This is a genomic window from Spirulina subsalsa PCC 9445 (genome assembly GCF_000314005.1).
GTDB classification, from domain to species: domain Bacteria; phylum Cyanobacteriota; class Cyanobacteriia; order Cyanobacteriales; family Spirulinaceae; genus Spirulina_A; species Spirulina_A subsalsa.
Genome location: NZ_JH980292.1, coordinates 4,229,784 through 4,287,454 on the forward strand (window position 1 = coordinate 4,229,784; position 57,671 = coordinate 4,287,454).

Genomic DNA, 57,671 nt, shown 5'->3' on the forward strand with positions numbered 1-57,671 from the left:
TTCGCAACGCTGAACAGGTGAAAAATCTCCATGCTCTCGATCCCGAAGCGTCTTTACCTTTTATCAAGACAATTCTCAACACCCTGCGCCAAGAAGTGGGCAATCAGTCCACGGTTTTGGGCTTTGTGGGGGCGCCTTGGACCTTAGCGGCCTATGCCGTGGAAGGCAAGAGTTCTAAGAACTATTCCATTATCAAAGGGATGGCCTTCTCAGAACCGGCCGTGCTGCATCAGTTACTAAGTAAATTAGCCGATGCGATCGCCGTTTATGTTCGTTATCAAATCGACTGCGGCGCGCAAGTGGTGCAAATGTTCGATTCTTGGGCGGGACAACTCACTCCCCAAGACTATGAAACCTTTGCCCTTCCCTATCAACAGCAAGTCGTCCGTCAAGTTAAGGCCACCCATCCCGACACCCCCCTGATTCTGTATATCAGTGGCAGTGCAGGCGTTTTAGAACGCATGGGTCAATCGGGGGTAGATATTGTCAGCGTAGACTGGACTGTAGACATGGCAGAAGCCCGTCAACGTCTTGGTCGTACCATGAAAGTACAAGGCAATATAGATCCGGGGGTTTTATTTGGTTCTCCGGCGTTTATTCGTGAGCGAATTATTGACACTGTGCAAAAAACAGGCGGTCAAGGTCACATCTTGAACCTCGGTCATGGCGTACTCCCCGGCACCCCAGAAGATCACGTCCGAGTATTCTTTGAAACGGGAAAACAAGTCAACGATTTGTTAGCCGTTCACGCCTAAATTAATCCTAAATTATCAATTATCAATTCTCCACTCTTTTTGAACAGATTTGATCCTTTGTAATAGCAGCAGCCCATGACAGCCAAGCGAATTTTTATAACAGGTGCAAGTGGCTGTATTGGTCATTACTTCACCGAATTACTAATTCAAGAAACAGACCATGAACTGTTTTTATTAGTACGCAACCCAGCGAAACTCAAATTTGATTACAATGCCCGCCCCGGAATCACCGTATTAGAAGGGGATATGATGGATATTGAACAGTTTGGCGACCTTTTAAAAACCATTCATATTGCTATTTTAGCGGCTAATGCTTGGGGAGGAACAGCCGAAGTTTTTGATACCAATGTAGCTAAAACATTGCGGCTAATAAACTTATTAGATCCCAAAGTTTGCGAACAAGTCTTATATTTTTCCACGGCCAGCATATTAAACCAAAAAAACCAATTATTAGAAGAAGCGAGACAAATCGGGACAGATTATATTCGGTCAAAGTACGACATGATGACCCAACTTCCTCGCTTAGAGATTGCCCCGAAAATCACCGTTTTATTCCCTACCTTAGTCTTAGGAGGAGATGGAAATAAACCCTATTCTCATATTTCTTCAGGCTTAAAAGACATTGTAAAATGGGTTCCCTTAGCGCGTTGGTTTCGAGGGGATGCCAGCTTTCACTTTCTCCATAGCCAAGACATCGCCCGCGTCGTGGTTTATTTAGTGGATAATCCCCTCCCCTATGATGTAGTAAACGAACTCGATGATATTTACCTCAAGCAAGTTGTTCTAGGCAATCCTGCCACCACCGTCAATGATGCCGTAGCTGAAGTTTGCGAATATTTTGGCCATCGGATTTATTGGCGAATTCCCCTCACCCTTTGGTTTGCTAATTTCATCATTGTTCTGTTTCGGATTCAGATGGCCACTTGGGACCGATTCTGCATGAATTACCGCCATTTTGTGTATAAAAATCCCGTGAATCCTGCCACCTTTGGCCTACCCGTTTATTGTCCCACCGTTGCCGATATATTCCGAGTCAGTGGTATTCCATCCCGTCGTAGGGAATAGGGCATAGATAATAATTAACCTAAATTAGTGGAAGAAACTCCTAACAACACTAAAACACCCCCAGCAATTAATAGAGGAGTCACCGTTTCTCCCAGTAAAGAAACCCCTAAAATAATTGCCGAAACCGGAACTAAATTAATAAAAATGGCGGCTCGGGTTGGTCCAATGGAGCGGATTCCTTCGTAATACCAATTAAAGCCAATGGCTGACCCAAAAACCCCTAAATAAATTAAACTCAACCAATGATTGAGAGCCAAATCTGGCAAAATTTCCCACAGCCCCCTATGGAGGGCGAGAGGCAAAAGGGCTAAAGTCCCGATGAAACAAGCGTAAGTCGTCGCCACAAGGGGGGATAAATCCTGCATCACCCACTTTCCGACAATGCTATAAATACACCAACTGATGACACAACCAAATAACCATAAATCCCCCGTGCCGATGCCCTCCCGGAAGAGGTGGAGGGGGTTTCCTTGGGCGATGATGAAGGCCGCACCAGAAAAGGACAGGAGAATCCCGACAATTTGTAGGGAACTGAGACGATACCGTAAGAAAATGGCTGAAGCAAGAGCGACTGCAATGGGATTGAGGGCAATAATCAATGAGGCACGACTGGCGGGGGTAGTTTGCAAACCCCAAAAAAAGAAAGTATTGTACGCAAAAACCCCTGTTAACCCCAACACAACCAGCCCAATCATTTGGGACCACCGGACACGGGGGAATTTCTGTTCTACATGGTAGGTGAGGAGGGCGAGGCAAAAACTCGCGAGGGCGAAGCGACAGAAGGCGGCAGAAAAGGGATGGAGCGCCTGAACTATAATCCGTCCGGCAATAAATGTCCCCCCCCAGATAATCGCAGTGGCAACCAGTTTAAAATAAATCATGGATGGTGTAAGCAGAGTGGTTGTGATTAACCCTGCTCTATTTTCCCTAGTTTTGCGCCCATTTCCGTATGCCCTGGTTATATTTCACGTTTCAGCGCACATCAAATTCATCAAATTTGACAACTTGGGTCATGGGTTGTCTGGTATCAAAACGATAACTACTGATGGTTCCTTTTTGGGTGTCTAAAATGCTAAATACGGTAATGTCATTACTGGCAATATAGGGTAAGGGTTGCCCTTGCTCATCGAATAGAGGGTCAATTGTCGGAACAATTGGCTCTAAACCGTTGGGATTTCCGGTGGCTACATAGGTTGCTTGATATCCTTCAGGAATGGGTCTTTTTTCGTCGCTGAAATAAGCCCCGTAACTATTGCCAATGTTGGAGGATTCAAGAAAGTTTACTCCGGCTTTGTTGCGGAAACGATTCCATAAATGGGAGTGACCATAATAGACTAAATGCACGCCTTTTTCTGTTAATAATGGCTCTAAGTGTTGTATAATATGATCATCTTCTAGTGGGTATTCATAGCGTACTTTCTGCACTTGCCCGGTGGGGTCAGTGAGAATCGTTTGTCGCGGATTGGTATAGGCGGGGACGATATTTCCGCCGAGTGTGTGGGGGGGATGATGGAACATGACAATTTTATATTTAGCCCGTTTGAATTCTGGGCTGTCTAGTTCATTTATTAACCATTCATATTGAGAACTACCGGGTTGGATGGATTCAAAAATATGCTGTCCATAACCCCATTTTTCTGGGTTTTGGAGGTTATAGGTTGGTTCACGGTAGCGGCTTAATGCGGTATCGTCTAGGCTGGGAACCCGCCAGATGTTGGTGATATAAAGCACAATTAAGCGCACATCCCCAAAGGTAATGGCGTAGTATTTCTTACCCCCCGGACTATGTTCCGGTAGGCTAAATATTTCTTCGTAGGTATCAGTATTAAAGGAATTGGCTTTAATCCAAGCAGCTTTAAAAGTGGGATCTTCGGCGATGTTTAAGTTGGCGAATTGTTGGGCATAATGGGCTTCTGCTTGTTCGCGGGGATAAGCATGATTGAACTGTTCTCCGAGGGGTTCGGTCATGGAAAAACGTCCCATGACTTCATGATTACCTAGGGCGGGAAATAGGGGGGCATTTTGAATAATTTGCCCGCCTTGATAGAGGGTGGTTTGTTCGTTTTTTTCGAGGGTATATTGAGCGCGTCCTTGTAAGCAGGGGAAAAAGGCTCCTCCTCGTTGATCATCAAACCATTCTGAGGCCCGGTCGGGTATATTGGTTAAGTCTCCGGCCAAGAATACGCCGTCAATAAAGCCTATGGTTTCGACCACTTTTTGCAGATTGGCGGCCGTCATGGGCATGAGTTGATGATCGGAGGTGAGGAGGATTTTTAGGGGGGTGCCGGGGGGTGGGGTGGGGGTGAGGGTGAAGACGGCGCTATAAAGGGGATCTTCTGGGGTTTTAAGACTGGTGACTTGGTAGGGGAGACGTTGACCGGGGGTGAGGGGGGTGATAAGGGCTTCGTGTCGCCAAATGGGGCGAAAGGTGGGTTGAGTGGGGGGGGTGGGAATTCTGGAACGGGTATCTTCTCGCAGACGACTGAGTTTTTGGCTGGTTGCGATCGCCTTTAACTCCAAATCACGCCCATAATTGACCCAGTGCCGCACCCCCGGAAACTCAGTAAACCATACCACCCGCACAGAATCGGAGGTGGGATATTGTAAAAAGGGATCCGTTAAGAGTTCGGCAGAAGAAGCTAGGGTCATATCCAATCGGGGGGGAGAGGGAACAAGTAAAGCTAAACCCAACGCTAACAGAAAGGGGAGCAGACAAACGAGAATCGCCATGAATATCCGACGATTCCTGTTAGAGGGGCGAAACTTGGGGTTTAACATAAAAGGAGGGTGGGCTTTCCCTCAGCCTAAGACTTAGAGGGTTTCTGGGTCAATGCCGAGTTCTCGCAGTTTAGCGAGGGCGCGATCGCGTTCCTGTTGGGCTAAATCCCGTTGTTGTTGCAACAAATTCCGTTCCCCAAACCAATCCCCCGGTTCTTTAAACGGTTCTCCGTTAGGATGATAAATCACTAACCCCTCCCCCGACAGTTCAAAGCGAATGTTCAACAGAGGGGAAGTCCAAGGCAAATGAAGGGGCGTAATTAAGCGAAAACTTTCCCCAATCCTCTCCCGTTCAAACCCCCAAAAATCATGGGATTGGGGATTATAAAAATACATCTCTAACACCCCATACTCTTCATAAAACCGTTGTTTAGCGGCCATTTCTACGGTGGTATTACTGGGGGAAAGCACTTCAAACACCACCTGCGGAGCAATATCTTCCTCTTCCCACTGTTTATAACTCCCTCTGTCCCCATCAGGACGACCTAAAACCACCATAGCATCGGGCGCTTGACAGGGTACAGGGGGGCGCTGAACTAGCACAGGATACCAGAGTAAATCCCCCGCGACAAAGGCGATTTCATCTTTGAGCAGTTCCTTGAGATTGGAGACTAAGCGGACAATCCAGCGATACTGAAGGGTGTTCTCAGCCATCGGTTTACCATCGGAATCGGGGTAAAGGAGGTTAGAAGGGATGGGGGTTTGAACCATCGTTCTGTAGTAAATCAGGACTCATTTTATTGTAACGGGGGATTGAGGGACTGCTCTACACCTTAAACCTAGATTAGAGGTTTTCTGGGTCAATTCCGAGTTCCCGGAGTTTAGCGAGGGCGCGATCGCGTTCCTGTTGCGCCAAATCCCGTTCCTGTTGGGCTAAATTCCGTTGTTCTTGCAATAAATCCCGTTCCTGTTGGGCTAAATCCCGTTGTTGTTGCAACAAATTCCGTTCCCCAAACCAATCCCCCGGTTCCTTAAACGGTTCTCCGTTAGGATGATAAATCACTAACCCCTCCCCCGACAGTTCAAAACGAATGTTCAACAGAGGGGAAGTCCAAGGCAAATGAAGGGGCGTAATTAAGCGAAAACTTTCCTCAATCCTCTCCCGTTCAAACCCCCAAAAATCATGGGATTGGGGATTATAAAAATACATCTCTAACACCCCATACTCTTCATAAAACCGTTGTTTAGCAGCCATTTCCGTGGTGGTATTACTGGGGGAAAGCACTTCAAACACCACCTGCGGAGCAATATCTTCCTCTTCCCACTGTTTATAACTCCCTCTGTCCCCATCAGGACGACCTAAAACCACCATAGCATCGAGCGCTTGACAGGGTACAGGGGGGCGCTGAACTAGCACAGGATACCAGAGTAAATCCCCCGCGACAAAGGCAATTTCATCTTTGAGCAGTTCCTTGAGATTGGAGACTAAGCGGACAATCCAGCGATACTGAAGGGTGTTCTCAGCCATCGGTTTACCATCGGAATCGGGGTAAAGGAGGTTAGAAGGGATGGGGGTTTGAACCATCGTTCTGTAGTAAATCAGGACTCATTTTATTGTAACGGGGGATTGAGGGACTGCTCTACACCTTAAACCTAGATTAGAGGGTTTCTGGGTCAATTCCCAGTTCTTCGAGTTTAGCAAAGGCTAAATCTCGTTGTTGTTGCGCCAAATTCCGTTCCCCAAACCAATCCCCCGGCTCCTTAAACGGTTCTCCGTTAGGATGATAAATCACTAACCCCTCCCCCGAAAGTTCAAAACGAATGTTCAACAGAGGGGAAGTCCAAGGCAAATGAAGGGGCGTAATTAAACGAAAACTCTCCTCAATCCTCTCCCGTTCAAACCCCCAAAAATCATGGGATTGGGGATTATAAAAATACATCTCTAACACCCCATACTCTTCATAAAACCGTTGTTTAGCAGCCATTTCCGTGGTGGTATTACTGGGGGAAAGCACTTCAAACACCACCTGCGGAGCAATATCTTCCTCTTCCCACTGTTTATAACTCCCTCTGTCCCCATCAGGACGACCTAAAACCACCATAGCATCGGGCGCTTGACAGGGTACAGGGGGGCGCTGAACTAGCACAGGATACCAGAGTAAATCCCCCGCGACAAAGGCAATTTCATCTTTGAGCAGTTCCTTGAGATTGGAGACTAAGCGGACAATCCAGCGATACTGAAGGGTGTTCTCAGCCATCGGTTTACCATCGGAATCGGGGTAAAGGAGGTTAGAAGGGATGGGGGTTTGAACCATCGTTCTGTAGTAAATCAGGACTCATTTTATTGTAACGGGGGAGAATCAATCCCGGAGAGCATTAACCCACCCACAGAAGTTAAAACTTCCCTTGCAAATTCCCAAAGTGGGACATTTTAGCCCCATAATAACCACTTGCCGTATTGTGGAGAATCATCATGGGGAAACTAGCCCTACTCAGCGTCAGTGACAAAACCGGAATCGTCGAGTTAGCCCGTCAATTGGTGGACAACTTCGACTTTGAACTCATCAGTAGTGGTGGCACGGCAAAAGTCCTGCAAGAAGCGGGGATTCCGGTAAAAAAAGTCAGTGATTATACGGGTTCACCCGAAATTCTCGGCGGACGAGTGAAAACCCTACACCCCCGCATTCATGGGGGAATCTTAGCCCGTCGGGATTTAGAAGCCGATTTAGCCGACTTAGCCAACAATAATATCCGTCCTCTGGATTTAGTCGTCGTCAATCTCTACCCCTTTGAACAAACCATTGCGAAACCCGATGTCACCGTAGCCGATGCCATCGAAAATATTGATATTGGCGGCCCCACCCTCCTCCGCGCTGCCGCCAAAAATTACGCCCATTTAACGGTACTCTGTAATCCTGCCCGCTATGAAGACTACTTAACTGAATTGCGCAACGGTGGCGGTACTGTATCCCCTGAATTCCGCCAAGGGAGGGCAATGGAAGGGTTTATGATGACGGCGGCCTATGATCGGGCTATTTCGGCTTATTTTGCCCAAATTACCGAGAATCCCGCCCCCTTTACCCTGTCAGGAACTCCGATTCAAACCCTACGCTACGGCGAAAACCCCCATCAGCCCGCCAGTTGGTATAAAACCAGTGAGGACGGTTGGACGGGGGCGATTAAGTTACAGGGTAAGGAATTGAGTTATAACAATTTGGTGGATTTGGAGGCCGCTAGGCGGATTATTCGGGAGTTTACGGGGGAACCGGCGGCCGCGGTGTTGAAACATACCAATCCTTGCGGGGTGGCTATGGGGGCAACCTTAGCGGAAGCTTACGACAAGGCTTTTAATGCTGATTCTACTTCGGCGTTTGGGGGCATTGTGGCGTTAAACCAAGCCATTGATGGGGCAACAGCCCAGGCCATGACGAAAACCTTTTTAGAATGTATTGTTGCCCCAGATTGTACGCCGGAAGCGAAGGCAATTCTCGCCAAGAAGTCTAAGTTGCGGGTGTTGGTGTTGCCGGATTTGATGACGGGGACGGCGACAACGGTTAAGGTGATTGCGGGGGGCTTTTTGGTTCAGGATACTGATGATCGGGTGGATTTACCCGATGAGTGGCAACTGGTGACGGAGAAGAAACCCAGCGAGGCGGAATTAGCGGAAATGCTGTTTGCTTGGAAGGTGGCGAAGCACGTTAAATCCAATGCCATTGTTATTACTCGCGATCGCGTCACGTTGGGAGTAGGTGCCGGACAAATGAACCGGGTAGGGGCGGCGAAAATCGCTCTAGAACAAGCCGGAGAAGCTGCTCAAGGTGCCTGTTTAGCCAGTGATGGCTTTTTCCCCTTTGATGACTCAGTACGGTCTGCGGCGGCCGCTGGCATTAAAACCATTATTCAGCCCGGCGGTTCAATTCGAGATCAAGATTCCATCGCAGCAGCTAATGAGCTAGGTTTAGTCATGGTATTGACGGGAATTCGTCATTTTCTCCACTAAATTAACTAGGGCTTGCTGAATAACTGGGGTAGGGAACAGGGAATAGCGAATAATTCTTGATTCCTCGACACCCGACTCCCGGACTTATTCAGCCGGCCCAAACTAATCTAATGGTAAGTCCTCATCTTCTAGTGTCTCAATGAGTAACGTCATCCGTTCCTGACCTTGGCTTAAAAAATTTTCACATTTTTTGAGCTGCTGCACGGCCTCCTCAAACTGCTCAAAAATCCCTTCGAGAGGCAGATAACCGGATTCAATTTGTTGAATGATTGTCTCTATTTCCTGAACTGTTGTTTCGTAGTTCCACTCGGACATGATTTGTCTTGAGAATAATTGACTTTAGAAGGAATATGATCATCACAAGGCTATGATCATTCCTTCTTTGGCAAAAGTTGCATTGGGGAAACTTTGCTGCATTTTACTTTCCATTAAATCTAAATAATCATCATTATGCTCAGGGTGATGTAGAGACATAATCACTTGTTTCACGCCCAACTCTTGAGCAACTTTAATCCCTTTTTCCCAAAATCCCTCCACAGGATTGTTCATGTCTTCAGGTTTCGGTGGCGAGTGAAACTGAGGAATATTTTCAGGAGCGGCTAATAATAATAAATCAGCCTGACGGATTAAATCTAACCAGTTAGAGTGATGTTCTTCAGTAAAATAATCAGGAGTCATGGCGTAAACTACGCATTTGCCTTGACTAATAACTCGATAACCGATAGAGCGATGTTCGCGATTCAAAATGTAGGTTTCGATGACAATACCTTCTCCCACTACACATTTATCCTGCCAATGAATGTCATGGAATTCTAATTTTGACTGCATCACTTGGATAGGAACAGGGAAGTTGGGACCAAGCATTTGTCCACTGAGGCGTTGTTTAAAAGTAGAGCCGTTAGACGCTTCAGCCCCATAGATGTGGAAGTGATTAATGGGGATAAAGGCGGGGACAAAGAAGGGAAAACCTTGTATCCTATCCCAATGACAATGGGTAAAAAACATATGGGCTTCGACAGGCATTTGACTGAGAAGACTGTTGCCTAGGGCGCGCAAACCTGTTCCTCCGTCAAAGATCAGACGTGCCTCCCCAATTCGCATTTCTACGCAGGAAGTATTCCCACCATAGCGCACTGTGTCTTTGCCTGGAGTCGCAATCTGATTTCTAACGCCCCAAAACTGAACATCAAAGCTCACAGCAAGGCTCTCCTCCTGGACATGGCTGTTTGGCATTTTCTCATTGGTTGCTGCTGGCTGGGAATTGGGTGACATTGTTCACTCTAAATAGGCGGAATAGCCTTGGGTTAGCAGCTATCTCAAAGTATATCTTTTCGTTCGCTTCCCCTGTAATTCTCCCGAAACTTTTTCTATCTTAGGACAGAAGGAGGCTCAACGGTGAGCTATTCACGGACGAGTCAAGTTTTTGTCCGGCTTTTTTTGCCCTAATGGACTTTTGCCCTGATGGGCTTTTGCCCTGATGGGCTTTTACCCTGATGCCCTAAGAGTCCAAAAACCGAGAACTGAAAAAGTTCGGGGTGAAAAATATAAGCCGAGTTGGGGCGGGTCTTCCTCAAGTGTTACCGTGAGTGAAGGATTTGCCTTGCTCTTTATTTTAAATCTACTAGCACCCTTGAGTAAGTCGGGAATTTCTAGCTGGGATTTTTCCAATACTAGCGCGACTCGGATTGTTAGCTTGTGAGTTAGGTCACAAGAGTGAGTCCTAGCCCATAAGCTAACTGTACCTTAAGATTGTTTATTTGCTACCGGCTTGGATGCACTTTTCAATCAAGGGGCCGACTTCGTTGAGTCCTTTCCAGCCTAAAATCTCGGTGACTTTGTTTTCTAAGTTTTTATAAGTCCGGAAAAACTCAGCAATTTCATCCAGACGGTGGGGGGAAATTTGTTCAAGGGAGGTGATTTGGCTATAGCGGGGGTCTTTGTCAGGGACGCAGAGGATTTTTTCGTCGCGATCGCCGCCATCAATCATTTCTAACATTCCAATGGGACGAGCGGCAATGACACAGCCCGGAAAAGTGGGTTGATCCATGATGACCATACCATCAAGGGGATCGCCATCATCGGCGAGGGTATTGGGAACAAAGCCGTAGTCATAGGGGTACTGAACAGAAGAGTAAAGCACCCGATCTAAGGCGAAGGCGTTCAGGTCTTTGTCAAATTCGTATTTATTCTTACTCCCGGCAGGAATTTCAATTAAAACATTAATTAAACCGGGTTTGGGTTGAGCGGGAATCCGAGCTAAATCCATGAAGTCACTCCAAGGCAGTAGGACATAATTAACAACGATTGGGCTGGCTCATTCAAGGGTTGACCTTGATCAACCTTGCCCCAAAAATCATATCAGTTCAGCTAGGGAATAGGTAATAGGCAAGGCTGACAAGTTAAGCCCTTTGTCCTAGCCCCCACACCGTAAACCCCATAACTCCTTAAAACCGCGACTCAAACTCCAACGAAGCCCGACCTTCCCCCGTTAGCCCCGTAGACCCCCGCAGCACAAAATTCTCATTAATCCGATAGCGCACATTAAAACGAGTCGGCTGTTCCGGTGGCGTGATATACTGCAACACCGACACCGAGAAATTGCGGCCGATATCTTTCCCCAACTCCACCGCCACACCTAACGTTCCCGTCCGGCCCCGCTCCTCATCAATCACTTCCGCCGGGAAAATCCGAAACTCACTTAAACCAAACGCACTCTGTACCTCACTAAACACATCCCCCAACAGGGCATTACTCGCTAAATTCGCCAATCCCCCCACCAACGCCGTACTATCTCCCCCAGCCACCGCATTAATAAACCCACCCCCCAACAGCGCCACAATCTCCGTCTGGGAACGGTTAGGACTACTCGTGAGGGTCAGAATATCCCGCGAGGGCGCAGATCCCGTGCTGGAGGAAGTGTCCAAACTGCGGGCTAATTCTTGGGCAGACCCTTGCACTTGAGCCGCGACGCGAATCGTGCGCACCGTCCCCACATCAATAGGATTATCCACTACTTCCGAAGCATAGGGATCCGCCACATAACCCCGACGGTCTGCCTCTAAAATCGCCCCCACCAAGCGAATATCTAATTGAGGGTCTAAACCACTTTGGGGCGTAAAGCGGGCCGTGTTTTCATAGTTGCGATCTAACCGGAGTTGACTCGTAAACAAGTTAATCGTGCCTTGTTGCAATTCAATCACCCCCTCTGGGGAAGGATTCAACAGATTGCCATTGGCCACTAAACTCCCTTGAGCAAAGAATTCTAACAAGGGTTGTTGTTGAATCACAAAATTATCCCCTAACGTTAAGCGCAAATTATTCAACTGGACTTGATTAATCGCCCCTTGACCATTGCCATTGCCCACACCGCCCCCAGTCGTCGCCGCCCCAAGGAGGTCAAGGCGACCATTGGCAACAGCAACATCCCCGGAAATTTGCGGTTCTAACACACTGCCCCCAATCACCAGATCCCCTTGCACTTCCCCAGTCAGCAACCCTTTCACATTAACCCCCAGTTTGCCGAGGGAGACAGTAAGAGATTCTTCCGAATCTGTGAGGGGAGTCGTTGTGGGCAGGATACCCCGGACGAAGATTTCCCCGCCCCCAAAATTACCGGAGAGGGATTCTACCGCGATATTGTCAAAATTAAACTGGATAATGCCGTTGAGGTCAGTGATAGAGTCTTGGAGGAATTCAGAGCTAATCACCCCATTTTCTAAAATGGCCAACCCTTGGGCATTGAGGCGGCTTAATTGTCCCGTTTCAGGGTCAATGGCTCCAGCAATTTTGAGGTCAACTTCCCCCTCCCCATCCTGCCAGACCAGTTGTTGACGGGTGACGATATTCAACAGTGCCAGGCCATCATCTTGGACTTTAGCCGTGATTTCAAGACTATTATCTTGGGGGGGGAGGGTTTCCGGGAGAGGCAGTTGATAGGGGATAACTCCCGCTAAAGTGAGGGGGGTTCCATCGGTACTTAGAACACTGCGACCAGAGAATTGTAGGCGGGCGTTGCTGTAGTTAAAGCTGCCCGTGGCCTTAGAAATAGGGGTATCGTTGACACTGGCATTGAGTAGGTCAAGGCGACCCCTCGCTTGGGGATTGGCGCGAGTGCCGCCTAGGGTGGCGCTGGCGTTCAGGGTGCCATCAAAGCCAATGTCGGGGGGGAGGGGGAGGAATTCTTGCAGTTCAGCAATGGGGAGGTCGGTGATTTGTAGTTGACCAGAGATGGTTTCCCCCCCAAAGGCTCCACTAAAGGCAATTTCTCCCCCACCCAAGGCAATTTCTAGGGGCAAGACTCGCACCACCCCATTATTTAATTCTCCTTGGGCTACTACAGAGTCGAGATTATAGAAACCCCAGTACCAGCTTTCGCCGCTCAGGTCAAAATTCGCCTGAATCCCTTCTAACCCCCCTTGGAGGGCACCAGAGGCGGTAAGGGTGCCGTTAAATTGCCCTTGAACTTCAGCAAGGGGGGGTAAGGGAACGGGGGGCTGATTGGCGGCTGCCTGTTGGTTTTGCAGGGCGATAATTTCCGAGAGACGGCGCAGTTGGTTGTAAACGGTGGTGTTCGGGTCGCCCACCCCCACCGTGTTCAGGTCAACAGCGCGGCCAAATTGGTCGGGGGGGGTTTGGAAGGTTTGGGCGAGGTTGGTCAGGTCTACGAGGTCAAAGAGGTTAAGGGTGGTGACGACATCCTGTAAATCCCCATTTTCCACCCCTAGGGCGGCTTGGAATTGGGGGTTAGGGCTTAAGGGGGTAACTTGGGCGTTGAGGTTGTAGGTGGTGGTTCCGTTGCGGAATTGTCCCTCTTCTAGGGCGAGGATGCCATTACGCCATTGGAGGGTTCCGGTGAACTGTTGCCCAGAGAGAGGGCCGAGGGTGGGTTGAGTAATGGCAAGATGACTCACTAGATCCCCCGTTGCCCAGTTGAGATTGACCTCCCCTGCTAAATCCCCACTTAAAGGCTGGGTGGCAACGGTGGGGGGCAGGAGATGGAGGGGGATGAGGGACTTGGCGAGGGCAAGGGGAAATTGTTCCACTTGGGCGGTGAGGAGATTCCCTGTAGTTTCACCTGTGGCGGCAATGGCATTAAGGCGGAGATCAAAGGTCGTGGGGAGGTAGCCAGGGCCTAACTCGGCATAGACTCTATCTTGTCGGGTTCCCTGTAAGTCCACCACGCCTCCCTGTCCGGCGATAATACGCAGGGATCCGGCTAGGGTGGGGTCAAAGGCCAAATCATTCACGGCGAGGTTGTTTAAAGCCAAGCTGCCCTGAATTTGGGGTTGGTTGAGGGTGCCGGACAGTTGTCCGTTAAAACTGGCGGTTCCAGCGAGGGCGAGGAGTTCTGGGTCTAAGGCGGCGATTTCTTGGGGAATCCGGTTGAGGGGCAGATGATTCAACGCCAGGGCGAGATTAAACTGTTGGACTACATTGGGGCTAAAGTCCCCTCGTTGTAGGGCCTGCCCATCCAGATTAACTGTCCCTTGGGCGGTCAACTGTTGGCCGGCCTGGACTTGTTGCAGATTTAACTGTTGCCCATCCCAAGCGAATTGGGCGTTGAGGGGGTCGGTGATCAGGGAAACCCCTTGACTCAGGCGGATCTGCCCGGTGGCTTGGGTGTTGCCCACTTGGAAATCGGCCACCCTAGCCCCAACGGTCAATTCTCCCCCTAAACTCCCCCGCAGTTGGGGCGTAATCCTCCCCAGTTGTACCCCTTGGGGCAGGAGTTGGGCGGTCAGGTTGCCCCCACTCAGTTGGATCTGGTTGGCCTGTACCTGTCCCCCAGCTACGCCTAAACGGGCTGAACCGGATGCACGAATTGCGCCCAATGTCAAGTCCCTTAAATTTCCGGCTACATCTAGGGAGGCGCTGGCGGTTTCCAGCCATTCTGGGGAGAGTTGGGGAGTGAGGCGATGGGGTTGGACGGCCGCCAGATTAACTTGTCCTTGCCAGTTTCCTTGGTTGAGTTGGAAACGGGCGGCCACCTGTCCCCCTCCCACCTGTTGCACGGTGGCGCTCCCTTGGGCGTTCCAACTCTGGGCATCGGTTAGGGTGTTTAGGTTGGCGCGCAGTTGGGCGCTGCCTGATGCTACACCCAATTGGGAGGGGTTGAGCGCCCGGGGGAGATTTTGACTCACGGCTGCGAGGGTAACTCCGGTCGCTTGAACATCGGCGGTGAGGGTTTGCCCGGTGAGGGTGAGGCGCGAGGTGCTAACTCGTCCCCCTCCGACACCAACTCCCATGTTTCCGGTGGCTTGGAGGTTTTCTAAGGTGAGGAGTGGGGAATCAGGTTGAGTCCCTATCTCTAACTGGCTGGAGACTTCTAACTCCCCATCTAGGGTTCCCAAGGGGGGTAAGGCGAGGTTAGGGGGGAGGAGGTGGGGGGTGATGCGTCCCACTTGTACGCCTTGGGAACGGAGGGTAGTGCGGAGTTGATTGTTGCGGAAGGTGAGGCCTTGGGCTTGCAGGGTTCCCCCGGCTAGGTTTAGGCTGGCTTGTCCTTGGGCGGTGAGGGTGTCGGGGGTAAAGGATTCAAGGGAGCCAGTGAGTTGGAGGTTAGCGCTGGCGGTGCCGGTAATGACCTTGTTCCGGATTCCCTGTTCCCTGTTCCCCGTTCCCTGTTCCCTGTTGTGCAGATTAATATTACTCGCCCGTAAGTTAGTTTGCCAGCGCCCTTGGGAGACTTGAAGGGCTGTGAGTTGGGCAGTCCCTCCACTTAGGCTGAGGTTGGCGCTGCCCTGTACTTCCAGACGATTGAGGGCGAATTGTTGCAGGGGGCCGGCTACTTGTAACTGGGCGTTGGCGGCTCCGATTTGGCCTTGAGCGAAGTCAGGGAGGGGCAATAAGTCTCCTAAGCGGACTCCTTGGGCTTGTACAACGCCCTGCCAGCGTTGATCTTCTATCTGTAGGTCGCGGACGGTCACTTGTCCCCCTCCTAGGAGGGTGTTACTGGTCACCGTTGCCCGCAAATTTTGCCAGTTATCAAGGGGGATGAGGGCTTGGGCTTGAACTTCAAGGGATTCTAGGGGGAGGGGAAGGTTTAAATTGTAGAGACGGGCGAGGCGCTGGCCGGGTAAATCAACCCCGGACAACTGCACTAAGGCGGTGTTGGGTTCTCCCCAGTTCACAGTTCCCGTTCCGGTGATTTTACCCCCTAATGTGGGGACAATTTCTAAGCGTTCAAGCTGGCCTCGTTCTTCGCCTAAGTTTAGGGTGACATCGGCTTGGGCGAGAACTCGCACCCGGTCGATGGTGAGGCCGCAAAAGGTGGCGGAGGATAGTTTATTCCCTGTGGGGCAGGTTTGACGGACGCTGGCGGTAATGACTCCTTGATTAAATGGGCCGGTGAGTTGTCCTTCTAGTTCTAGGGTGCCAGTTAGGGTAAAGTCTGGGGGGGTGAGTTCAAAGGTTTGGAAGAAGTTGGGGACGGTGAGGGCGGGGATTTTGCCGTGGAGGTCAAAGCCGGATTGAGGGGAGATGGATCCCCCTAGGATGGCCTCAATTTCCCCTAGGGCGGCCTCAAAGTCTTCTAATTCGGCTCGATTTCCCTGTAAACGGATCTGGCCTTGAGCGACGGTGAGATGGGGCTTTAAATCGTCGAGGAGGAGGGTTAGGTTATCAAGGGTTAATAAACCATTGAGTTGAGGTAAACTGTCTAGATTAAAGGGATCTCCGGCAATCTCGACGGTGAAGTTACCCCCGACTTGTCCGGTTTCGACTTGTAGGGGTAATTGGGCGAGAAAGGATTGTTGGAGGGCGGAAAGTGCGATCGCCTGTAACCGCACATTTCCCTTCCCCCGCACTTGGGGACTGCGAAACTCCCTAAGATTCTCTAACTCCGCTTGCAGGGCAAAACTCCCCCCCGTTAACACATCCCCAGCCAACTCTCCCCGCGCTGTGTTGTACTCCTCCCCGAGGTGAATATCCCCCTCCCGCACTCTCACCGCAAAGGGCGGATTTAACTCACCTTGGGGAGAACGGGCGGCCACCGTTGCGGTAGCCTCTCGTAAGCGAATCCGTTCCACCCGAACTAGGGCCTTTGTGTCCTCCTCCCGTTGGGGAAACTCCGGCAAATTGAGCCATTTTCCCGTCTCATCCTGCTCTAAATAAACCTGCGCCCCTTCCAAACTCACATCTAAAACAATCTGACGCGCTGCCAACATCCCCACAGGATTAAAGCGCACCGTGACCCGTTCCACCGTCGCAAAATCTGCATCTCCTGCTGTGGCGGGGATTTGGGTTTCCCCAAAACGGAGATGAACGGGAGAAAAACCCTGAACATTGCCCAATTCTAGGGGGCGTTCCAGGGTTTCCGTCAACTGTGCCATCACAAAGGGCCGTAACAGTTGTTGTAGGAGAAGCCAAATCACCGGGAGACTCGCCCCCGCCCCCACCAACAGCACGACACCCAAGGCCATCCCTAAGCGGCGAAACCGTCTGGAGCCTGCCTGAGATTCTGGAGTTGGTTCAGAGTTGGGAAATTGCGTCATGATTTTAGCCTCGCCTCATACCAGCCATATTCTATGATTACACTAGGGCTTCTATTCGTTAATCTGCACCGTCTTGATGAGTCTTTCCTTACCCTTAAACGAAATTCACCTCTGGCAAGTTTCCTTACTTCATCCCCCCTTCCCCCTGCCTCAACTGATTTCCCTGCTTTCCCCCGACGAACAAGCTAGAGCGACTCGTTATGCTTTGGAGCGCGATCGCGTCTCTTTCCAAATCAGTCGCGGCTGTTTGCGTCTCCTCCTCGCCCACTACCTCGCCACCTCCCCCCACCGTCTCCAGTTTAGCTACACCCCCAACGGTAAACCTAGTTTGACTGATTTTTCCCTTTCCTTCAACCTTTCCCACTCCCACCAGTTAGCCCTGTACAGTATCACACCCCGCTATCCCATTGGTGTAGACCTAGAACATTTGCGCCCCATTGCCAACGTTGTCCAACTGGCGCAACGCTTCTTTACCCCCCGCGAGGCCGCCCAAATTGCCGCCCTAGAGGGAACCCTGGCCGAAACGGCCTTTTTCCAAGCTTGGACGCGCAAAGAGGCCTATTTAAAGGCAACGGGGGAGGGGATTAAAGGCTTAAAGCAGGTTGAAGTGTCTTGTTTACCGGATGCCCCTGTGGAAATCCTGCACCTTGCCCATTCTAGCGAAACCCCGGCCGATTGGTCCCTCTATCATCTGACTCCGGCCCCGGATTATATCGGGGCCTTAGCGGTGGGGAGTCGGGATGTGGTGTTGCGCTGCTGGGGGGATTGGGAGACGTTGAGATGATGCAGCACAAAAAAGGGCGGTTTAATCGGGGTCTATGCCTAGGCGTTTCAACTGTTCAGCGAGACGTTGCGATCGCACTTTTTCCGCCGTCAGTTCCTCCTCTACCCGCCGCGCCCGTTGTTCGGACTCTTCCGCCTGTCGCTGTGCTGCTTCTGCTTGCTGCTGTGCTGCTTCTGCTTGCTGCTGTGCTGCTTCTGCCTGTCGCTGTGCTGCTTCTGCTTGCTGCTGTGCTGCTTCTGCTTGTTGTTGTGCCGCCTCTGCTTGTTCGTGTAACTCTACAGAAGTCAAAAACTGACGACCATCCCGATAATATAACTCTAACCCCGTAGGTGGACATTCAAAGCGAATCTGGAGACGAGGACTCACCCAGCCATCCATTTCCTCAATCATCTCTAACCCCCCCTCCCCGCGCAACCATCCCGCTAAATCCAAACGGTCTGGGTCATAGATATAATATTCTTCCACCCCGTAACGGTCATAAAACATTAGTTTGCGATTCATTTCCGCTAAACGATTCCCCGGAGACAGAATTTCAAACACCACCTGGGGGGCAATATTATCCTCCTCCCACTGTCGATAAGACCCTCTATGACCTTTCGGCCGTCCGATGGCTACCATGGCATCGGGCGCTTGACGAGTTTTATTGTCCCCTTCCACCGGATACCAGAGTAAATCCCCCGCCACAAACACATCAGGACGATGGGCGAACAAAATTTCTAAGTTCTCTTTAATGACTACAATCCATTGGAATTGCTGGGTATTCTCGGCCATCGGTTGTCCATCACTGTCGGGATAGATTACGGTTTGGGAAAGTTGTTGAACCATAGTGATTTGCTCATCTGAGTTGGGCTAATCTCTGACGCTTTTTTATAGTATAGCAGTTCTATTTAAGGCCTACTAAATCAGTCTGTTAGTCAGGAATAGGGAGTCGGGAAAATGTGGTTATGTCCAATGACGAATAGCCCATATATAGAGTTTAATAAATTAGAAAACGCTATATATGGGACTTGACAAAATGTACACAAGCCCAACTTGTTCAGATTGGGCGATGAGATCCGACACAGGTTTAGGCGCTAATGGTAGCTGTGACCGGAGTAGAATAAAGAGCGGCGCGAGTTTGTACCATGGCACTCACCAGTTGATCCATTTCCTCCTGAGTGTGGAGGGCGTTGGCGGTGATGCGGAGGCGAGGTTTGGCGATGTACCAAATGGGAGATACCCAAATCCCATGTACTTCCATTAGGTGATCGGCGAAGGTTTTCGGGTCATATTCCGGGGGTAAAATCACCGGGATAACATTAGTTTCTCCAATCGCGTTGAACTCGTGTTCAATTAAACGAGAACGTAAATAACGGGTGTTGGCTTGGAGTTTTTGCACCAGTTCCGGATGGCTGCGCACTTGGCGAATACTTTCGAGGGCGGCCGCGGTGGTGGGGGCAGGGAGGGAAATGGTGCCGATGGAGGTAGGGGAAACGTCGAGGAGGTCTACTAATTCTTTGACGTGGGTACTAATAGCGGCCCCGGCTGAGGCGGCAAATTTAGAGAAGGTGGTCATGATGAGGGGATTAATCCCTTGGTCAATGACGGACTGGGTGGAGATGCCGAAGTGGTCATAAATCCCGCCCCCCTTCGCCCCCAGTGCGCCACTGGCGTGGGCTTCGTCCATGACTAAAACACTATCAGGATATTGGGAAAGAACCTCAATCATGTCCGGTAGGGGGGCAATGTCGCCGTCCATGGAGAATACAGCATCGGAGACAACTAAAATGCGATCGCCTGCTTTGGCATAACGGCGCAGTTTCCGGGCGAGGTCGTCCGCATCACAATGACGATAGGGTTTCACTCGCACCGGAGGACTATAACTAAAAACCTTACCGGAACGATTATCTGCATTAACCACCGCCGAAACAATACAGCCATGATTTAAAACATCGGTCATAATTAAGGTTTCCCGGGTATGCTGAAACCCCGGAACCGGAATCGCTAAGTGGCAAAAGGCATCCATTAAGGCCTGCATCGCCATCCAAGCGTTGAGGAATAGCTGAGTATGGGGAAGATGTTTAAAGGCTGAAATCTCCTGTTCTAGCTGACGGTGGAGGTCAATGCGACCACTCAGAACGGAGCAGGAACTATTCGATGTGCCATACTGAAGAACGGCATCAATGGCAGCCTGTTTGACTTGGGGATTCTGCACTAAACCTAGTACATCATTAGTGCAAAAAGTTAAAACTGTTTGCCGCTCACCTGTTTTAGGATCTTCGATTTCGACAAAATTATTCTGCTTTTGATGACAGATGTATTTGTCAGGATAAAGACCGTGTTCATACATTCCCTGGGTGTATTTTTGGACGACTTGCACCGTTCACTCCTTCACATTATTTAGTGGTTTAGTATATCGAAGTCAGTTAGCCCTGTGTACAAGTTGAGATAAGGGGGATCAGACTCCGGGGGGAGTCGGTTTACTCTACACTCTCGGCTAATGACGTGGCTGGGGGGTTAGAGTTTCAGGTCGATTCCATTTAAAAAACAATTGATGGCTATTTGAGCTAGCATCATACCAAACTTCTTTAATTTTTATGAAGCTTTCCCCTTTTACCGTCTGCTTGAGTCTTTAGCCAAGGCGGGGAGAACAATGGCACAATAACCAATAAATTCGGTTTCGTTGCATGAGGAGTGCAGAAGCATCATGATTGGTGTGATTTGTTTTGTGGGTTCTTTTGTATTAGCCAGTTTGGTAGAATATTGGATTCATCGCCTGATGCACGTTAATGCGCGCATTGGGGAGCGTCATCGGGATCATCATCGTCGGAATGAAGGTCAGGGGGTGTTGTGGGAGTTTCGGGACTATCTCAAGGGCAGTTTGCTGCCCATGTTGGCCTTGTTTTGGGTATCTTGGGAGGCGGGCATAGGTTGGTTTTTGGGCGGGCTAGTTTATGCGGCATTTTCGGCCTATGCTCACCAGTTGCAACATGAAAACCCGACGAAGTGTTTCTGGATGAAGATGCCTGTTCATTATGTCCACCACAAGTATGGGATGTGGCATCATAATTTTGGTCTGGGGGTGGATTGGTGGGATCGGGTATTTGGGACTTATAAGGCGGTGGATTGGTTGACGGAAGAGGAAGAAAAATTGAGTAGTCGCAGTTATTTAGAATTACGTTGGTGGTAAATCATGGATACGCTAGTCTCTAGCCCGCAACAGGAAACCCTAACCCAATTACGCCAAGGTCTGCGCCCCGGACAACGGAGTTTAGCCGATTGGTCAGGCGGGCGTTTAGCGGTTTCTGCCGTGCCGGGGGCTGGCAAGTCTCACAGTATGGCGGTGGGGGCAGCAATGGCCATTGCTCGTCATCAACTCAATGGCCGCAAACAATTGATTTTAGTCACCTTTACCCGCACCGCCGCCGGGAGTATTAAACACAAAGTCAAGCAAAATCTCCAAGCCCTCAAACTGCCCCAACTGGGCTTTCAAGTCCATACGTTACATGGGTTAGCCTTTAGTATTGCCTCCCGTCATCCTGAATCCTCGGGCATTGATTTAGAAACCTTCACCCTGATCTCCCCCAATCAAAACCACCATCTGCTGAAAGAGGCTGTAGAACAGTGGATTCGGGAAAATCCCGCTCTTTATCAAACCCTATTAGAAGGTGGCGGATTTGACGGGGAAGAGGCCGAACGTTTGCGCCGTCAGTCGGTATTACGCACGGAAGTTTTACCCAAGTTAGCTATAACTGTGATTCAAGAGGCAAAAAGTTCAGGCTTGATGCCGGAGGACTTGCGGGAGGTGAGCGACTGGGTGGAAGATCCCTATCAAACCTTAACGATCGCGGCCGGACTATATGAAAAAGTCCAGCAACTCATGGAGCGTCGGAATTTTATTGATTATGATGATATGATTTTGGCCGCCAAGCGGGTCTTAGATAGCCCGAAACTACGACCAATCTGGCAAGACCAAGTTTTTGCCGTTTTTGAGGACGAAGCCCAAGACTCCACCCCCTTACAAACTCAACTCTTAGAAATTCTGGCGACTCCAGCAGAAGGTAGCCCAGATCCCCATCTAGTACGGGTGGGAGATCCCAATCAAGCGATTAACTCCACCTTCACCCCGGCCGATCCCATTTATTTCAATTATTTTTGTGATCAGTGCGATCGCGTAGCCTCTCAAAACGGGACTCGTCTGGCCAGCATGGATCAAGCCGGACGGAGTTGTACTCCCATCCTAGACGCGGCCAACTTCGTCCTCCATTGGGTTAATAATACTTGGAACCCCAATGATCCCCAAAATCGCCCCTTTCGTCCCCAAAAAATCCGTCCCGTTGATCCCCAGGATCCCCAGCCTAACCCACCCCCCACCGCTCAAGGGGTTGAAATTCACTATCCCGATGACATTTATAAAACCGTCGAGCAAATTGGTCAGCGTATCGAACAATTGCTGCAAGAAAACCCCAACCACAGCGCCGCCATTTTAGTGCGGGAAAATCGTCAAGGTCACTTCATTCGGGAACAACTGGAGGAATGGGAAAAACGCACCAACATTGAGATCCACGAGGTCGGAGCAGGGGAACGACAGTCTGAGATCCCCGGCGAAATGCTGAAACTCTTGCAATTTGTGGATCGCCCCCACTCCCCCGATAACTTGAAAGGGGCCCTTGAAGTTTTAGATAAACGGGAGATCATCCCCACCCAAGACCTGAACGCTCTCGCCACAGCACCGGAACAATTTCTCTATCCGACCCCCTTAGATCCACCCCAAAAAAAGCCCGTCCAAACCGCCCGTAAAGCCTGCTGCCAACTGCTCAACGCCCGCTTAGAATTGCCCCCCTATCAATTGATTTCCTTTTTCGGCATGACCTTGAGGTATCAAAGCGGAGAACTGGCCACCGTGCAGAAACTGGCGGATCGGGTATGGCGACAAATTGAAGGTGTTGGTGAAGCCTTCCAAAAGAATCGCTCCATCAAAGCCATCATTAACGTTTTACAAGATATGGTAAGCTCCGAGGACTTTGAAAGCATTAACGAAGACCCGGAGGAGCAGAAAGAAACTAAACCGGGTCAAGTCACTATCATCACCATGCACAAAGCCAAAGGTCTAGACTGGGATTATGTCTTTCTGCCCTTCCTCCATCATGACATTCTCCCAGGTAGCCCTTGGACTCCGCGCTCTGCTCAGTTTTTAGGGGACTTCACCCTCCCCGAAATTGCCCGAGCTCAGGTGCGTGTCGCTGTCCATAATCGTTACTTAGCCCAAACCACTGACTCTCACGACCGGGCTCCCCTCCCTAATCCTCAAGAGGCTTGGCAACAAGCCGACCAACTCAAACGGGCGGAAGAATACCGTTTATTCTACGTTGCCATGACCCGCGCTAAACGTCTCCTCTGGATGTCCGCCGCCCAAAAATGCCCTTTTCGTTGGAGTGTGTTTTCTAGACAGGGGGGAGATAACTTACAGCAGAAAGACCCTACCCCCGTGTTAAAAGCCCTAGAGGCGTTCCTGGGTCAGCCCAAATCAGCGCGCCATGAATAATCAATTAGGGCTTGCTGAGTCTAGCGTTCGGTTTTTGCCGCCAGCCCCTATGGGGATTCTCTGGGCCCTACACCCGGCTCGACAAAAGCGGGGCGAGCGGATTCAGTGCGCTGGAGTAAATGCACTAGCTGCTCCCAGTTTTGTTGCTCAACTTGCGCGATGACCTGATCTAAAACTTGACGGTAGGTATAGAGCGATCGCAATAATTCCCCCCCATTGTAACGAGCAATCATTTCCCCTAACTCTGGATTGCCTCCCCCCACGCGGCTAGTATCCCGAAACCCCGAACTGGCCAAACTTTGGGCTAACTGTAACACGGTTGGTTCTTCTTCCTGTAAACAAGCCTCAATTAAGCTGGCACTCACCCACAACGGCAGATGGGAAATCCAGGCCACAGCCCGGTCATGGTGTTGGGGATCACAACAGTACAAACGAGAACCTAATGCTTGTACAATCTCTTTAACCTGTTCTACGGCGGTCGTGGGGGTCGAGGGGAGGGGCGTTAAAACATAGGGAGCATCTTGAAATAACCCCCATTGAGCGGCCTCAATGCCTTGTTCGGCCGTGCCTGCCATAGGATGCCCCCCGACGAAATTTTCCCAGAGGGGTGCGATCGCCTCTACAATTGGATTTTTGACCGAACCCACATCCGTTACGACTGTAGTAGGTCTTAAATCGGGCAATAATTGTCCAATAATCGTTTCTATCCAATTCAGGGGCGTACAAACAAAAATAATATCCGCCTCGGATAGCGTCCCCAACTCAATCTCAGCCTGATCTGCCACTCCCAAGGCGATCGCCCTTTCACAAGTTTGAGGCCGTCGGGATACACCCAAAACCCGGTAGCCCAAACGACGCAACTCCAAACCCAAAGACCCACCAATCAACCCTAAACCCACAATTCCTACTGTTTTTTGGATACTTTCGCTCATTACCTTGACCTTAACCCTAAACACTAACCCCAACTGCCCCATTGATGACCTTGAGGAGCAAAAAAGCCTAGATGAATGTTAAAGAACTGCGCCATCTCTATGCAACTGGCATCCGAGAATTTGGTCCGATTGACCTCAGTGAAGCTAACCTGAGAGACATGAACCTGAGTGGAGTTAACCTCAGTGGAGCAAAACTCAACGTCGTCAACTTTAGTGGAGCCAACCTCAGTGAAGTCAATCTCAACGGAGCCAAGCTGAACGTTGCCCGACTCAGTGCCGCCAATCTCACCCGTGCTAAACTCAACCGTGCCTCCCTCAACGTCGCCAACTTGATCCGCGCTAATCTTAGCTATGCCGAACTGACCGAATCCTTACTCATCCGGGCAGAATTAGTCCGCGCTCAACTCAGTCACGCCAACCTCAGCGGCTCCAACCTTGACAGCACAGACCTCCGGGAGGCCACCCTCCGTTCCGCCAACCTCAGTTACTGTAATCTCAGTGAAGCCAATCTCCGAGATGTTATCTTAACCGATGCTATCCTAGAACAAGTGATCCTCAGTGGAGCCGACCTCTCCCGAGCCGACTTAAGCGGGGCTAACCTACGAGAAGCGGACTTATCCCAAGCCAATCTGACCCGCGCTAACCTCAGCGGGGCTGACTTACGCGGTGCAAACTTACGCTGGACTGATTTAAGTGGCGCTACCCTGCGCTGGGCGGATTTAAGTGATGCCAAATTCAGTGGCGCCAACCTAATGGCCGCCGATCTCAGTGGAGCCAACTTAGTTAATGCCAGTTTAGTTCATGCCGATCTCTCAAAAACTCGTTTAATTCGCGCCGAGTGGGGCGGAGCAGATTTAACCGGAGCCATTTTAACCGGAGCCAAACTTTATGGAGTCTCGCGCTCTGGTTTGAAAACCCGAGGCATTAGTTGCGACTGGGTAGATTTAAGTCCCGAAGGAGATCAAAGCCAAATCTACCGACTCACCCCCGAAAAAACCCAAACCTTTTTTAACGAAACGCCCCCCACCATTCAAATCACCATTGATGCGCCCTTTAACCTCTCCGCCAATCTCGCCCTAGCTACCCTTTACCACCATATTGATCAGGTTTACCCCACGTTGAGTCATCCCCCCAGCATTAAAATCAGTTCTCGCCGCACCTATTTAACCTTTCAAGTGGATCGCAATGAGCAACTGTTTATGATGGCCTACGGAGCTACCTTACCCTTTCAAGATCACACCATCATTGAACGGCATCTCATGGGACTATTCCAAACCATCCGTCAAGATGATAGTCTTCAGGTCAATGGGGAAAACGCCCAACATCTGCGTCAAGTCGGATCTAGCTTAATCTCCACCATTAACCGATTAAAACCCCTAAAACTTACCCGTCATCAAGGTTTACCGGAAGAAGCGATTAATTTTCTCAACGCTCCCACCTATACTGTAATCACCAACTCTCGGAACACCACCCTAGACATTTACCACAATCCAAACTTTGGTCGCGGGAATGTCCAACGCAGTCCAGAGCAAGAGTCTAGCCCACCCGTGCAGAGGTTAAACCTGCCCCCAACTAATATTGTTATGCAGTTTCTGAGTGTTCTGTTTTAGCAAGGGCTTGTTGAATCAGTTTGCTACGGGTGGGGAACAGGGAACAGGGAATAGTAATCAACTTTCTGGATCCCCATCTTTATGATTGAAGCAGACGTTCATTCTTCCCTTCTAGCCTTCTTACGAGAACAAGGACAACCTCATTGGCACCATCACCTGACGATGGGGCGATTAGTTGCCCGAGCTTTGCGCTTGGGTCGTTCTGCTTTAATTCAAACCGCCGCCAAAAGTGACACCTACGCTTTAAGTTACTTAATTCCCGCCTTAATGTGGTCTGAAGGCATGGTTTTAGTCACCCCTTCGACCCAGCAGGTTAAATTCCGAGAACAAACCATTCCCCAACTGTTGAGTTGGTTGGGGGTAAAGAAACAGGTCATCGTCAAGGATCACCTCCCCACAGACCCCGCCTTTTCTGGTTTATGCCTCATCTCCCCTCAACATTGGCTCAATCAAGACCCCTCGGCTCGGGCTTTCCCGACTCTCATCGACCCCGTAGATGAGTGGGAAACTTGGACAAGGGAACACCTCACCCTCCACCTCCACCCTAAGCACTGGCAAGACCTCAGCGCTGCTTATGAGCCTCATCGCCCCCTGATTGACCAAATCTATCAACAGCTAGGTCAAACCCTGTTTAAACACCCGTTTAACCCCTATCAGTGTTATTGTTTAGACCCCAGTGAACAAGAACTGCTTACCCCTTTGTGGGAGACGCTCCCCCTCTCCCATTTGCCCCCCCTCTGGCAGCAGTTTAAAGATCAGTCCCAACAAGCAGGACACCTGATCTGGACGACCTTAAACCGTGGTCAACAGACCTTTAGCCTTCATCTTGCCCCGATTGATTTGGCGACCTACTTAAACCCCCTGTGGCAAAAACAACCTGTGGTTTTAATGGGGGCTTTCCTCGACTCCCACCCCCAAGCCCCCATTTACCGTCAACGCTTGGGACTGGGGGATCTTACCTGCCTTAAATTTTCCACCAACCGTCAAACGGAACATATCCATCTGTACCTTCCTGACCGTTTGCCCATGCCTAACACCCCCGAATTCCAAAAGGTTTTAATGCTGCAACTGCACCGTCTCTGTCGGGGGGGGATGGTGGATCAGTCTTTCCAATATGGTCTAAAAGACCTCCGTTGCGTCCAACGCCCTGTGGTGATCCTGCTGGATGATGTTCCCCTCAAAGCGCAAGTCGGAGCGACTCTAGCGGCCGAATACGGCTCTCTGGTGCAGGTGGAAACGACCCAGCTACAGCCGGATGGGATTTTAGTGGCGGGGTGGTCTTTTTGGCATCAATACCATGATTTATTGCCCACTCCTCAGTTATTAGTGATTGCAACTCTACCCTTTCCTTCGGTGGAACATCCCTTAGTGGCGGGACAGGTGAATTATTATAAACAACAACGCCAAGACTGGTTTCGGGAGTATCTGTTACCGATGGCTTTACGGGAGTTACAATGGGCGGTTCTCCCGGTGCGTGAGTCTCAGGGGGTGGTGGCCTTGTTGGATAATCGGGTGAATTATCGCAGTTATGGGGGGCAAGTTTTAGCGGCTTTAGAACCTTTTGCTCGGATTGGCCTGAAGGGGTTCGGGGAGTTATAAGTCCCGCGCTGGGGGTCAGCGTTGGGTGTCGGGAGAGGGAGAATTGATAATTAATCATTAAGTAGCTCAGGCAAGATTTGCAACACCAGAAAATCTGAGCCAATCAGGCTAGAAGCCTGACCATCACTGAAATCTAGCTTTTGTTACAATCCCTTACATCGTTTACGGAATTCACCCTGATCTACTTAGGGGGATTCCTAATAAAAACCAAACTCTGTGGAGGTTCTGTGAGTTATACGGTACAACCAAGACTAGGAGTAAGTTGGAGCGGAAAGTTTAGGAAACATGAAGTATGTAAAGGAATATCGGGACGCAGAATCTGCCCAAACCTATGCTAGGGCGATCGCCAAAATCACCACCCAACCCTGGACAATCATGGAAATCTGTGGGGGACAGACCCATGCCATTGTGAAATATGGCATTGATACCCTGCTGCCGGATGCCATTACCTTAATTCACGGTCCCGGTTGTCCCGTCTGCGTTACACCGATTCATCTTATTGATCAGGCGATCGCGCTGGCCTCCCACCCCGACATTATCCTCTGTTCCTTCGGCGATATGTTGCGCGTCCCCGGCAGTCACCAAGATTTACTCATGGTCAAAGCCGCCGGAGGAGATGTCCGCATCGTTTATTCCCCCCTCGACTGCCTCAAAATTGCCCAAGACAACCCCCAGAAACAAGTTGTCTTTTTCGCCGTTGGCTTTGAAACCACCGCCCCCGCCACCGCCATGGTCGTTTATCAAGCCCAACAACAAAATATCTCCAACTTCTCCCTCCTCGTCTCCCATGTCCTCGTCCCCCCGGCAATGGAAGCCATTCTCTCCTCCCCTCAATGTCAAGTGCAAGGCTTCCTCGCTGCCGGCCACGTTTGCACCGTCATGGGCTATCAAATCTATCAACCCATCGCCCAAAAATACCACGTTCCCATTATTATCACCGGATTTGAACCCGTAGACATCTTGCAGGGGATTTATCTCTGCATTCAACAACTTGAAGCTGGACAAGCCTTTTGTGAAAATCAATATAAACGGTCTGTGCGGCCTGAAGGCAATCTCCCCGCCCAAGACCTGATTAAAACTATCTTTGAAGTTGTCCCCCGTCGTTGGCGCGGCATTGGGGAAATCCCCCACAGTGGCTTCGGTTTGCGCCCAGAGTACCGCGACTTTGACGCGGAACAGCGTTTTTCCGCCCAATTCGCTCAAAGTCCTCCCTCTCGCACCGATGAAACCCTTTGTATTAGTGGGGAAATCATGCAAGGTCACAAAAAACCCTTTGAGTGTTCTGCTTTTGGGACAACTTGCACCCCAGAACACCCCCTCGGTGCGCCGATGGTGTCCTCTGAGGGAGCTTGTGCTGCTTATTACCGTTATGGTCAACGGAACGTCTCGCGACCCGTTTAGTGACATCCTCCCGACGCTGACCCTACGGGTACAGCGCGGGACTTATAGCTCCCCGAACCCCTCAAAAGTTAAGTTCAAGGCGCGGAATCGGCATATTGCCCCTGATCTTGAGAATGACTCAAGCCAAGTGCTACAATGAAAGGCTGCACAAGATCGATTTTTGACAAAACCATGAATCAGCACTACAAGATTACGCTTTTACCGGGGGATGGGATTGGTCCGGAAATTATGGCGGTGACAGTGGAGGTGCTGAACGTCATTGGTCAACAGTTTAACCTAGAATTCGAGTTTCAAGAAGCTTTGATGGGCGGGGCAGCCATTGACGCAACAGGAAACCCTCTCCCGGCAGAAACCCTAGAAATGTGTCGCCATAGCCACGCTGTCCTGCTGGCGGCCATTGGGGGGTATAAATGGGATAATTTGCCCCGGGAACAACGACCGGAAACGGGTTTGCTGGGGTTACGCGCTGGTTTGGGTCTTTTTGCTAACCTACGCCCTGCTACGATTTTACCCCAGTTAATTGATGCCTCGACCTTGAAACGGGAGGTGGTGGAAGGGGTGGATATTATGGTGGTGCGAGAATTAACCGGGGGAGTGTATTTCGGACAACCCAAGGGCATTTTTAGCACGGAAACCGGGGAAAAACGGGGCGTGAATACTATGGCTTATACTGAGGGGGAAATAGACCGCATCGCGAAGGTGGGCTTTGAAACGGCACAGAAACGACGGGGTAAGTTATGCTCGGTGGATAAGGCCAATGTGTTGGATGTTTCCCAATTATGGCGGGACCGGGTGATTGCCATGTCTGGTCAGTATCCTGATGTGGAGTTGTCCCATCTCTATGTGGATAATGCGGCTATGCAGTTGGTGCGATCGCCTAAACAATTTGATACCATCGTCACAGGCAACCTCTTCGGGGATATTCTCTCCGACGCGGCCGCCATGCTCACCGGAAGCATTGGGATGTTACCCTCAGCCAGCCTAGGAGAAGCGGGAAAACCCGGCGTTTTTGAGCCGGTCCACGGGTCAGCCCCCGATATTGCCGGACAGGATAAGGCCAATCCCCTCGCCCAAGTCCTCAGCGCCGCCATGATGTTACGCTACGCCCTCGACCAACCCCAAGCGGCCGATAAGATGGAACAGGCCGTTAATCAGGTATTAGACCAAGGCTATCGCACCGGAGACATTATGTCTCCTGGGATGAAAGCCGTCGGGTGTAAGGCAATGGGTGAGGTCTTGCTGAAGGTGTTAGACAATTAGGGCTTGCTGAATAAGTTCGAGAGTTAGGTAATGGGTAATAATTATCAACTCCCCTGCTCCCTACCCAAAGACAGCAAATTCCCGCTCAATTTCCCAATGGTGTTCTTGATGCCTTAACAGCGTTAACTGATTGAGCGTAAACGCCGAGTAAAATTCTCGCTTCTCAAATTTTGACCAGGCCGCCTTGAAATTATCCCGCGTTAAATCTCGAAACGCTAAGGTAATATGAGGATTAAAAGAACGGTGTTTTTGGGGAAGAACTAACCCTAATTCTTCCTTCAAAACAGCCCCTAATGTTTGTTCAATTTCCATTAATTCCGGTGTTTTCCGAGGGCGCAAAAAAATCACCCGAGGTTTAAACGCCCCAAAACCATCAATCACAATCGGGATAGGTCTTTGATGTTGGGCAAACTGCCCCAAAACCTCAATTAATTCTGCCCAGCGATTCTCTGGCCACAAAAACGGCGGATACAGGGTAATATGAGGCGGTGCATTAAACGCCTTGCGGCTGTCATAGACTCGGGCAAAATAGGCTTTTAACTCATTAGCCTGTTGTTGCACCTCCAGAGGTGGCAACAACGCAATAAAATAACGAAACACAACAAAAACCTCTTCTTATAATGGGAAAGAAAATAGATTTAAGCTAGCCTTATTATGCCTGTATTTGTTAAGATTGAACAAGGAATTGTTGACAAAACGACTTTTGATCAGTACGTTCCGGCTCACTGTGCCTATGTGCAGGATTTAATTGCCAAAGGACACCGGGCGAAAACAGGTTACTGGGCAGAACAAGCGGGGGGAATGTTAATCTTTGAAGCAGCATCCCTTAAAGAAGCCCAAGCCATCGTAGAAGCAGATCCCCTTATTCAGAATCATTGCGTTGAGTACACCCTCCATGAATGGTGCGTCGTCGTGGAGTAATAGCGCCCCCTGTTCCCCGTTTCCCACCTGGAGCAGAGTTATTCAGCAAGCCCTAATGGATAACGATACTAATGGACTTTCTCAACCCGCCCGGTTTAGCCCCGTTGACCCGTCACAATATAGGACACACGCTGCCCAATATTCGTCGCATGGTCGGCCATCCGTTCTAAATGACGAATCACTAACCCCAATAATAAAATCGGCTCAACTACCCCTTGCACATCCTTAGCGTGAGCCAATTGGTCATACAGCTTATCGTAAGCGTCATCGACTACATCATCCATCCGCTTAACATTCTTGCCCGCCGTTGCGTCCAACTCCGCCAAAGCTTCTAAACTGGCCGCTAACATTAACTGGGCTTGTTGGGACATTTCGGCAATTTCCGGCAGACAATCATGGCGCGTATAGGGAAATAACTTAATGGCAAATTCCGCCAAATCTTGGGCATAGTCCCCAATGCGCTCTAAATCTCGGACTAAGTGCATAAAAGCACTTAAAAGACGCAAATCTTGAGCCACTGGGCGCTGAAGCGTCATAAATCGCGCACAATCTAGCTCAATCTGTCGATAATACTGGTCAATTTGCGGCTCCAGTTGGTTAATCGCCTTGAGTGCATCCAGATTTTGCTCGAATAGGGCTTGGTGACTCAGCCGAAAGGATTGTTCTACCAAAGCTCCCATGCGCAGCACCTCCTGACCTAAACTTTGAAGGGAACGCTCAAAGTGAGTGGGGGTGTGGGCTGCATCATAAGTGGAAGAAGTTAGGGAAAAGAGTGTCATCTTTACAGGGGCTTGGTTATGAGATGGGTTGTTGTAGTGCAAGGCTGAGACAATGAAATCTACAAAACCACACTACAGAAAGGTTTTCTAGCTGTTATACATCATCTTTGTTGGCATTTTGTGAACGACTCTAGCCCACTAGAGGGGAGGATGGAGCGTTCTGATTCAACTTAAGATGACGCACTACCACAAATCAAATAACACCTAAAACTCGGTGATAGCAAGGGAAGATTAAGATTTAGTGAACGTTTGGTAATTGGATCTGTAACCATGCTCCCTTGGTTTCAGGATGATTGCGTGCTACGATTGTTCCTCCATGAGCCTCAATAATCTGTTGAACAATGGATAGTCCCAGACCGCTCCCTTTCCGGAACATTGGAGAATTTCCCCTTTCCCCCTCAGTTGGATCTGGTTCCGATGAGGAACGTTGTCGAGAAGGATCCCCACGATAGAGTCGCTCAAATACATGGGCAATGTCCGACTCTAGGAAACCTGAGCCAGAGTCTACTATATCAATTGTAATCGAAGAATCGGAGCCGGAGGAGTGGCTGAGGGTAGATTGATTGACTTGGACTTGAATGGCTGTGTTGGGGGGGCTATGTTTGATGCTGTTGTCAAAAATATTTAGGAAAACTTGGGTCAGACGGGCGGAATCGGCGTAGAGTTCTAGGTTAATATCCCCTTGATAATTGAGGGTGAGTTGTTTGGGTTGGGTGAGGGGTTCGAGACTGTGCCACACGGAGTCAATGAGGGGTTTAAGGGTGAGGATTTCTGGGCTGAGGGTTTGATGGGGATTGGTTTGCAGTTTGCTAATTTCTAGACAGTCTTGGATGAGGGAAATGAGACGGTCAATTTCTTTGAGCATCTTTTCGACCCAAGTCTTTTCCGGTGGGTTGAGACGGGTTTGCAGGGCTTCGGCGACTAAACTAATGGAGGTGAGGGGGGTGCGGAGTTCGTGGGTGAGGTCGGAAAAGGCGCGATCGCGGGCTTGGGTTAAATCGACCATAAACTGCTGATCTTCAAGGAACACAATCACCTGACCACTTCTTACGGGGAGTGTGGTAGCGCGGATAGCGAGACTGTAAGCATAGGTTTGGGGGGTGCTGGGAGGAGAAGATAAACCGGAACGGGTAGACAAGGCTGAAGCACTGGGAAGGTGGGCGGTTTTGAATACCCATTCCTGACTTTGGGGGTGTTGACGATGGCGGGTTTCTTGGATTAATTGATCGAGTTCATAGGAACGGACTAACTCTAATAACAAGCGTAACTGTTCCGGTCGCCAGCGCTCAATGCGCAACATTTGACGGGCTTTTTGGTTGCACCATTGGAGTTGATTGGCTGGGTCGATTTGTAAGTAACCAATAGGCGATCGCTCCAGCACCTGTTTCCACATCTCTAACTCCGTCTCCACCTGCTGTTGATGTTGCACCAACAAGTTAATCGCCTGTCTTAAACGAGACACCAACGCTAAGGAAGACTCCTCCTTAAACCGACGGGGAAACAACCCCAACATCTGCCAAACTTGTCGGTTAAAGCGATATCGCCTTAACTCACATAAACCCAGACCTAGCACCAACCCCGAAACAAATACCAACAGATTCATTACATATTAAGCAAGTGCCATATATTAACCCTGAATAACTAACCGAAACGATAGCCAAAACCCCGCACCGTGACAATATATTTCGGTTTACTCGGGTCTTGTTCTAGTTTCTCCCGCAACCAACGGATATGAACATCTACCGTTTTGGTATCACCCATAAAATCCATTCCCCAAACTTGATCAATTAACTGTTCCCGTGACCAAACTCGTCGGGGATAACTCATAAACAATTCCAATAAACGAAACTCTTTCGGTGAAAGATTTACCTCCTCCCCCCTCACTGTGACGCGACATTCCTCGGGGTAAAGTAAAATATCTTTGAACTGAAGAACCGCATTTTGTGCCGTGGCCGCAAAGCGCTGACGACGCAACAACGCCCGACAACGTGCCACTAACTCCCGCATACTAAAGGGTTTAGTTAAATAATCATCTGCCCCCACTTCCAAGCCTAAAACCCGATCCGTTTCACTGGCTTTTGCACTCAGAATTAAAATCGGAATCGTACTCCCTTGATAGCGCAACAGACGACATAAATCTAAGCCGTTGACTTGCGGTAACATCAAGTCTAAAACAATCAAATCAAATAACGGAGCGTGGGAATCTGCCTCTTGTAACAAATTTAAGGCAGTCCGTCCATCAATCGCAGTTACCACATCATAGCCTTGTTCCTTAAGTGCCAAAACGACCATTTCCCGAATCAACTCTTCGTCTTCCACGACCAGAATTCGAGTAACGTAGGTCAATTCTGACTCGGAAGGACTTTTTGGTATATCAAGCGACAGCATAAAATAGAAAAATTTGCAGGTCTACGCCAACATATACACTATAACAGGGAGCTTTGACACAAAAATCCCTTAGTATTTAAACTTAACGGTTGTTTGGCTTACATTTTCCTTACTACAATAAATGTATTTTGTCAACGCTTGTTAAGATATATCACAAATTTCACAAGGTTGACGAAATTTCAGGAATGAGAATCGTTGGCATTGAGGAAGGGGGAAATTGAATTGGTAAGCCCCCGGATGAAGACCTTACTCCATGTCAGCTATTACAGCATTTTCTGGCTGTGGAATTTTTTGTTCTTAACAGTGGTTTATTTAGGGATTCTTCCCTTTGTGGGAATTCCTCTTGTCCTGGCTATTATAGCCGGAGAAATTGAACCAGAGTTATTCATTGCGTTACTCGGAATTCTCATCACTCCTCTGGCTTGTACGTTAGTCGGGTTACTCAAATTTAATCGTCGTCCTTTGGAGTTAATTCGACTGTTTTATGGGGTAGAAGCCCCTATTTTAACCTTAGCTATTTTACGGCTTTTTACCCTGCGAGAACTCACCTCAGCGAGTTATTTAGTCATCGCCAGTCTTGGGGTTTGTATGGTGGCGTTTGGGGTGGAACTTTTGGTGGGCTATTTAGGCAAAGCTGAGAGTAAATTAGGACGGCATAAAGTTCTAGGAATAATTCAAGTTGCTGCTCATAGCCTCATGTTGTTAATGGGGCTATATTTTGGTGCAGTTTTATTCTTTTATGCCGTCCCAGTGGCGGGAGAATTAATCATTGGTTTCCTCTCGTTCCGGTGGGTTTCTGGTCTATGGTATGAGTTAACCCACTACTTTTTCTCAACGCTCTGGTATTTTGCCTTATTTTCCCTACTTTTTGTCTTCAGTGCGACGTTATTTGTCCTCGTGCCTTCTAGTTTCACTGCCCTATACATTCATTCAGGACAGCGCATTTTACGGGCTTTTTCGGCACAGTATGGTAAAAAACGCACCCTATCTATTACCTTGGGTGTATTAACGACTTGGTTTGTCCTCTTCTTTTCTTTCCAACAGCAACCCCAAGTTAAAGCCTTTGAAATCTTAGAGCAACCTGTTACGAACAATGCTGAACGTCAAGCCATTATTGCCCAATCTCCAATCCTAAAAAAAGGCTTAGTTAATGCTTATTTACAAAGCTATCGCTATTTGGGCAATGCTCAAGATAATGATGGAATAAAAGTCTGGTATGACCGTGTATTTAGCCTACCTGAGCCTCTGTTAGATGGACTGCAAGCAGTTCATAATCAATTGCTGTCTCCCTTCCTGTATCAAGGCACAGCAAAGGATGAGGAGAAAGCCGCTAAACTCTACGCCCAAGTGTTTGATACTTCTCTCCAAAAAGGAGAACAATCCGCGATTATTAAAGCCTTACAATCCACGGCAATTATTGACGAGGCAAAAGCGGGGGTATTGAATATTAATCAACACCGGGTTTTCTTGGAAAAACAAGCAGTTACGGTGAAAGAAGAGGGGGATTGGGCAGAGGTTGAATTATACGAAGTCTATCAAAATGTGACCAATGATGTGGAGGAAATTTTCTATTCCTTTACCCTGCCAGAAAGTGCAGTTTTAACGGGAGTTTGGTTAGGAGATACCGATAATTTAGACCAACGCTTTACGTTTCAAGTCTCCCCAAGGGGGGCAGCCCAACGGGTGTATAATGCTCAAGTGCAACGGTTCAATCCTGTAGATCCCGCGTTATTAGAACAGGTAGGAACAAGACATTATCGGTTACGGGCTTTTCCCATTCCTCCGAAACGGCAAAGTTGGGAAACAGAACCGATTGAGCGCCCTTTAAAAATGCACTTGTGGTTAACCTATCGGGTAATGAATCAAGAGGCAGGATGGGCATTACCTAAATTAGGGGAAAAACGCAATATTTTCTGGACAACTAAAACGAAACGATGGCGGAATGGGGAGGAAGTTAAGGGGTTTGATCAAGATTGGTTAGAGGGCTTTTTACCTGCTGCTTCTGAGGGAGATAAACAGTCTCATCAAACGACGTTAAAGGGCTATACTGTGACGGCAAAGCCCTTAAGTGAGGGGGATTATGTGTTACCCCAAGGACAGCGTTTTGCGGTGATTTTAGATAGTTCTTATAGTATGGAAAGCCAACGTCAGGCAGTGACTAAAACGTTAGACTGGCTGAAAAAAGAAGGGTTCACGGATGGGAGGTTAGAGAATAATGAGGCGGAGTTATATCTGACGGCAACGGCGGAAGAAGAGCCTCACTTTTTCGGAAAGTGGCAAGATTTTAACCTGAAAAAACAGGTCTTTTATGGAACGTTGCAACTGGATGAAATACTAGCACAATTTAAGCCGTTAGCGGGGAATAAACCCTATGATGGGGTGATAATTTTAACCGATGAGGGGAGTTATGAATTAGCTAAAGATCAGGAAACGGTTCCGGTGATGAATGCACCGCTATGGGTGGTACATTTAGGGGGGTTTCCGGGTGCCTATGAGGATGGGGTGTTACAGGAAATCCAACGCAGTGGGGGAGGAGTTGCCCAAACCCTGCCGGAGGTGTTGCAACGGATGGCGACGACGCAACGGTTAGGGGAGGATACCATTGCGGTGGTGGATGGCTACGCTTGGCAAACAACAACGACGCCCACAGTAGAGGATGGTGACGGGGGATTTATGCCGTTAGCGGCGAGAATGTTGATTAAGGCATTGACGAAAGGCTTTATCGCGCCGACGGTTGAGGATTTGGATGGGGTTCATGCGATCGCCAAGGAAACGGCCATTGTCACACCTTACTCTTCCATGATTGTCCTCGTTAACGATGAGCAACGTCAAGCCCTACGGGAAGCGGAAGCCTCAGAAGATCGTTTTGAACGGACTGTGGAGGATGGCAACCAAACCCTGAATAAACCCAATAATCCTCTCCAGTCTAACCCCAGTGTAGGGGTTCGAGAGGGCAGAATTGCGATCGCCCTCACCCTTGTCCTTCTCTTCTTTTTCCTCACACGCCAACATTACAGGCAATGGGATAATTGACAGGGGAAGTAGGGGCAATCTATAAATTGCCCCTACTGCCACCCTTGACTCCCATGCCCTATTCCCTAGGAATCAACCTTAGTTTTGTGGGCACCATGAAAGCGAATCCCAATAAATACATCATAGAGAAAGCCCCAGAAATCCTTGCCCCCTTGGAAAATGCCCAAACAGAGGGGACTTCCCTTGGACTCTAATAAAGGCTTAGTGGCAGCATAGGCAGCCTGATATTTATACCAAGGAATAGACGGCCAAAGATGATGCACCAGATGGTAATTTTGCCCCATAATTAGTAAATTTAACCATGGACTAGCATAAACCCGGGCATTTTTCCAACGGTTGCGTTCTTGAAAAGGACGATGGGGTAAATAGTCAAAAAATAGTCCTAATGCCACCCCTACTACTAAGGCCGGGACAAACCAGTAATTGACAATATATTCAAAAAAACCGTATTCCAAGGACAACCAAATAATCCCGCCAAAGACTAAACGACTGAGAAACCACTCTAATAACTCATAATTCCGCCAGAGACGACGCTGGAAGAAAAACACCTCATGGTAGAAAAAGCGCGGGGCAATTAACCATAAAGGGCCACCCGTCGAAACAAAATGATCAGGGTCGTTTTTCGGGTCATTCACATGGGCATGATGTTGAAGGTGAACCCTTGTGAAGACGGGGAAGGCAAAACCTAAAATCAGGGCGCTGATGTGTCCTAATGTGGCATTCACAATCCGATTAGCATGGGCTCCATTGTGGGACGCATCGTGAATGACTGAACCCGAGAGATGTAAAGCGAGTACATTGAAACTAAAACAAACCCAATGCCACCATCCCCAGGCATAGTAGCCCAAAGCTGAACAAGCCAACAGTCCCACTGCGGCAAGACACATCCAAACGTCTGGGTTCATTCCCCCCGGTGGCTTAAGAAACTCCTTGGGGACTGTTTGCAGAGGCTTTTCTACAGCCTGCATCGTAGCTCTTGCTCCTATACTTCCTAAAGTTTTATCAAAAAATTGGGTCTAAAACCTCGTCCCTTTGCTACACAACGTTTCACGAACGGCTTCGCTCAGGACAAGCCTTTTAGGACGAATTTATGCTTTCCGTGCTAACATAAGGTACGTTCAAGTGGTTCATGACATGATTGTATACGAGTTCAAGCTCAAAGGGAAATACAAGCAATATCAAGCCATAGACGAAGCCATTCGCACTAGCCAATTCATTCAAAATAAGTGCTTGCGCTACTGGATGGACAACCCAGATATCAAGGTAGACAAGTACGCCTTGAATAAATATTGTGCCGTACTGGCGGCTGAGTTTCCTTTTGCTAATGAACTCAACTCAATGGCTAGGCAATCGGCGGCGGAACGTTCTTGGTCGGCAATAGCTCGGTTTTACCACAACTGCAAGAAGAGGATTAAGGGGAAAAAAGGGTTCCCTACATTTAAAAAGAATTGCCGTTCAGTTGAATACAAATCATCTGGATGGAAGCTTTCAGAGACGAGAAAAGCGATTACATTTTCAGACCAGAAAGGAATCGGTACTCTGAAGCTAAAGGGGACTTACGATCTTAACTGCTATGACATCAAACAAATTAAGCGAGTGCGATTAGTGCGACGTGCTGACGGTTACTATGCTCAATTTGTAATTAGTGTTGATGTTAAGATTGAGACTCAACCAACAAATCAAGCCGTTGGTATTGATTTGGGATTAAAATACTTCATTGCCGACAGCCAAGGCCATGTGGAATCTTCACCCCAGTTTTACCGTCGAGCAGAAAAGCAGTTAAATCGTGCTAATCGTAAGAAGTCCAAGAAGTTTAGTCGAGAGCGGAAAAAGGCCAAGGTTAAACAATCGAACAATTACCACAAAGCTAGAAATAGATATGCCCGGAAGCATTTAAGGGTAAGTAGGCAGCGAAAAGAGTATTGCAAGAGACTAGCATACTCCGTTATCCAATCTAACGATTTGGTGGGCTATGAAGATTTGAATGTCAAAGGGCTGGTTAGAAATCGACATCTAGCGAAATCAATTAGTGATGCGGGTTGGTACACTTTCCGCAGTTGGTTAGAATACTTTGGGCATAAATATGGGAAGGTAACTGTTGCAGTTCCTCCCCATAACACAAGTCAAAAATGCTCTAGCTGTGGCGAAAAAGTGAAAAAATCTTTGTCTACTAGAACCCATGTTTGTCCTTATTGTGGGTATGTGGAAGACAGAGATATCAATGCGGCCATCAATATCTTGAAATTAGGACTCAGTACGGTAGGGCATACCGGAACTTACGCTACAGGAGATTTGCCCTCTTGGGCAGTTGGCGCAAGCCTGCTGTCTAACGGCGAGTCGGTGAATGTAGAATCCCCACGCCTTTAGGCCCGGGAGTGTCAATGCGTATTCTAAGATAGATTGCGTACCCAAGGGAAATATCTTTGCATTTCCCAATCAATGAGCGGGTAATGTTCAGGTTAAGTTAATCACAAAGGGGAAGCGTTTGATGGCAGCTTGGCAAGGGTTTATTTTCGATGTGGATGGGACACTAGCGGAAACGGAACGGGAAGGGCATCGCGTGGCGTTTAATCAAGCGTTTCGGGCGGCTGGTCTAGATTGGGATTGGTCGGTGGAGTTTTATGGTCAATTGTTAAGCGTTGCCGGGGGGAAAGAGCGCATTCGTCACTATTTAGAGCAGTTTCGCCCAGAGGAGGAGAGGAGTGAGGAGTTTATCCGCCAACTGCACGGGCAGAAAACGGAGTATTATCGACAGTTATTAACACAGGGAGCCATTCCTCTGCGTCCGGGGGTGGAACGGTTGTTAGGGGAAGCGCAACAACAGGGGATTCGATTAGCGATCGCAACCACCAGCGCTTATGAAAATGCGATCGCCCTCCTAGAACAACATCTCAATCCCCAAATCTTTGAAGTCATCGCCGCCGGAGACATCGTAGCCGCCAAAAAACCCGCCCCAGACATCTATCACTATGTCCGGCAAAAAATGGAGTTATCCCCCCAGCAATGCCTCGTTTTTGAAGACTCCGAACAGGGATTAAAAGCCGCCACCCAAGCCGGATTCTCCACCCTTGTCACCGTCAACGACTACACCCAACACCATGACCTGACAGGCGCTTGGCTCGTAGTCAACCATTTAGGAGAACCAGAACATCCCCTCACCGTCCTACAAGGCCATTGGCCCGCCCCCTATATTAACGTAGAGACTTTACTCCAAATTTCGGCCAAAGGGTAAAAGAGCAATAATCATCAACTTGAAATGTTGTTTGGCAAAAGGCAGCCCAATAATTGTAATCGCCAAAATCAGCCCGTGAATTAAATGGACAAGGGCAATTTCCCAGCCAAAGAAGATCAACCAAATCACATTAAAAATAGTCGTCAGTGTGCTATTGGCTTTCCCATCCTCGATAATTTTTCGCCCAAAGGGAGTAAAGGTCGCAATGCCCAGTTTAACCGCTTGTAACCCAAAAGGAATCCCAATAATGGTTAGGCAAATGGTCAGACCTCCCACAATATAGCCCACACCACTGACAAAACCTCCAAAAATCAGCCAGATAATATTCCCCAGTAAACTCATGGGACTTTTTCCTCCCCCTTGTTAAACTCAAAATTGGTCTATTTGTACCCAATCCTAACGAACTTTTGTTCAATTTTCTAGCCCCGCGCGGCTAGGTCGTTTTCCCAGCCCCCCGCTCTCCTCCCTGAAAATGTTAAAAAAAATTAACAAAATACCGCATCATTCCCTCCCCCTAGAATAAAGTTGGCGTTGAGCAGAGATAAGAGGTTTAATAGAATCAGCAGGGAAGCGAATCCGCAAAAGCTTGGGGAAGTTTGCTCTCACCTGAGTGTAAGGAGATATTGTCACCCACCATGACTCAAACACCATCTAGTCGAAGTCGGCGTAACACCCGCGCCTTGACCATTCGTAACGATTTTTCTCCCTTCGGAAATAAACTCATCCAGTCGGGTTTTGTGGACAATGAGCAAATGAAACAGGCGCTCATTGAAACTCGGAAGACGGGTCGTCCACTGACAGAAGTGATAGAAGACATTACAGGTCGTCAACTCACGCCAGAACTCCAGCGTCAGTACAAAAAGCAACAACTCTTTGAACTGAAAATCCTTTACGGGGTCGATTCACTCGATCCGGAAGTGAATCCGATCACCAACAATCAAATGGGAGAGTTAATTGATAACTTAATCCCCATTGATATTTGTCGTCGTTATAAGCTAGCTCCTTTGTCTAAGAGCAATGGAGAACCCCCCATTCTGTTGGTAGCCATGGTCAATCCCGACGACCTAGAAGCGCAGGATGACCTGAAACGCATTTTGCGCCCCCAAGGCGTGGATCTGCAACGGATTGTCATTACCATTGAGGATTATCAACAACTTTTAGACCAGTATCTTGACGAACAAGTTCGCATTACCCAAGAAGAAGAAAAGAAAAAACAAACAGAGATTAACTCAGACCTGTTTGAAAATCTCGGGCAACTTGAGGATGCACCGGATGAAAACGAAGATAACCTAGATGCGAGTCAAGACGCTCAAGGGGCACCGATTATTAATCTGGTGAATAAAATCTTAATGAAAGCCCTCAATGATGGGGTTTCCGATATTCACGTTGAACCGCAAGAGAACTTTTTACAGGTACGCTTCCGCAAAGACGGGGTATTGCATCGGGCTTTTGACAATATGCCGAAACAAATTGCTCCGGCGGTGGCCGCCCGTTTTAAGATTATGTCCGAGTTGGATATTGCCGAAAAACGCTTACCCCAAGACGGTAAAATCCGCCGGATGTATCAAGGGCGGAAAGTGGACTTTCGGGTAAGTACCCTCCCCAGTCGTTATGGGGAAAAGGTGGTGTTGCGGATTTTAGACAACTCCGCCACTCAGTTAGGTCTAGATAAACTAATTAGTGACGAGGAAACCCTAGCCATTGTAAGGGAAATGGCCAACCGTCCCTTTGGCTTAATTTTGGTGACGGGGCCGACGGGTTCCGGGAAGTCTACCAGTTTGTACTCGGTACTGGCCGAACGGAATGATCCGGGGATTAATATTAGTACCGCCGAAGACCCCATTGAGTATTCCTTAGATGGAATTACTCAGGTGCAGGTCATTCGGGAAAAAGGAATGGACTTCGCCTCGATTTTGCGCTCCTTCCTGCGGCAAGACCCGGATGTGATTCTGGTGGGGGAAACCCGCGACCATGAAACAGCGAAAACGGCCATTGAAGCAGCGTTAACGGGACACTTGGTTTTAACGACTTTGCACACCAACGACGCGGCCGGTGCGATCGCCCGTTTAGACGAAATGGGCGTTGAACCCTTCATGGTATCCGGGGCATTAATCGGCATCTTGGCACAACGGCTCATGCGGCGGGTTTGTAGTGACTGCCGCATCCCCTATCAGCCCACCGTCGAAGAACTCGCCCGTTATGGTCTATCGGCCTCTAAAGACGGAGAAATCACCTTTTATAAAGCTAACACCATTCCCGTTGACCAACGGGGCAACGTCGAACTCTGCCAAAAATGCCGAGGGGTAGGTTATCGAGGACGGGTCGGGGTGTATGAAGTCTTGCGCATGACCGAACGAGTCCAAACCGCCATTAACGAGGGCGCTTCCACCGACCGCATTAAAGAAATCGCCGTAGAAGAAGGAATGAAAACCCTCCTAGCCTATAGCTTAATGCTGGTCTATGAAGGACACACCACCCTCGAAGAGGTAGACCGTGTGACCTTCACCGACACAGGTTTAGAAGCCGAACTGCGCGCCAAACGCAAGAGCGGTTTAACCTGCCGCACTTGTCAAGCGGAATTACAACCAGAATGGGTAGATTGTCCCTACTGCATGACCCCTCGTTTTACGGATCTCTAACCGCTCTCTAGATGAGAGATTTTGCCTTAAGTTGGGGAACAATAACCCCAATCTTTGAGCAATTTTAGGTTGATTAAACCATTGAATTCAAGACCAATCAAAACCACTGAATCAAGAGGATAGGATTTATGCCCACAGAATTAATGATTGAAGACGTTCTGGAGCAATTAGTGGAAATGGGCGGGTCTGATGTTCATATCCAAGCGGGTGCGCCAATTTATTTCCGAGTAAGTGGGAAACTGCAACCGATTGGGGAAGAACCCCTCACCCCCCAAGAAGCTCAACGTTTGATTTTTAGTATGCTCAACAACAAACAACGGAAGGATGTTGAGCAGAACTGGGAATTAGACTCCTCCTATGGGGTGAAAGGCCTCGCCCGTTTCCGGTTAAATGTGTACAAAGAACGGGGCTGTTGGGCGGCCTGTATGCGGGCATTATCTTCTAAAATTCCCAACTTTGATATGTTGGGACTGCCCGATATTGTACGAGAAATGTCCGAACGACCGAGGGGGATGGTGTTAGTCACCGGACAAACAGGATCGGGAAAAACCACCACAATGGCGGCCATGTTGGATTTAATCAACCGCACCCGGGCTGAACATATTTTGACGGTGGAAGACCCCATTGAGTACGTTTTCCCCAATATCAAGAGCTTATTCCACCAACGGCAAAAAGGGGAAGATACGAAGAGTTTCTCCAACGCCTTGAAAGGCGCGCTGCGTCAAGACCCGGATATTATTCTGGTGGGGGAAATGCGGGACCAAGAAACCATCGGCCTAGCCGTATCGGCCGCAGAAACAGGTCACTTAGTATTCGGCACCCTACACACCAACTCCGCCGCCGGAACCATTGACCGGATGTTGGATGTGTTCCCCCCAGAACAACAACCCCAAATTCGGGCGCAAATGTCCCAATCCCTCTTAGCGGTGTTTAGTCAATGTTTGGTACAGAAAGCCAATCCCAAACCCGGGGAATTCGGACGCTGTATGGCTCAAGAGATTATGGTGGTGACTCCTGCTATCTCTAACTTAATTCGGGAAGGGAAAACCTCCATGATTTATTCCGCCATCCAAACGGGGATGAAAATGGGTATGCAAACCATGGAACAAGCCCTAGCTACCTTTGTCAAAAATGGACAAGTGAGTTTTGAAGAAGCGGCTTCTAAGTGCAGCAAACCCGATGAACTCCAGCGTATTATTGGGACAGTTCCCACCGGTCGAGTAGCTAAAAAATAATCCGGCAAGGGGTCAAGCCCAGAGCCTTTGACCCCGGCTGTCTCTTTTCTTTTCCCTCTTGTTTATTTTCTCTTTCTCTTGCTTCTTTCCTCTTTTTTCGGGAGTGAGTTATGCCAACCTTTATCGCTGAAATTAAAGACATCAAGGGCAATAGCACCAAAACTAAAATTGATGCCCATTCGCCCGAACAAGCCCGAAGTATGTTAATGAATCGCAACCCCGGCGCGAGTATTGGCAATATTACTCAAACGGGCTTTAATTTTGACCTGAATGCTTTAGCGGAAAACATGACCAGTATCACGGTGAAAGATAAAGCCGTGTTGTCCCGTCAGTTTTCGGTAATGGTCAATGCTGGGGTGGCTATGGTGCGCTGTTTAGGGATTCTGACGGAACAATGTGATAATCCCAAAATGAAAAAAGCCCTCAAAGCCATTAGCTCCGATGTACAGGAGGGGATTAGCCTTTCCGAAGCCATGCGCAAACATCCCGCCTGTTTTGACCAGCTTTATGTTTCTATGGTGGAAGCGGGAGAAGTGGGGGGGGTTTTAGATCAGGTCTTGGATCGTCTGGCCATGTTGTTGGAAAATATGCAGCGCTTGGCGAACCAGGTGAAATCCGCGATGTCTTACCCGGTGGCGGTGGGATCTTTGGCGGTGATTGTGTTCTTCGCCATGACCATCTTTTTGATCCCTATTTTTGCCGGGATTTTTGATGATTTAGGGACAGAACTCCCTCTGTTGACTCAGACGATGGTGATGTTGAGTGGTTGGTTTACAAGTATCATCTTTTGGGTGATTGCTATTCCTAGTGTGTTTGGGGTGGTTTTTGCTTATAAACAATATTACAAAACCCCGGCCGGACGCTTACAAATTGATGCTTTTATGTTGAAAGCTCCCATCTTAGGGGACTTGAATACTAAAAATGCTGTCGCTCGTTTTGCCCGGATTTTTGGCACGCTCACTCGTTCCGGGGTGCCGATTTTAAACTGTTTGGATATTGTGCGGGATATTGCGGGGAATGAAGTGATTGCCAATGCCGTAGAAGCCACGAAGGGAGAAATTCAACAGGGGGGTATGATTAGTATTGCCTTGGAAAAAGAGGGGGTTTTCCCACCTTTGGCGGTGCAGATGATTAGTATTGGGGAAGAAACCGGGGAACTCGATGCCATGTTATTAAAAGTGGCGGACTTTTATGAAGATGAAGTTGAGCAAGCGGTTAAAGCCTTGACCAGTGTCATTGAACCGTTGATGATGGTAGGTGTAGCTGGAATTGTCGGGGTGATTTTATTGTCAATGTATCTACCAATGTTTGCCGTGTTTGATCAAATGGGTTAGAGGAGGCACATAACAATCATGCCTGTTACTACGTCTTATTATGAAAGTGTTCTGGCGGAATACAGTAATCGAGAGGCGGCGATCGCACTCTTAAAACAACATCGTCCTTACTTGGAAATGATTCCGAGTATGCGTCGGCCCTATGAAAGTGTTTTGGTGTTGCCCTTGCCTGTCGCCCGCATCCGTCACCCCAAAACCGGGGAAGCGGTTCATAATCCTCATAGTTTTACCCCCAATACTGCCTTACAATTGCCCTGTGATCTAGCCATTTTGATGTGTGATCCGGAATGGAAAATTAAGATGGGGGTGGAGATTTTGGTGTTTATCCACCGTCCTCAAGAGGATTTTTCGGATTTACTGATGCGGTGGCGCAGAACTCAGGTCTATTTAGACAAGGACTATGAATGGATTATGCCTCACCGTTATGAGCATATTTTAAGTGAGGGATCCGAGAAGGTTTATCCGTTATTTATTGTCTTTGAAGGCACACCAAAACGAATTCAAAAGGGCTTAGATGGGGCTTGTTTGCCTTATATTATGCGCAGTGATTTTGTACCGGAACCTGAAGAGGAGGAAATTGAAGAGTTTTTACGGGAAAATGGTTAATTAAACGTTGGATGTTCAGCAAGCCCTAATGGCCGTTGAGTTGGGAAGATCCATCCCCTTTGGGCGGAGTAGTTGACTGGAGTTCATACACGGGGAACAGTTGGCGTTTACCTTTTAAGGGAATTTCGCCCATAAATTCATAACGAAAGGATTGAGTAGAGGTGGTGGATTGTTGGCGCAGGGACTCGTAGAGAGTTTGAGTGAATAGGATTTGCCCGGGCTGGGCTTTGGTCATTAAACGGGCGGCGGTGTTCACTACGTCGCCTAAAACGTTGAATTCTCGACGGCCTCTTGGTTCTCCCACTTCGGCCGCAAAGACGACCCCTTGAGCGATGCCGATTTGACAGGCGATCGCACCCTTGGCCATTTGATTTAACCAAGACTGTTGCACCACCTCCCGCAATTCTAAGGCGACACGAGCCGCACGACTCGCATCATCGGTGTGGGTATCAATGCCCCCCCAATAAATGACTACCACCGAACCTTCTAGGTGATAGGTGGGGTTTTTCATCACCCCTCCCACCGCCGTTACCATGCCATTAATCACCGAGAAAAGATAGTTACATTGTGCCACCACCGCCGCCTCTTGTTCCGGTTGTACTTGGTCAATAAACTCCGATAAGCCGCTTAAATTGACAAACATCACGACGCAGGGGCTGAACGTGGGGGGGATGGAACGCTGGGCGGCATTTTCGACCACTAATTTAAGAACCGCTTGGGGGAGATAACTGGCCAGGGGTTCTAATTCTTGGACTAAACTTTCAATTTTATCGAGGAGGGCGCGATCGCTGCGATCAAACCAAAGCGCACTAGAAACCCGTCGCCGCTTGTTTAAAGTAATGTCATATTCCCCCAAACGGCGATCGCTTAAATTATCCACCACCAACCCATACCCCAGTTTTCCCGGTTCTACAGCAAACACGCCCCCCAGAAGTTGAATCACCTCCTCCGTTAAACACACCGCCCCCACCTGACCCGCCCCTTCGGCCTGTTTCGCCCGTTTGACCGTTTCCCCCAACAACACCCGCATCATGCGGGAAGGAGTCCCCAAATCCACCGCTAAAAACCGCCCTCGATGAATCCCCACCCGCATGGCTAAAGATAACCGCCCTTGAGCCGTTTGGATATGGGCAAAATCCCCCATAGCCCGTTGCATCCGCAAACCCGCCCGAATTGCCCGACCCACATCCCCATTGTCGCTTTCCTGGGGAAACTGGACTAACAGCGCATCCCCCGTAAACTCCAGCAAATCCCCTCCTGATTTGACGACCACATCAATCATCGCCGCAAAATAACCACTTAAGATGCTCAGTAACTCCTTCGCCCCTTCACTCCCTTGGGCAGTATTGGCTTCCATTAAGGGAGTAAACCCGGCTAAATCGGTGAATAAGAGGGTTCCTTCTTCCCAGTGGTAGCGGAGTTTCCCCGGTAGGGGGGGGTTACTGACCACTTGACGCGGCACACTATCGGAGAGGAGATAGCGCAAGGTTTGCAGATGTCCGACCACCTCTAATAAAAGCTCATTTTGAGGATTCACCCAGATTCCCACATATAACTGGGCGGGGAGCAAAGCTCGTAATTTCGGCTCTAACGTGGCAAGGGTTGAAAGGTTAGATACAATCATGCTGGGGTCAACTCAATGGATATCTCTAATCCTATTCTTCTCCTCAACGGAAGATAAATCCGTTTCGTTTGCCAGCCCCAAGATAATTTGTGCTAGTTCTGGAGATGGGCCTAGAGGTTGTCCTAACTGGAAAGGAAGATGGGGGTATTGGGCTTGGAGTTGGTGGACTTGTTGGGCGATCGCATCGGTAATTCCCCCCGAGAACAAAAAGTAAGGCAAAATCGTTAAACTCGGGGGGTTTTGGTGAACCAGTTGGGCGACAGTTTCTGCTAAATGGGGGGCAACAGACCAATAAGCTGGTAAAGCTTGCAGATCTTGAGCCAGTTGGGCAATCGGTTGATTCGCCAAGGGACGACGGCTCCCGTGGGATAATAAAATGCGACCCCCCACAGGAAAGGGAGCAAAGGCTTGCTGGAGGAGAGACAATAAAGCCTTTTGATCCCCTAAATGGGAGGATTGTCGGATCTGAAAATCCGAATTCAGGTGTTGTTTTGCCTGTTCAATTTCTGCCGGAATATCTTCACGAACATGAACCCCCGGGAGCAGAAACAGGGGGAGAATTTTTAGGCAGCCAATGGACTGTTTTTGCGCCAATTGGGCAACCTTTAAAATCTTTTGGGAGAGAGAGAGGGGAGATAATTCTAAGGCCGCTGTGGCGACGAGAGGGGGCTGTGGGGGGAGAGGGGGCGGTGGGGGAGCCGTTTCCTGTAAGGCCTGGCGAAAGTATTCCGCCAGTTGCTCACAAGCCTGTTGTGGCCGAGGATCACGACTGCCATGAAAGACCAAAAGATAGGCGACTTGGGCGGGGGGAGTGGGAGAAACCATAAAGAGTTATAAGGTCTTGAGAACACACTACCGGAAAATATCATTGTCCAAAGGCAGCATCAATATCATCTTTTCGCCCTATTCCCCGCGTCAACCCCCTAAGATGGTCTGCACAGGTTGACACTCCCGGGTCCGAAAGGGATGGGGATTCTTCATTCATAGACTTAGCTTGCCTTGACAGTGGATGTCCAGCAAAAGTAGAGGCTAAATCTCCTGAAGCGTTCGGATCGGTCAAAGCTGATGAGCCGTTTTCCGGTGAACCCCCAAAATCTTTCGTTGACACTCCCCGCGAATCACGCGACGGGGATTCTTGGTTCATCGACCGGACTTAACTGAGCAGGATTTCTCCAACCCAACCAGAGGCCCAATCTCCCCAAGCCTATAACTTCCCGTGTGTCCCACGGTAGTTAGTCCAAGGCGCAGGATGTTGATGGCAGCATTTACATCTCGGTCAGCCTCATAGCCGCAATGGGGACAGTGATGAGTTCTGACGGAGAGTGCCTTCTGGACTCGTTTGCCGCAGTTTGAGCAATTTTGGCTCGTATATTGGGGAGGAACGGCAATCGTTACCTTCCCATATTTTCTACCAAAATACTCCAACCAACAGCGAAATATTGACCATCCCGCGTCACTAATGGACTTAGCTAGTTTCCGGTTCTTGACCAACCCTTTCACATTCAAGAAGGTCACATTTACCCACTCCCCGGTTGTCCATCCAATGGCGCACGGCCTTGTTACGGACAAACTGAGCCGTCCGTATCGCCTCGTTAATGGCGGCAGCTTGGGCGGGTTTTACCCGTGCCTTGAACTCTAGTACAATCATGGGTTTAGGGTAGCATATCTGACGCAAGGAAGGCGGCTAAAGCCGCTCGTGTCGTCTTTCATCCCCGCAATAAATTGACGGGGCTTTCAGACTCCCGTGCTATTTTCGTAAGGTATTATAGGCAGAACTCAACCCATAGTTCGTTAAACTCGACTAGATAGCCGTGATCCCTGTCGTTTCCTCACAAAACTCATGACTCAACTGTACAATGCGTTCACGCTCTTTATGAGCTTATTGGTAGAAGCGTTACCGTTTCTGCTGTTAGGCGTTCTTCTCTCCAGTGCTTTGCTTTTTTTCGTTGATGAACGCCAGTTAGTGGCGAAAATGCCCCGCAATCCCTTATTAGGGGCTTTATTTGGCAGTTGTGCCGGGTTTCTGTTTCCCGTCTGCGAATGTGGGAATGTCCCCGTCGCTCGTCGTCTTTTAACTCAAGGGGCGCCTACTTCAGTGGCCATTGGTTTTTTACTCGCCGCTCCCACCATTAACCCCATTGTGATGTGGTCTACTTGGGCGGCATTTCCCCATCAGCCGGGGATGGTATTTTGGCGGATTCTCTTCTCGTTGATTATTGCCACCATTGTGGGCTGTGTGTTTAGTTTCCAGAAAGATCCTTGGCCCCTCATGCAGCCGGATTTAGCCAAGCGGGTGATGAATCAACGGGCGAATCAAGCCTCAAGCCATTCAGCACTCTGGACGAAACCGGAACCCCTACCGACGTTATTACAATCTGGGACGTTTTTATTAGGTGAGGGATCAGCGCCTGTGCGTTTGGATGATGCGGCCACCGGAGCCGTGGCTTTGCCCTATCAGAAAGCCTTTCAACGCTTTTCTCGCCACAGAGTCCGCCTGTTTTTAAATAATATTGTCCAAGAAATGCGGGAACTCGGGGCGATGTTGGTATTGGGCAGTGCCACAGCCGCCGCCATTCAAGTGTTAGCACCTCGGGAGTTGGTGCTGAGTTTAGGTCAAGGGACGGTGACTTCAATTTTGGCCATGATGTTATTAGCGGCCTTGGTGTCCATCTGTTCCACCGTTGACGCTTTCTTTGTTTTAGCGTTTGCCTCCACTTTTACCACAGGCTCCCTCCTGGCCTTTTTGGTCTTTGGCCCCATGATTGACATTAAAGCCATTGGCTTGATGATCTCGATTTTTAAACCCAAGGTGATTCTTTATTTATTTGCGATCGCCGCTCAACTCACCCTCATCCTTACCTTGTCTTATAGTTACTTCTTCTAACACTCATGAAGGCCTTTAAACGCGCTCGCCGCCAATGGCGTTCCCATCCCCTCTGGAGTCAATACATCTCCCCGCTGGGCAAGATTTATCTAAACGTTGTCCCCTGGTTAGATATCTTGACCATGCTCGCCTGGGGGGTACTCTTCCTCAAGTATTTTGTCATTGGGCGCCTACAACTGCTCATTCACCCTAACTATTTTGCGTTGGTTTTAGCCGCAGGTATCGTCCTAGTCGTCATCGCGGGGGTCAATACTTGGAACCAAGTCTCAGAAAAACAGGGGAAAATACCCCCCCTCACGGCCGCCGAAACCCAACATCTAACCCTCTTTCCCCCCGGTGTCGCAACCAGTTTGCTCTTAATTGTCGCCCTGTCGGGTTTTATCATTCCTCCCAAAATCCTCGCCAGTGACACCGCCTTACAACGAGGATTAAGTGAAACCCTGCCCTACACCCGCACCGAAGCCCAAACCTTTTACAGTGCCATTAAACCCGAAGAACGCTCCCTCTTAGATTGGGTGCGCACCTTTAACGCCTATCCTGAACCCGATGCTTACCGAGGACAACCCGCCAATGTAACCGGATTTGTGGTTCATTCCCCCACCCTGAGTGAGGAGTATATTTTAATCTCGCGTTTTGTGATCACCTGCTGCGCCGTGGATGCCTACCCCGTCGGTTTACCCGTCAAACTCCCCCCGGGTACCCCACGCTATGAACAAGATATCTGGTTAGAAATCCAAGGGGAAATGACCACCGAAACCTTTGGCGAACAGCGTCAACTGGTCATTGCCGCTAAAAATACTCAACAAATTCCCACCCCTAGCAATCCTTACGAGTTCTGAGGAGTCAATCTATGACTATTCCTAATCGTTATCCCGTCCTTTATCCCATTGACCGCATTTCCTTGGGTTTAATGACCCTGTTTTCTGTGGTGATTGGGCTGTTAATTTTAGGCGGTAGTTTTTGTACAGGCGATCGCTGCCTCTTTCACACCGGCCCTCGTGTGAATCAGTTCACCTGGGAAAACCGCGTGATTGACTACCGAGATCAAGCCTTTATTTTGGGCTTTAATCGCCCGATGGATCAAAGTAGTGTTGAAGAAAACATCAAGATAACTATTCCCGATCAACCTGATGTTCAAAACCCCCTGCCCGGAAAAACCAGTTGGGCTGGACGACGGATGGCCTATACCTTGGATTTTCCTGCACCCTACGGGACAAGATACCGTTTTGAACTGGAAAACGCCCACGAACGCTTTACCAATCAGCAGGAACAGGGGGCGGCCATTCAACCCTATCAAACCGAATTCCGCACCCCCGACCGGGCTTTTGCTTATATTGGTCTAGAAGGGGCCGAACGGGGGCGTTTGGTCGTTTTTGATTTCACCAGTCAAGAAAGGCGGATTATCACGCCAGAACAGTTGGTTGTAACCGAATTTAGAATTGACCGCGATCGCGCCCAGATTGTTTTTAGTGCCGTAGAACGCAATAGCACCGGAGAGGGAATTCTCGATCAACAAATCTACCGCGTGAATACTGGACTCACCCGGGAAAAATCGGGTTTTCAAACTGGAAAAGACATTGGCAAAATTGAGTTAATTCTAGACAACGAAGGCTACAACAACCTCAAATTTGACCTTTCCGAAGACGGGGAACTGCTCGTCGTGCAACGAGTGAACAAACAAGATCCCGCCGATTTTGGCTTGTGGGTTATACAAGACGGCCAACGACCTAAACCCTTGAAAAATGAACCGGGTGGGGTGTTTATGATTGCCCCAGATAATGAAACCATCGCCAGCACCCAAGGAGAAGGAATTGCTATTCTGTCCTTAGAACCGGCCGCCCAACCCCTAGACTTTTTAGCTCAATTTGGTATGGTGCTAGGGTTCTCTCCTGATGGTCGATCTGCCGCGATGGTGGATTTTAATAAAAATAACCCTGATTTGCTCTATACCCGCTCTCTTTATTTGGTCAACAATCAGGGCGTTCAAGAAAAAATCTTTGATACCCAAGGCTCTATTCTCGACTGTCAATTTCAGGCGAAAGGTGAACAAATGTTTTGCCTAATGACCAATTTGGTGGAGGATACGGAATATATAGAACAGCCTTACATTGCCATGGTCGATGTCGGAGAGAAAAAGGTCGCTCCCTTAATTACCTTACCGAAATATCAAGACATCAACATCAGTTTAGCTCCTGATGGCTTAGGGTTACTGTTTGACCAAATCCGCACAGATCCCACGAATGAGCAAGAAAGTTTCTTAAAAACCAGTTCCGGAGAGGCGTTACTCGATGGGGAAATTTGGTTATTAATTCCCCCTCGTTCCTTACCGGAGCAAGGTCAAAGGACTTCTCCTCAATTGGAAGAATTGCCCTTTGTTGGTTTTCAGCCTCAATGGTTCCCATAGGGCCGTGCCTCCCAAAAACGGGTAAACTCTACCGCAGGCATGGGACGACCGAAATAATAGCCTTGGAATTTATGACAGCCTAAATGGTGTAAAAAGGTAGCTTGTTCTGAGGTTTCCACCCCTTCGGCAATGACATCCAATTGTAAACTCTGGGCTAAGGCGATGACCGAACGAACAATGGCGGTGTCGTTGCTATCTTGGGGGATTCCTCGGACAAAGGACTGATCGATTTTAAGAAAGTTTAGGGGAAAGCGTTTGAGGTAACTTAAGGAAGAATAACCGGTGCCGAAATCATCAAGGGCTACCGTTACGCCTAAATCACGAATACCTTGCAGGATTTTAATGGCACTTTGAACATCATTCATCAATAAGCCCTCGGTAATTTCTAACTCCAGGAGATTGGGATCATGATGGGTATTTTCTAGGGTAGTGGCCACTAATTCCAACAGATTGGGCTGTTGGAATTGTAGGGCGGATAAGTTCACGGCCACTCGTAAACCGTGTAATCCCCCCATTTGCCAGAGGTGGTTTTGCTGACAGGCTTTTTGTAAGACCCATTCGCCAATGGGGATAATTAAACCACTCATCTCCGCCACCGGGATAAATTCACCCGGGGAAATAAAACCCTCTTGGGGATGTCGCCAACGGAGCAAGACTTCCGCTCCCATACAGTCGCCTCCGTCGGTGTGATAGTCAATTTGGGGCTGATAGAAGAGTTCGAGTTCTTCTCGTTCTAAAGCACGGCGTAAATCCCGTTCTAAGGTTAAACGACGGCGCAATTTTTCGGTCATTGCGGAGGAATAAAAATGATAGTTTCCGACTCCTGCGGTTTTGGCGGAACGGAGGGCGGTGTCGGCATGGGTGAGCAGTTCCTCTGACTGTTCTCCGTCACTGGGATAGATGGCGATGCCTACACTGGCAGTGGCATAGAGTTTTTCCCCTTCTAGGATAAAGGGTTCTGCTAAGAGGTTGATCAGGGTTTGAGTATGCTGGATGACTTGTTCTAGGCCTTGAATCTGACTGTAGAGAAAACCGAATTCATCGCTGCCGACTCGTGCCATGAGATGACAGGAATGGCCTTGATCTAAACGACGGGCAATTTGTCGGAGTAACCAGTCGCCTTTGTCTTGACCGAGGCTGTTGTTAACGCTGGAAAAATCGTTAATATCCAGTAGAATCACGGCGAGAAGGGTGTGTGGTTGAGCTAGGGCGATCGCTTCTTCTAGACGATATTGGAGGAAATCCCGGTTGGGGAGGGCGGTTAGAGCATCATAGTTTTTGAGTTGGTGGATGGACTGATCGAGTTTGGCGATCGCATACATGGTGTCGCTCATCAAAATCCCCACCTCGTCCTTAAACTGGGTGGGTAAGTTGGGAAGAACACTTTTTTCGAGATAATGACGGAGACTGAGGAAGGTAGCCCGAATGGGGGCGAGTAATTGTTGTAAGGTTAATAGGGTGATCCCGGTGCCGATTAAGGTGGCAATTAAGGCAACCCCGAGAATCCGTACTTTGATCTCAAGGTCAATCTGGGCTGAGGCGATGGCATAAAAAAACAAGGTCAATAGAGGAATATGAGTCCCAATAAAGGCCACGATGAGAATTTTCCCTAAATAACTCCGAGGAAATGCTAAACGCGCCAAGAACGAATAAACTTGCAACTTGGGGATCTGTCGGCCGGGGGTTTGGGTGGTCATACGCTTGTAACGGTAAACAATCAAGATCCAACGGAGGTCAACTTAGTGAACTACCCCACCCTGCCTAGGCGCGAGGATAGGGCTTCCTGATTCAATGGGAAAAGCATCTAGCAAAACCGAAATCTTGCCAGGTTGTCTTACGTTCCCTCCCCAGGCCGTATCGCTGGTTCCCAACGACAATATCCGCAAGGCTTCATTTTTAATGTTTTGTAACGTTAGCAGGATAACTTAAAGACTGCCGACCATGCTTTGACTTGAAACGGGGTGACTGCGCCCGTTTCTCAAAAACGTTTTTGTAGGCAGTAGAAAGATTAAGTGCAACCACTTGTAAGGATTGGGAGTAGGCATCTGTTAGCCAAGGATATTCCTTTTTTAGTTTAGGTAACAGGCTTTGAATGTATCCACGAGACAATCCTTTCCCCGTCTCGATATAGGTTTTTTGGCACAAGTCTAACGCCAAATTCCAATACCAACGACAGCATCCGAACGCCTTAGCCAGGGATACTTTTTGCTCGTCAGTAGGATAGATACGATACTTGTAAGCCTTATACATTATCGAGAACCAGTGTTGCCGATAACAGTATAACCGATTATCTAAGGATTTTATCTAAGGATTCGCTGTCGCTCAGTATATTACTGGGTTGCTATCCATCCCCTCCCTGCAAGCGAGGAAGGGGAATTCCGCAACATTTTTGTTAAATCTGACCTTTTTCACGGTTGGGATACCTTCTAGGAAAAAGCTTAAGACTGAATCGCACTAGAAAAGGCTATGATTTTGTCAACTGCCCCACTCCACTTGCGGGATGGGGCTTGTAACTAACCCACAAGGGCTGTCACATCTGGCAGATTGACCGCTGCCTGTTCCACCGTCCCCATTAATGCCCAGTCAACGTGCTGATTAAAAATGTCAGCACAAAAGCCCATGAGGAGCAAAAACCGCTCACGGGGTAGGTTGACGGGAATGGAAACGGTTCGCTTCATGTTGGCGCTCGTCCAGGATTGGACGGGCGAGAAAAAAGGACAATGATACACTGAGATTAACACAAGCTTTATCTGTCCTGATCTTAAGCGTCGTAAGTTTTATGGACAACCGGGGAGTGTCAACGCTTGACCCATCTTGACTCATGAATTTACCTACTTGGATTACAGTTTCCCGCTTGTTGGGCGTGCCAATTCTCCTCTATTGTTTAGCAGATCCCACCCCCCAAAACCGTTGGCTGGCCTTGATGGTCTTCCTGATTGCGGCCGGAACCGATTGGCTGGATGGGTATTTAGCCCGTCGTCTGAATCAGGTGACAGATTTGGGGAAATTTTTAGATCCCCTCGTGGATAAGTTATTAGTGTTAGCGCCGTTATTAGCCATGATTGCCTGGGGGGTGATTCCCGCGTGGGGGGTATTTCTGATTTTGGGGCGAGAATTGGCGATCGCAGGATGGCGCGTCAATCAAACCACAATCACAGGGGCGAACTTTTGGGGCAAACTCAAAACCGTCACCCAAATCATCGCCATTGCCCTGTTGATCTCTCCCCTCCCCCCTCCTTGGCCTCTCGTCGCCATCATTGCCTTTTGGTCTGCTGTCCTCCTCACTCTCGTTTCGGGAGGAATCTATTTCCTCAAACCAGAGTAAACTCTCGACTAGGGAACAGGGGAGAGGCAAGAATAGGCAAGAGGCAAGAGGTAAGAGTCGGGAATCGGAAATCGGGACATTAAGAATTATTGCCTATTGCTGCTCCCCCGCTCCCCCTCTCCCCTGCCCCCCGTTCCCCCGTTCCCTAACTCCTATGAACGCCCGCCAACTCGCCTTTCTGGCCTTAAAACAAATTGACCGCCAATCCGCCTATACCGATGTAGTCTTAGATCGTACCCTACGGCACCAAAAAAGCTTAAATCCCCAAGATCGGGGCTTATTTACTGAGTTAGTGTATGGTATAGTCCGACGACAGCGCTCTCTCGATGCCCTGATTGATCAACTGGGCAAAAAAAAAGCCCGACAACAACCCCCCGATTTACGCCTGATCCTCCATATTGGACTCTATCAACTGCGCTATCTAGATCATATTCCCCCCTCGGCCGCCGTTAACACGACTGTAGAGTTAGCTAAAACTAACGGATTTAAACACCTCTCGGGGGTAGTCAACGGCATTTTACGCCAGTATGAACGATTCGCCCAAGACGGGGATCCCCTTGTGTTACCTTCAGATCCCATCTCGCGTTTGGGTTTGTTGCACAGTTTCCCTGATTGGATCCTTCAGTTGTGGTGGGAGGAGTGGGGCGAGGAGGAAACCGAAAAACTCTGTATTTGGTTCAATAACACCCCTTTCTTAGATTTACGCATCAACCCTTTACAAACGACTCGGGAAGCCGTCCAAGAGGCTTTAAACGCCCAATCCTTGAACGTTTATCCCCTCCCTCATTTACCCCAAGGGTTACGAGTGGAGGGTAAAACTGGCCCCGTTGCGCTGTTACCGGGGTATCAGGAGGGGTGGTGGACGGTGCAGGATGGAAGCGCCCAGTTAGTCGCCCACTTGCTGGCTCCTCAAGCGGGGGAGGTGGTGATTGATGCCTGTGCTGCCCCCGGTGGGAAAACGACCCATATCGCGGAGTTAATGGGGGATCAAGGGGAAATTTGGGCTTGCGATCGCGCCCTCAAACGCCTGAATCATATCAGAGGTAATCAACAACGGCTCAAACTGCACAGCATCCAGACCTGTGGGGGGGATAGTCGGGAATTTAAGCAATTTATCGGTCAAGGCG

General features: G+C 49.1%; 46 protein-coding genes and 2 pseudogenes (2 of these 48 cut by a window edge). 23 read left to right on the forward strand and 25 right to left on the reverse strand.

The annotated features are described in order from the left end of the window. Together hemE and SPI9445_RS0119370 are read left to right on the forward strand one after the other, a co-directional pair. Positions 1–755 carry the 3' portion of a uroporphyrinogen decarboxylase gene (gene hemE, locus SPI9445_RS0119365; RefSeq protein WP_017306438.1) on the forward strand. It extends 310 nt beyond the left edge of the window, so the window shows 755 of its 1,065 coding nt (coding positions 311–1,065); its start codon lies off the left edge, out of view; its stop codon occupies positions 753–755. A 75-nt stretch (positions 756–830) separates the two neighbouring features. Then, positions 831–1,820, forward strand: coding sequence for an NAD-dependent epimerase/dehydratase family protein (locus SPI9445_RS0119370; RefSeq protein WP_017306439.1), 990 nt, complete (start codon positions 831–833; stop codon positions 1,818–1,820). A 14-nt stretch (positions 1,821–1,834) separates the two neighbouring features. Here SPI9445_RS0119370 and SPI9445_RS0119375 read toward each other — a convergent pair whose 3' ends face one another. From SPI9445_RS0119375 to SPI9445_RS0119395, 5 genes are all read right to left on the reverse strand, one after another. Continuing rightward, entirely contained in the window at positions 1,835–2,701 is an 867-nt protein-coding gene (locus SPI9445_RS0119375) for a DMT family transporter (protein ID WP_017306440.1), read from the reverse strand. 91 nt (positions 2,702–2,792) lie between these two features. Next, the gene (locus tag SPI9445_RS0119380) at positions 2,793–4,550 is read right to left on the reverse strand and encodes a metallophosphoesterase family protein (RefSeq protein ID WP_017306441.1); all 1,758 of its coding nucleotides are present in this window, start codon (positions 4,548–4,550) and stop codon (positions 2,793–2,795) included. Between the two features lie 81 nt (positions 4,551–4,631). After that, the gene (locus SPI9445_RS0119385) at positions 4,632–5,309 is read right to left on the reverse strand and encodes a Uma2 family endonuclease (protein WP_017306442.1); all 678 of its coding nucleotides are present in this window, start codon (positions 5,307–5,309) and stop codon (positions 4,632–4,634) included. A 73-nt stretch (positions 5,310–5,382) separates the two neighbouring features. Then, a complete protein-coding gene (locus tag SPI9445_RS0119390) occupies positions 5,383–6,123 on the reverse strand; it encodes a Uma2 family endonuclease (protein ID WP_017306443.1) in 741 nt (246 codons plus the stop codon). Between the two features lie 73 nt (positions 6,124–6,196). After that, on the reverse strand, positions 6,197–6,853 hold the full coding sequence (locus SPI9445_RS0119395) for a Uma2 family endonuclease (RefSeq protein ID WP_017306444.1): 657 nt from the start codon (positions 6,851–6,853) through the stop codon (positions 6,197–6,199). A gap of 158 nt (positions 6,854–7,011) precedes the next feature. Here SPI9445_RS0119395 and purH point away from each other — a divergent pair, with 158 nt between their 5' ends. After that, positions 7,012–8,538 (forward strand): bifunctional phosphoribosylaminoimidazolecarboxamide formyltransferase/IMP cyclohydrolase, encoded by a 1,527-nt coding sequence (gene purH / locus SPI9445_RS0119400; protein ID WP_017306445.1) that lies wholly within the window; start codon positions 7,012–7,014, stop codon positions 8,536–8,538. Between the two features lie 102 nt (positions 8,539–8,640). On the opposite strand, the gene xseB is transcribed toward purH, so the two are convergent. The 4 genes from xseB to SPI9445_RS0119420 all read right to left on the reverse strand — a co-directional run bounded on the left by xseB (position 8,641) and on the right by SPI9445_RS0119420 (position 17,030). Then, on the reverse strand, positions 8,641–8,853 hold the full coding sequence (xseB, locus tag SPI9445_RS0119405; protein WP_017306446.1) for an exodeoxyribonuclease VII small subunit: 213 nt from the start codon (positions 8,851–8,853) through the stop codon (positions 8,641–8,643). Between the two features lie 42 nt (positions 8,854–8,895). Then, positions 8,896–9,771 (reverse strand): MBL fold metallo-hydrolase, encoded by an 876-nt coding sequence (locus SPI9445_RS0119410; protein WP_017306447.1) that lies wholly within the window; start codon positions 9,769–9,771, stop codon positions 8,896–8,898. 520 nt (positions 9,772–10,291) lie between these two features. Next, positions 10,292–10,804 carry an inorganic diphosphatase gene (locus SPI9445_RS0119415; protein ID WP_017306448.1) on the reverse strand — a complete coding sequence of 171 codons (513 nt, stop codon included), beginning with the start codon at positions 10,802–10,804 and terminating at the stop codon, positions 10,292–10,294. 178 nt (positions 10,805–10,982) lie between these two features. After that, positions 10,983–17,030, reverse strand: a complete 6,048-nt coding sequence (locus SPI9445_RS0119420; RefSeq protein ID WP_017306449.1) for a translocation/assembly module TamB domain-containing protein — start codon at positions 17,028–17,030, stop codon at positions 10,983–10,985. Positions 17,031–17,106: 76 nt separating this feature from the next. On the opposite strand from SPI9445_RS0119420, the gene SPI9445_RS0119425 reads away from it, so the two are divergent. Further along, the gene (locus tag SPI9445_RS0119425; RefSeq protein ID WP_017306450.1) at positions 17,107–17,814 is read left to right on the forward strand and encodes a 4'-phosphopantetheinyl transferase family protein; all 708 of its coding nucleotides are present in this window, start codon (positions 17,107–17,109) and stop codon (positions 17,812–17,814) included. Between the two features lie 21 nt (positions 17,815–17,835). Here the strand turns inward: SPI9445_RS0119425 and SPI9445_RS0119430 are convergent, their stop codons facing one another. Both SPI9445_RS0119430 and SPI9445_RS0119435 read right to left on the reverse strand, forming a co-directional pair. After that, the gene (locus SPI9445_RS0119430) at positions 17,836–18,639 is read right to left on the reverse strand and encodes a Uma2 family endonuclease (RefSeq protein WP_017306451.1); all 804 of its coding nucleotides are present in this window, start codon (positions 18,637–18,639) and stop codon (positions 17,836–17,838) included. A gap of 241 nt (positions 18,640–18,880) precedes the next feature. Further along, on the reverse strand, positions 18,881–20,173 hold the full coding sequence (locus SPI9445_RS0119435; RefSeq protein WP_017306452.1) for an aminotransferase class I/II-fold pyridoxal phosphate-dependent enzyme: 1,293 nt from the start codon (positions 20,171–20,173) through the stop codon (positions 18,881–18,883). Between the two features lie 327 nt (positions 20,174–20,500). On the opposite strand from SPI9445_RS0119435, the gene SPI9445_RS0119440 reads away from it, so the two are divergent. Together SPI9445_RS0119440 and SPI9445_RS0119445 are read left to right on the forward strand one after the other, a co-directional pair. Next, complete coding sequence (locus SPI9445_RS0119440; protein WP_017306453.1) at positions 20,501–20,983, forward strand: sterol desaturase family protein; 483 nt, start codon at positions 20,501–20,503, stop codon at positions 20,981–20,983. A gap of 3 nt (positions 20,984–20,986) precedes the next feature. Further along, positions 20,987–23,338 (forward strand): ATP-dependent helicase, encoded by a 2,352-nt coding sequence (locus SPI9445_RS0119445; protein WP_017306454.1) that lies wholly within the window; start codon positions 20,987–20,989, stop codon positions 23,336–23,338. 47 nt (positions 23,339–23,385) lie between these two features. Here SPI9445_RS0119445 and SPI9445_RS0119450 read toward each other — a convergent pair whose 3' ends face one another. Continuing rightward, entirely contained in the window at positions 23,386–24,270 is an 885-nt protein-coding gene (locus tag SPI9445_RS0119450) for a prephenate/arogenate dehydrogenase (protein ID WP_026079945.1), read from the reverse strand. A gap of 71 nt (positions 24,271–24,341) precedes the next feature. On the opposite strand from SPI9445_RS0119450, the gene SPI9445_RS0119455 reads away from it, so the two are divergent. The 4 genes from SPI9445_RS0119455 to leuB all read left to right on the forward strand — a co-directional run bounded on the left by SPI9445_RS0119455 (position 24,342) and on the right by leuB (position 30,140). Continuing rightward, positions 24,342–25,880, forward strand: coding sequence for a pentapeptide repeat-containing protein (locus SPI9445_RS0119455; RefSeq protein WP_017306456.1), 1,539 nt, complete (start codon positions 24,342–24,344; stop codon positions 25,878–25,880). A gap of 81 nt (positions 25,881–25,961) precedes the next feature. Further along, the gene (locus SPI9445_RS0119460) at positions 25,962–27,479 is read left to right on the forward strand and encodes a helicase C-terminal domain-containing protein (protein ID WP_017306457.1); all 1,518 of its coding nucleotides are present in this window, start codon (positions 25,962–25,964) and stop codon (positions 27,477–27,479) included. 285 nt (positions 27,480–27,764) lie between these two features. Next, positions 27,765–28,880 carry a hydrogenase formation protein HypD gene (hypD, locus tag SPI9445_RS0119465; protein WP_017306458.1) on the forward strand — a complete coding sequence of 372 codons (1,116 nt, stop codon included), beginning with the start codon at positions 27,765–27,767 and terminating at the stop codon, positions 28,878–28,880. 171 nt (positions 28,881–29,051) lie between these two features. Then, entirely contained in the window at positions 29,052–30,140 is a 1,089-nt protein-coding gene (gene leuB / locus SPI9445_RS0119470; protein ID WP_017306459.1) for a 3-isopropylmalate dehydrogenase, read from the forward strand. A 60-nt stretch (positions 30,141–30,200) separates the two neighbouring features. On the opposite strand, the gene SPI9445_RS0119475 is transcribed toward leuB, so the two are convergent. Further along, a complete protein-coding gene (locus SPI9445_RS0119475) occupies positions 30,201–30,740 on the reverse strand; it encodes a 2'-5' RNA ligase family protein (protein ID WP_017306460.1) in 540 nt (179 codons plus the stop codon). Positions 30,741–30,794: 54 nt separating this feature from the next. On the opposite strand from SPI9445_RS0119475, the gene SPI9445_RS0119480 reads away from it, so the two are divergent. Continuing rightward, positions 30,795–31,061, forward strand: a complete 267-nt coding sequence (locus SPI9445_RS0119480) for a YciI family protein (RefSeq protein WP_017306461.1) — start codon at positions 30,795–30,797, stop codon at positions 31,059–31,061. A gap of 95 nt (positions 31,062–31,156) precedes the next feature. Here the strand turns inward: SPI9445_RS0119480 and phoU are convergent, their stop codons facing one another. The 3 genes from phoU to SPI9445_RS0119495 form a co-directional block, all read right to left on the reverse strand. Next, positions 31,157–31,840 (reverse strand): phosphate signaling complex protein PhoU, encoded by a 684-nt coding sequence (gene phoU, locus SPI9445_RS0119485; RefSeq protein WP_017306462.1) that lies wholly within the window; start codon positions 31,838–31,840, stop codon positions 31,157–31,159. A 238-nt stretch (positions 31,841–32,078) separates the two neighbouring features. Then, positions 32,079–33,443 (reverse strand): sensor histidine kinase, encoded by a 1,365-nt coding sequence (locus SPI9445_RS0119490; RefSeq protein WP_017306463.1) that lies wholly within the window; start codon positions 33,441–33,443, stop codon positions 32,079–32,081. Positions 33,444–33,481: 38 nt separating this feature from the next. After that, entirely contained in the window at positions 33,482–34,228 is a 747-nt protein-coding gene (locus SPI9445_RS0119495; protein WP_026079947.1) for a winged helix-turn-helix domain-containing protein, read from the reverse strand. Between the two features lie 237 nt (positions 34,229–34,465). Between SPI9445_RS0119495 and SPI9445_RS0119500 the strand changes: the two genes are divergently transcribed. After that, entirely contained in the window at positions 34,466–37,261 is a 2,796-nt protein-coding gene (locus SPI9445_RS0119500) for a TIGR02921 family PEP-CTERM protein (RefSeq protein ID WP_017306465.1), read from the forward strand. Positions 37,262–37,326: 65 nt separating this feature from the next. Here SPI9445_RS0119500 and crtR read toward each other — a convergent pair whose 3' ends face one another. Continuing rightward, on the reverse strand, positions 37,327–38,229 hold the full coding sequence (gene crtR / locus SPI9445_RS0119505) for a beta-carotene hydroxylase (protein ID WP_017306466.1): 903 nt from the start codon (positions 38,227–38,229) through the stop codon (positions 37,327–37,329). Positions 38,230–38,395: 166 nt separating this feature from the next. Here crtR and SPI9445_RS0119510 point away from each other — a divergent pair, with 166 nt between their 5' ends. Continuing rightward, positions 38,396–39,628, forward strand: coding sequence for an RNA-guided endonuclease InsQ/TnpB family protein (locus tag SPI9445_RS0119510; RefSeq protein ID WP_017306467.1), 1,233 nt, complete (start codon positions 38,396–38,398; stop codon positions 39,626–39,628). A gap of 121 nt (positions 39,629–39,749) precedes the next feature. Beyond that, the gene (locus tag SPI9445_RS0119515; RefSeq protein WP_017306468.1) at positions 39,750–40,493 is read left to right on the forward strand and encodes an HAD family hydrolase; all 744 of its coding nucleotides are present in this window, start codon (positions 39,750–39,752) and stop codon (positions 40,491–40,493) included. Here SPI9445_RS0119515 and SPI9445_RS0119520 read toward each other — a convergent pair. Then, complete coding sequence (locus tag SPI9445_RS0119520) at positions 40,467–40,835, reverse strand: YccF domain-containing protein (RefSeq protein ID WP_017306469.1); 369 nt, start codon at positions 40,833–40,835, stop codon at positions 40,467–40,469. The genes SPI9445_RS0119515 and SPI9445_RS0119520 overlap by 27 nt on opposite strands. 293 nt (positions 40,836–41,128) lie before the next feature. On the opposite strand from SPI9445_RS0119520, the gene SPI9445_RS0119525 reads away from it, so the two are divergent. From SPI9445_RS0119525 to SPI9445_RS0119540, 4 genes are all read left to right on the forward strand, one after another. Further along, entirely contained in the window at positions 41,129–43,132 is a 2,004-nt protein-coding gene (locus tag SPI9445_RS0119525; protein ID WP_017306470.1) for a GspE/PulE family protein, read from the forward strand. Between the two features lie 128 nt (positions 43,133–43,260). After that, positions 43,261–44,367 (forward strand): type IV pilus twitching motility protein PilT, encoded by a 1,107-nt coding sequence (locus tag SPI9445_RS0119530; RefSeq protein WP_017306471.1) that lies wholly within the window; start codon positions 43,261–43,263, stop codon positions 44,365–44,367. A gap of 110 nt (positions 44,368–44,477) precedes the next feature. Further along, positions 44,478–45,701, forward strand: coding sequence for a type II secretion system F family protein (locus SPI9445_RS0119535; protein WP_017306472.1), 1,224 nt, complete (start codon positions 44,478–44,480; stop codon positions 45,699–45,701). Between the two features lie 18 nt (positions 45,702–45,719). Then, positions 45,720–46,307 carry a hypothetical protein gene (locus tag SPI9445_RS0119540; protein WP_017306473.1) on the forward strand — a complete coding sequence of 196 codons (588 nt, stop codon included), beginning with the start codon at positions 45,720–45,722 and terminating at the stop codon, positions 46,305–46,307. 25 nt (positions 46,308–46,332) lie between these two features. Here SPI9445_RS0119540 and SPI9445_RS0119545 read toward each other — a convergent pair whose 3' ends face one another. The 4 genes and pseudogenes from SPI9445_RS0119545 to SPI9445_RS26245 form a co-directional block, all read right to left on the reverse strand. Then, complete coding sequence (locus tag SPI9445_RS0119545; protein ID WP_017306474.1) at positions 46,333–47,931, reverse strand: adenylate/guanylate cyclase domain-containing protein; 1,599 nt, start codon at positions 47,929–47,931, stop codon at positions 46,333–46,335. A gap of 12 nt (positions 47,932–47,943) precedes the next feature. Continuing rightward, entirely contained in the window at positions 47,944–48,756 is an 813-nt protein-coding gene (locus SPI9445_RS26235; RefSeq protein WP_017306475.1) for a sirohydrochlorin chelatase, read from the reverse strand. 315 nt (positions 48,757–49,071) lie between these two features. Further along, positions 49,072–49,437 (reverse strand): annotated as a pseudogene (locus SPI9445_RS26240) (RNA-guided endonuclease InsQ/TnpB family protein); the annotation flags it as partial. Beyond that, positions 49,397–49,579 carry a hypothetical protein gene (locus tag SPI9445_RS26245; RefSeq protein WP_017306476.1) on the reverse strand — a complete coding sequence of 61 codons (183 nt, stop codon included), beginning with the start codon at positions 49,577–49,579 and terminating at the stop codon, positions 49,397–49,399. The gene SPI9445_RS26245 and the pseudogene SPI9445_RS26240, both read right to left, overlap by 41 nt. A gap of 192 nt (positions 49,580–49,771) precedes the next feature. On the opposite strand from SPI9445_RS26245, the gene SPI9445_RS0119560 reads away from it, so the two are divergent. The 3 genes from SPI9445_RS0119560 to SPI9445_RS0119570 are packed head-to-tail and all read left to right on the forward strand — an operon-like array spanning position 49,772 to position 53,219. After that, entirely contained in the window at positions 49,772–50,815 is a 1,044-nt protein-coding gene (locus tag SPI9445_RS0119560) for a permease (RefSeq protein ID WP_026079948.1), read from the forward strand. 5 nt (positions 50,816–50,820) lie between these two features. Continuing rightward, the gene (locus SPI9445_RS0119565) at positions 50,821–51,654 is read left to right on the forward strand and encodes a TIGR03943 family putative permease subunit (protein ID WP_017306478.1); all 834 of its coding nucleotides are present in this window, start codon (positions 50,821–50,823) and stop codon (positions 51,652–51,654) included. A gap of 11 nt (positions 51,655–51,665) precedes the next feature. After that, positions 51,666–53,219, forward strand: a complete 1,554-nt coding sequence (locus SPI9445_RS0119570; RefSeq protein ID WP_017306479.1) for an Ig-like domain-containing domain — start codon at positions 51,666–51,668, stop codon at positions 53,217–53,219. Here SPI9445_RS0119570 and SPI9445_RS0119575 read toward each other — a convergent pair. The 3 genes and pseudogenes from SPI9445_RS0119575 to SPI9445_RS30935 form a co-directional block, all read right to left on the reverse strand. Beyond that, positions 53,204–54,940 carry a putative bifunctional diguanylate cyclase/phosphodiesterase gene (locus tag SPI9445_RS0119575; protein WP_237747989.1) on the reverse strand — a complete coding sequence of 579 codons (1,737 nt, stop codon included), beginning with the start codon at positions 54,938–54,940 and terminating at the stop codon, positions 53,204–53,206. The genes SPI9445_RS0119570 and SPI9445_RS0119575 overlap by 16 nt on opposite strands. Before the next feature lie 187 nt (positions 54,941–55,127). Next, positions 55,128–55,469 (reverse strand): annotated as a pseudogene (locus SPI9445_RS28885) (RNA-guided endonuclease InsQ/TnpB family protein); the annotation flags it as partial. A 263-nt stretch (positions 55,470–55,732) separates the two neighbouring features. After that, on the reverse strand, positions 55,733–55,897 hold the full coding sequence (locus SPI9445_RS30935) for a hypothetical protein (RefSeq protein WP_017306481.1): 165 nt from the start codon (positions 55,895–55,897) through the stop codon (positions 55,733–55,735). 143 nt (positions 55,898–56,040) lie between these two features. On the opposite strand from SPI9445_RS30935, the gene pgsA reads away from it, so the two are divergent. After that, positions 56,041–56,544, forward strand: coding sequence for a CDP-diacylglycerol--glycerol-3-phosphate 3-phosphatidyltransferase (gene pgsA, locus SPI9445_RS0119585; protein WP_017306482.1), 504 nt, complete (start codon positions 56,041–56,043; stop codon positions 56,542–56,544). A 154-nt stretch (positions 56,545–56,698) separates the two neighbouring features. Continuing rightward, positions 56,699–57,671, forward strand: the 5' portion of a protein-coding gene (locus tag SPI9445_RS0119590; protein WP_017306483.1) for a 16S rRNA (cytosine(967)-C(5))-methyltransferase. 368 nt of this gene lie beyond the right edge of the window; only the first 973 of its 1,341 coding nucleotides appear in the window; its start codon is at positions 56,699–56,701; its stop codon lies off the right edge, out of view.

Bases quoted from the DNA above. Each gene is read 5' to 3' on its own strand.
- leuB (WP_017306459.1), top strand. From the start codon at position 29,052: ATGAATCAGCACTACAAGATTACGCTTTTACCGGGGGATGGGATTGGT.
- SPI9445_RS0119440 (WP_017306453.1), top strand. From the start codon at position 20,501: ATGATTGGTGTGATTTGTTTTGTGGGTTCTTTTGTATTAGCCAGTTTG.
- SPI9445_RS0119380 (WP_017306441.1), bottom strand. From the start codon at position 4,550: ATGGCGATTCTCGTTTGTCTGCTCCCCTTTCTGTTAGCGTTGGGTTTA.
- xseB (WP_017306446.1), bottom strand. From the start codon at position 8,853: ATGTCCGAGTGGAACTACGAAACAACAGTTCAGGAAATAGAGACAATC.
- SPI9445_RS0119565 (WP_017306478.1), top strand. From the start codon at position 50,821: ATGAAGGCCTTTAAACGCGCTCGCCGCCAATGGCGTTCCCATCCCCTC.
- SPI9445_RS0119370 (WP_017306439.1), top strand. From the start codon at position 831: ATGACAGCCAAGCGAATTTTTATAACAGGTGCAAGTGGCTGTATTGGT.
- SPI9445_RS0119390 (WP_017306443.1), bottom strand. From the start codon at position 6,123: ATGGTTCAAACCCCCATCCCTTCTAACCTCCTTTACCCCGATTCCGAT.
- purH (WP_017306445.1), top strand. From the start codon at position 7,012: ATGGGGAAACTAGCCCTACTCAGCGTCAGTGACAAAACCGGAATCGTC.
- hypD (WP_017306458.1), top strand. From the start codon at position 27,765: ATGAAGTATGTAAAGGAATATCGGGACGCAGAATCTGCCCAAACCTAT.
- SPI9445_RS0119425 (WP_017306450.1), top strand. From the start codon at position 17,107: ATGAGTCTTTCCTTACCCTTAAACGAAATTCACCTCTGGCAAGTTTCC.
- SPI9445_RS0119500 (WP_017306465.1), top strand. From the start codon at position 34,466: ATGAAGACCTTACTCCATGTCAGCTATTACAGCATTTTCTGGCTGTGG.
- SPI9445_RS0119525 (WP_017306470.1), top strand. From the start codon at position 41,129: ATGACTCAAACACCATCTAGTCGAAGTCGGCGTAACACCCGCGCCTTG.
- SPI9445_RS0119570 (WP_017306479.1), top strand. From the start codon at position 51,666: ATGACTATTCCTAATCGTTATCCCGTCCTTTATCCCATTGACCGCATT.
- pgsA (WP_017306482.1), top strand. From the start codon at position 56,041: ATGAATTTACCTACTTGGATTACAGTTTCCCGCTTGTTGGGCGTGCCA.
- SPI9445_RS0119395 (WP_017306444.1), bottom strand. From the start codon at position 6,853: ATGGTTCAAACCCCCATCCCTTCTAACCTCCTTTACCCCGATTCCGAT.
- SPI9445_RS0119375 (WP_017306440.1), bottom strand. From the start codon at position 2,701: ATGATTTATTTTAAACTGGTTGCCACTGCGATTATCTGGGGGGGGACA.
- SPI9445_RS26245 (WP_017306476.1), bottom strand. From the start codon at position 49,579: ATGATTGTACTAGAGTTCAAGGCACGGGTAAAACCCGCCCAAGCTGCC.
- SPI9445_RS0119560 (WP_026079948.1), top strand. From the start codon at position 49,772: ATGACTCAACTGTACAATGCGTTCACGCTCTTTATGAGCTTATTGGTA.
- SPI9445_RS0119460 (WP_017306457.1), top strand. From the start codon at position 25,962: ATGATTGAAGCAGACGTTCATTCTTCCCTTCTAGCCTTCTTACGAGAA.
- SPI9445_RS0119455 (WP_017306456.1), top strand. From the start codon at position 24,342: ATGAATGTTAAAGAACTGCGCCATCTCTATGCAACTGGCATCCGAGAA.
- SPI9445_RS0119540 (WP_017306473.1), top strand. From the start codon at position 45,720: ATGCCTGTTACTACGTCTTATTATGAAAGTGTTCTGGCGGAATACAGT.
- crtR (WP_017306466.1), bottom strand. From the start codon at position 38,229: ATGCAGGCTGTAGAAAAGCCTCTGCAAACAGTCCCCAAGGAGTTTCTT.
- SPI9445_RS0119445 (WP_017306454.1), top strand. From the start codon at position 20,987: ATGGATACGCTAGTCTCTAGCCCGCAACAGGAAACCCTAACCCAATTA.
- SPI9445_RS0119545 (WP_017306474.1), bottom strand. From the start codon at position 47,931: ATGATTGTATCTAACCTTTCAACCCTTGCCACGTTAGAGCCGAAATTA.
- SPI9445_RS0119515 (WP_017306468.1), top strand. From the start codon at position 39,750: ATGGCAGCTTGGCAAGGGTTTATTTTCGATGTGGATGGGACACTAGCG.
- SPI9445_RS0119385 (WP_017306442.1), bottom strand. From the start codon at position 5,309: ATGGTTCAAACCCCCATCCCTTCTAACCTCCTTTACCCCGATTCCGAT.
- SPI9445_RS26235 (WP_017306475.1), bottom strand. From the start codon at position 48,756: ATGGTTTCTCCCACTCCCCCCGCCCAAGTCGCCTATCTTTTGGTCTTT.
- SPI9445_RS30935 (WP_017306481.1), bottom strand. From the start codon at position 55,897: ATGAAGCGAACCGTTTCCATTCCCGTCAACCTACCCCGTGAGCGGTTT.
- phoU (WP_017306462.1), bottom strand. From the start codon at position 31,840: ATGACACTCTTTTCCCTAACTTCTTCCACTTATGATGCAGCCCACACC.
- SPI9445_RS0119495 (WP_026079947.1), bottom strand. From the start codon at position 34,228: ATGCTGTCGCTTGATATACCAAAAAGTCCTTCCGAGTCAGAATTGACC.
- SPI9445_RS0119420 (WP_017306449.1), bottom strand. From the start codon at position 17,030: ATGACGCAATTTCCCAACTCTGAACCAACTCCAGAATCTCAGGCAGGC.
- SPI9445_RS0119415 (WP_017306448.1), bottom strand. From the start codon at position 10,804: ATGGATTTAGCTCGGATTCCCGCTCAACCCAAACCCGGTTTAATTAAT.
- SPI9445_RS0119450 (WP_026079945.1), bottom strand. From the start codon at position 24,270: ATGAGCGAAAGTATCCAAAAAACAGTAGGAATTGTGGGTTTAGGGTTG.
- SPI9445_RS0119520 (WP_017306469.1), bottom strand. From the start codon at position 40,835: ATGAGTTTACTGGGGAATATTATCTGGCTGATTTTTGGAGGTTTTGTC.
- SPI9445_RS0119410 (WP_017306447.1), bottom strand. From the start codon at position 9,771: ATGCCAAACAGCCATGTCCAGGAGGAGAGCCTTGCTGTGAGCTTTGAT.
- SPI9445_RS0119510 (WP_017306467.1), top strand. From the start codon at position 38,396: ATGATTGTATACGAGTTCAAGCTCAAAGGGAAATACAAGCAATATCAA.
- SPI9445_RS0119530 (WP_017306471.1), top strand. From the start codon at position 43,261: ATGCCCACAGAATTAATGATTGAAGACGTTCTGGAGCAATTAGTGGAA.
- SPI9445_RS0119535 (WP_017306472.1), top strand. From the start codon at position 44,478: ATGCCAACCTTTATCGCTGAAATTAAAGACATCAAGGGCAATAGCACC.
- SPI9445_RS0119480 (WP_017306461.1), top strand. From the start codon at position 30,795: ATGCCTGTATTTGTTAAGATTGAACAAGGAATTGTTGACAAAACGACT.
- SPI9445_RS0119490 (WP_017306463.1), bottom strand. From the start codon at position 33,443: ATGAATCTGTTGGTATTTGTTTCGGGGTTGGTGCTAGGTCTGGGTTTA.
- SPI9445_RS0119430 (WP_017306451.1), bottom strand. From the start codon at position 18,639: ATGGTTCAACAACTTTCCCAAACCGTAATCTATCCCGACAGTGATGGA.